Source organism: Binatus sp. (SeqCode), assembly GCF_050013435.1.
Taxonomy (GTDB): domain Bacteria; phylum Desulfobacterota; class Binatia; order Binatales; family Binataceae; genus Binatus.
Window position 1 is genome coordinate 1 of sequence record NZ_JBEKFG010000021.1, and the last position, 45,539, is coordinate 45,539.

Below are 45,539 nucleotides of genomic sequence, written 5' to 3' on the forward strand. Positions count from 1 at the left end.
ATAATAAGATCGCTGGTCGGATTGCTGGACGAATATGTGCCGGTGGTCGCGGGATGCGAAATCAGCGACGATCCGTTTGCGCCGATATGCCGCCGATGCGTGAAGCTGAAAGAAGAGAAAGGCGACGCGCTTGAGATTGGATGGATCGGGCGCGACAGCCGATACTCGGAAAAGCTCGCCACGCCCGACGTTTCAGTGGCGGACTTAATCGGAGAGATAGATCCGATCAAAGTGGCCGAGGGGCGCTACCTGGCCGACGAGGAAACGATTCATTACGGACTGATCCCGCGCACCAATCGCGGCATCTTCGCCATCAACGAGCTGCCCGACCTGACCGAGAAAGTGCAGGTCGGACTGTTCAACCTGATGGAAGAAAAGGACGTCCAGATCAAGGGCTACAAGATTCGCCTGGCGGTCGATGTGGTGTTCGTGGCGAGCGCGAATCCGGAGGACTACACGTCGCGCGGGCGGATTATCACGCCGCTCAAGGATCGTTTCGACATCCAGATTCGCACTCATTACCCCAAGACGATCGAGCACGAGATCGCGATCATGGAGCAGGAAGCGGTGCATCCGCTGCGCGCGGGCATGGAGGTGCGGACTGCGCAGTTCATGAAGGACATCCTGGCGCAGATTACGTTCGAGGCGAGGGCGTCGAACGAGATCAACCAATCGTCGGGCGTGTCGGTGCGCGTCACGATCAACAATTTCGAATCGGCGATTTCCAACGCGGAGAAGCGCGCGGTGCGAAACGCGGAGAACGAGATCGTGCCGCGGATTTCGGATTTGCATTCGCTGTATGCGTCGACGGCCGGGAAGATCGAGCTCGAGTATGTCGGCGAAGACAAGAAAGAAGACGATTTGATCGAGCGGTTGATCAACCGCGCGGTGCTGAAGGTTTTCGATCGCTATTTGAAGCTCGACGATTTGAAGAAAGTCTCGAGCTACTTCGAGCAGGGCTGGGGAGTCGAGGTTTCGGACAGCGCGCCGTCGTCGGAATACATGGAACCGCTGCGCGAGGTGACGGGACTGCGCGAAGTGATCGCGCTGCTGGGGCCCTTCGAGACGCCGGGGCTGATGGCGGCGGCGAGCGAGTTTATTTTCGAGGGCCTGCATCTGCATCAGAAGCTCAACAAGGATCGCCAGGGCGGGCGCTTCGCCTATCACGCATGACGCGCAGGGATTTGAGCACGGTCGCCGCCCGCTACACGCAGTGGGATGGGAGCCAGCGGCTCAAGCTCGACGCCGACAAGGTGTTCGAGAAGCTGGCGGAGTATCTGTCGTACACCGACGACGTTCGCCAGGCGATGGACTGGATGATGCGGCAGGGGATGGACTTTGACGGCGTGCGGGTGATGGGGCTCGAGGAGTTTGTCGAGCAACTGCGCCAGGAGATGCGCCAGCGCTATCGCGACTTCAATCTGAAGAGCGCGCTCTCCGAGATGGAGCAGAAGCTCGACGACATTTTGAATCGCGAGCGGGCCAAGCTGGAATCGCTCAAGGGGCAAAAGCCCGGCGTCGAGGAGAAGCAGCGCGAGTTGTCGCGCATGCCGCGCCGGTTGTCGGAGGCGATGCGCAAGCTGGAGAGCCACGAGTTCGAGGACGCGCAGGCCAAGGCGGACTTCGACGAGCTGCTCAAGGAATACGAAAACATTCGCGACCTCGAGAATTTTCGCGATCGCAATCAGCACATGTTCCACGGTCCCAAGAGCCTCGGCTACAACGAGGCGCTCGAGTTGATGCGGGAAATGGAGCGGATGCGCCAGCTCGAACAGGACCTGATGTCGGGCAACTTCGACACGATCTCGATGGAAGACCTGCAGCAGATTTTAGGCCAGCAGGCGGGCAAGGATTTTCAAAATCTCAAGCAGGTGATGGTGCTGCTGACGCAGTCGGGCTACATGATGCCGAAGGGCGATCATTTCCAGCTCTCGCCCAGGGGCGTGCAGCGAATCGGGCAACTGGCGCTACGCGACATTTACCAGAACCTGTTGAAGGATCGTTCGGGCGGACACCAGACCGACCATCGCGGCATCACCGAGATGCGTCCGGAGCAGACCAAGCCGTACGCGTTCGGCGATCCGCTGAATCTGAACCTGGTCGCGACGCTGAAGCATGCGCTGGCGCGCAAGGCGGGCGTTCCTCTGGAGTTGCGGCCGGAAGATTTCGAGATTTACGAAAACGATTACGCCAGTTCCTCGTCGACGGTGCTGTGCCTGGACATGTCGTGGTCGATGAGCTGGGAAGGGCGATTTGCGGCGGCGAAGAAAGTCGCGATGGCGATGGAGACGCTGATTCGCTCGAAGTTCCCGCGCGACTATTTTGCGATCGTCGGTTTTTATACGCGCGCGGTCGAGTTGAAGCTCAAGGATCTGGCCGAAGCGTCGTGGAACATGGGCGATCCGTTCACCAATCTGCAGGACGGGTTGCGGCTCGCCTCGGATTTGCTCGGGCGCCATCCGTCGCGCAATCAGCACATCATCGTGATCACGGACGGGCAGCCGACCGCTTACTTCCTGAACAAGCGGCTGTACTGCGAATGGCCTTTGTCGTTCGGCGGCATCAGCATGCGCGCGGCGCAGGAGACGCTGAAGGAAGTGGAGCGGATCACGCGCAAGGGAATCACGATCAACACGTTCATGCTCGACGATTCGCCCAGCCTGCGCGCGTTCGTGGACAAGATGACGCTGATCAATCGAGGCCGCGCGCTGTTCACCCGTCCCGACCGGCTCGGCGAATACATGCTGGTCGATTATCTCGCCAAGAAGCGCAAGCGTGTCTGAACGCCGCGTGCGCCAGCGGTTGCATGGCAGCGAAAACTGAGATTAATGCCTAGACGACGCCGCTAACCTCTTTGCATTCAACCTCGTAGTCACGCGCTCGCTCCTTCATCGCAGATGCTATCGATCGTGCTACCAACATTCCGCGCACTTTCGTTGCCGGAACGCTCGTGATCATCGCGAGCATATGTTTGTATTTCAGAGCCTGCAGAAGACCGGGAAAGTCGCGCGGTCCCACATCTACTTCGACTTCCACGACGACAAAACGGCCGGCTTGGTCAAAAAACAGAACGTCGGCGCGATCATTCGTGGGGAACGGATATTCAACCTGCACTAACGTGAGTGTTTCCCCTAGATGTTTCCGAGGATTTTCAGCGATAGCTTCCTTCAGCGTTCGGTGTGCGTAACCTTCCTCATGACTTCGGTACTCTTGGAACTGCGGACTAGCCGCTTCCGCGGCCTTCTTCGCAACTGATTTCGGGTCGTATGGGTCGACGTCCAGAACAGTGTGAATCCACGACAGAATAGTATGGGCACGACGAGGAATAGTCGTACCAGTTAAGCTTGTGCTGCGCTTAAGAAATCGCCTTACGTGATAATCGCTGAGTTCTTCAGGGCGACGGTCTCGCACCAAATTATTGATGATCGGCGTGCGAAGAACAGCGCTCCGTAGCAACTCATTCCGGTCAGGTCGCCGCGTCGACGACATCAGTTCCTTGCCTGCTTCTGTGAACTCAAGTCGCTGCGAGCTGGATCGAACGAACCCTAGAATTCGGGCCGCCTGCTTATAGTAATCGACCTGTCGTCTATCGATTCCGAGTTCGCTGGCGATTGCAGCGGTTGAGAGTTTGCCGGTCGGCCATATTGTAGCGAGCAGTTTTACGACGAGTCCGAGCGTATCTGCTTGCGGCACGTCTACGGACTTTATGCGCATTGATCGCTAGTAATTGCGAACAACGATCTCATCGATCGCGCCGCGCTTACTTCCGTCGCAATTGATTACACGTCGTGCGGACACTACATCGATTCGATAATTCTCGTAGTACTGTCGTATCCGCGGTGAATCGCTGTTGCTGAGCATTACCAAACAGCCCTTCGCATCTAATTGCCTGAACGTTGCGGCGACTAGCTGCTGCTCGTCTACGCCGAAGGAGGTAGCTTCTCGTCTTCGCGTCGGAAGACCAGGATTTCGGACGGTGTATCCGGTGAAGCTAGAAGTCTTCGAGATGGGATGATACGGGGGGTCGAAATAAATGAAGTCGCCTGCCTCTACATGGTCCTGAACATCTGTGAAATCGGCTCGGAGGATTTCGGTATCTTGCAAAGATTTGCTGGCGGATCTGAGCGATGGCTCGTCGTAGATTCCGGGCTTTGCATACGAGCCGATCGGCACATTGAATTGACCGCGCGAATTCACTCGATACAACCCGTTGTAACATGTCTTGTTCAGATAAATCAGACGCCCCGCACGAGCAATGGGATCCATTTGATTCGGTGAAAGGTCGCGAATCGCATAATAATACTCGCGGCTGTGGCTAGCCCGGTGCTTCTCAAGTAGCGGAATCAAATCGTCAACTGAATCGCGGACGATTGTAAAGCAGTTCACTAGCTCATCATTGAAATCCATCAAGATCGCTGGAAATTTTCCTCGACTGCGCCTCAGTTGAAAGAATAATGCGGCGCTGCCAACAAAGGGTTCTGCGTATCGCCCGAAATTTTTTGGAAGAAGTCGTATCAGCTGCGGTAGCAGCTGCGTTTTTCCGCCAGCCCATTTAAGGAACGGGGCACCGTCATCCAAATCAGACTGAACGAGTGGCAGTTCAGGCTTCGCGATCAACGAACGTTCCTCCCATTGTCAGCCATGAACCATTAACCGTGGAGGTTAACACACGGTTTTATTCCTGAATAGTGCGGTTGAACTGGATCATCAACAGGTCAGCGGCCGGCGGCCTGACGCGCCTCGATCGACGCGGGCAGAGTCCAGGTTGCGCCGATTTGACGTATCACAATTCGATCCTGCTGACCGCCGGCTGCCGCGATTAGCCGTTGCAGCGGTTCTTGCATCGGCTCCTTCGACAGCCTGAACGTGCCCCAGTGAATGGGAATCAGGTAGCGGGCGCGCGTCTGCTGGAACATCGCCCAGACCTGCTCGGGATTTGCGTGATTGTAGATCCACGGGTCGTAGGCGCCGATCGAGAAGGCCGCGACGTCGGGCGGCGTCGATGCGAGGCTGGCGAAGAGATCGGTCTGGGCGCTGTCGCACGCGAGCAGCATCCGGCGGCCGTTTTTTTCCAGCACGTAACTATTGAAGCCGTAGCCTGCGCCCAGCGGAGGCCATCGCCGACCCCAGTGCCGCGCGCCCATCGCGCGGATGGTGAGTCCTTTGACAACGGTCGTCTCGCCCCACTTGAGTTCGCGAACGTCGTTGAAGCCCAACGGCGCGATGAGCTTTGCGCACTTTTCGCACGCGACCACCACCGCGCTCTTGGGCAGGGCTTCGAGCGACGGCAGATCGAGATGATCCATGTGTGCGTGCGTGATCAGAATGATGTCAATGTGCTGCAATTGCGCGGGAGTCAGCGGCGGATCGACGATTCGTTTTGGTCCGATCGTGAGGATCGAGTCGAACGACACGCCGACGCGCGAGAACAGGGTTGGGTCGGAGAGCACTCGCGTGCCGAAAAAATTCATGAGCAGGGTGGCGTGGCCAAGATTTGTGATCGTGAGCGAGTCGTCGGGCCACGACGCGGGCTCGAGACGCGGATGCGGATTGGCGGGCGCAGCGTTCATGTCCAGAGGGTACGACCTCGCGGCAAACAGCGCCAGCGAAATCAGGGCAACGGCGGCGATCGCTCGTGGCCGGGATCGCATCAGGCGCAACGGATGGAACGAAATCGAATTCACTTCTCCGGCGGCGGCTTGAAGCAGGGCAGTTCCTTGACCACCACGTAACTGTAGGTACGACCATGCCACTGGAAGGTGCCGATGCCGGCGCCGAACGCCCCGGTCATCGAGTCAAACTGTTCGCTGTCGGAAACGTTAATCACGCTGGCGGGAGCGTAGGCGAGATATTGCGGCTTGTCGGGCTCGAGCACTTGATAGAGCGGCGGATTGAAGAGCAGCTCGGGGATGTCGGGCCTGGGCTGCCAGCCCTCCGCGGGCGCGTCCTTGGTGCGAACGACTATCCAGGCCGGACCGGTGGAGTTTTGAGAAATCTTCCACTGGCGCGACTCGATCAGCCCGTCTTTGTTCTTGCGGACTTCCTCGACGCCGGGCGCAACGCGCAGCAGTTGATCGCATTGGTCGGCGTTTTCCGTGGCGGAAGCTCCGGTGCCGCCGGCCTGTTTCGCCGAAACCCCGATGCCGATGACCTCGGCACTGCCGGCGGCGACCGCCGGGGCAGCGGTGGCGACCACGCCAATAGCACCCGCGGCGCATCCAGAGCATGCGGCCGCAAGCGCGATTACGATTGCCAGGGACGCGATCCGGCGCGCGATAAGGTTGCTCACTTTTTCACTTTTCACTTTTTCAACGGTTCACGGCTTGCGCGCGATCACCATCGAGGAGGTGAACGGAGGGCTTGGCAGCGCTTCGTGGCTGATATCGACGAAGCCGGCGTCACCGAGCCATCGGGAGACTTCGTCAAAAGAATAGTCGCGCCCGCGCGTGGCCAGCAGCAGGTAGAGGGCGAAAATCGCGCCCGGTCTGGGCTCTGTGAGGTCGGCATTCATGATGTGGTCCTTGATGATCATCATGCCGCCCGATTCGAGCGCGCGAAAGCACTTGCGGAAAAGTTCAGCGTTGGCCGTTTCATCTTCATTGTGAATTATATTCGACATGAACAGGGCTCCGCATGGGCCCGGGATCTGATCATACAGGTAATCGACGCGGACCAAATCGATTCGCGCCAACGCCGCGGGCTCGCGCTCGGCGAGGATTGCGCGCGCAACTTCGAGCGTGGCAGGCAGATCGTAAATCGCAGCGCGCAGACGGGGCCATCGGCGAAGCATCGCCGCGGTGTAGGTTCCCGGCCCGCCGCCGATGTCGGCGATCATCGAGACGCGGCTGAGGTCGAGCCGATCGGCGACGTAGGTCGGATCGCCGCGGGCGCGAGTGAGGCTGTCCATGGCGCGGATGAATCGTTCGGTCTCTTCGGGACGGCTTTGAAACATGTCGGTCGGGCGCGCGGGAACGCCGGTGCGAATGGTTTGTTCGAGATGCGTCCATGTTTCGAAGATAGCTTCGTCGAACAGGATCAAGCCGCCAAGGTATTCGGTGGACGAGCGGAGCAGATAGCGCCGCGCCGCATCGGTGAGCGCGTAGCGATTGGCGCGTTTGGCGAGCAAGCCGAGCGCCACCATCGCGTTGGCAATCAGAGCGGTCGCGCGGCGATTGGCGGAGATGGCGGCGGCGAGAGCGGCGTCGTCGAGCGCCGACGACTCGAGAGTGTCGAAAATTCCCAGCTTGAGCGCGGTCTGGATGGCGCGTGCCTCGGCGTGACCTGAGGCCAGCGCAGCGAGTTCGGCGAAATCCATCGCTGCACGCCCGCCGTTCAGCGCACGAAGTCTTGCGCAAGGTAAGTGTTGCCGTCGGCGGATTGAGCGAATCCGACGCCGGTCGCGGTGAACCTGGCGGAGATGATGCCGGCAGCGCGCGGGCGTTCCTGGTTTGTCGGGCCCCGGAGTTCGGTTTTATTCCCGGTCAAACCGGATAGCTTTTCGGGTGAAGGAGCCGCGAGGTGCCTCAAGTATAATCGGGCGATTATCGCAGCGAGGATCGAGAGCGCGAGCAGGCCGAGTCCCGCCTTGATCGCCCGGCGCCGGCGGACCACTCTGGAAGTTGGCAGCCTGATGACTTTGGCCGGGCCATTGCGGATTCCCGACGGGCGGCGTCGCGTTGCTGATCTTGGGCTCATATTTCGCTCACGATGGAACTCGGCGGCGGTGCGGGTTGTTACGCGTGGCATTCATAGTTGAACTCAAAACTTGAATCACCGGCGTTCGCAGGCGCCATTGCTTTCACCGACCGCGACGCGACGGTCGCCGGGCTGCGTCGCCCTTCAATTTCCAGCTATCGCGCCATCTAGCGGATGTCAACGCGAACAATTCTTGCGTCAGTCGCGATCCTTTGCTTCCTGAGTACGGGGGCGAGCGCCGGATCGGAACCGGCAAATGCGCTGCCGGCCGGTGCGCTCAAGTCGTCGCCGAGTATGTATCTTCGCGAGGCATCGTCGAGCGCGATTCGATGGCAGGCGTGGAGTCCACAGACGCTCGCACTGGCGCGGACGCTGAACCGTCCGATCCTGATCGACATCGGCGCGGTCTGGTGTCACTGGTGCCACGTGATGGACGAGACGACGTACGCCGACCCGGAAGTTGCGGCGGCGCTGAACAGCAACTTCGTGCCGGTCAAGGTCGATAGCGACGAGCGTCCGGACATCGACGAGTACTATCAGAATGCCGCCGCGCAACTGACCGGTGCGGGGGGCTGGCCGCTGACGTGCTTCACGACGCCCGATGGCGCGTTGTTCTTCGCGGCAGGATATCTGCCACCGCGGCCGGGGATCGGACCCAACGGGAGCGGCGGAGAAGACTCGTCGATGGGGCCGCTGCTCAAGCGAATTTCGCAAGTGTACGCGACGGATCGTGTGGGACTCGAGCGTGAGGCGGAGGCAACCGCGCAGAAGCTCAAATCCATGCCCAGCAGCGGGGCCGCGACGGCGCACGGAGGACTCGACGGCCTGCGCGCGCAAATACTCGCGGGACTGGCGGCGTCATACGATCGTGAGTGGGGAGGATTCGCATCAGGTCCGGGGCCGCGATTTTGCGATTTCCCGGCGATCGAGCTGGCACTCGCGCACGGCTTTTACGGGCATCCGGAATTCACTGCGATGGCTCTCGACACGCTCAAGAAAATCGCGGCAGGAGGAGTATTCGATCAGCTGGGCGGCGGATTTCATCGCTACTCGACCGATGCTCATTGGCAGGTGCCACATTTCGAGAAGCTCGGGTACGACAACGCGATGGCCTTGCAAGCGTATAGCGACGCGTACGAAGCCAGCGGCGACCCGGAATTCGCGCGGGTCGCGAAGTCGATCGCCGGCTACGTGAATCGCGAGTTGCTCGATCCGAAGACGCACGCGTTCTACTCGCATCAGGACGCCGATTCGTTCAAGGGCGACGACGGCAGCTACTACACGTGGACGGTCGAGGAAGTGAAGCGGGCGATCCGGCCGGATGACGCGCGCGTCGCGATTTTATTTTACGGCATGGAAGACGCGCCCGCGCGAGCCCCCGACGGACGAATCGTGCTGAGGCGCTCGATGAGCCCCGAGCAAGCAGCGGCGAAGCTGAAAATCCCCGTGGAAGAAGCGCGCAGGGCGATTGCCAGCGCATCGGAGGCGATGCTCGCGGTGCGGTCTCGCCGCAAAGCGCCGCAGGTCGATCGCGCCGTGATGACCGATCGGAACGCATTGATGGCGGATGCGTATCTGACGGCGTCGGCAGCGCTTGACGATCCGGGTCTTCAACGCACCGCGCTCAACGATTTGGACTTCATCCTCGGGCATCTGCGCGCGCCCGATGGGAGTTTTTTTCACGTCTGGTCGGGTGGACGCGGGCAGGTGGCAGGTCTGGCCGCCGACCAGGTTTACCTGCTCGACGCGATGATCGACGCGTATCAGTTCTCGGCCGAGGAGAAATATCTGGTCGAAGCACGGATGCTTGCCGCGATTATTCTGAAGAACTTCCGCGCTGATGGTTCGAGCTTGTTGGTGAATCGCGAAACCGAAGACGCGGGAACGGTGATTGCGCAGTCTCAGGCGAGCGCGCCGGTGTTTTACGACATGCCGGCTCCGTCGGTGCAGGCGACGATGGCGATCGCGACGGCGAAGCTCGGGCTCCTCACCGGCGATGGCAGTTACGCGAAGGCCGCGAACGAACTAATGGCGAGCGCGCCGGCGATGGCGGGATCGATGCTGAGCAACTCAGTCGCGACGGTCGGGCTTGAGCTGGAGTATCGTGCCAACGGCGACGCGATGGTCGCAGTAGCCGGGCCGCATAGCGACGCGCGCGCGGCAGCCCTATGGAACACGGCGTTGGCGAGTTATCGTCCCGGAAAAATCGTGATGCGGATCGGATCGGATCGCGGCGCCGCCAAGGCGATGCCGGACGCGATGCAGGCGATGTTCGCATCCAGCGCTGAGAAGGGAGTTCCACTCGCGTTTGTATGTGCAGGAACGGCGTGCGCCACCCCGGTCGGGACCCCGGCGAAACTCGCGGAGGTCATCTGGAGATTCGGCGTCCCGGGGAACGACAAGGCATCGCTTGCCAACGACAGACCGGCTCTCGGACGACCGCCGATGTGATCCGGTTTGAAAGATTAATCGATGGACTTGTGGAAGCGCGCCACGCTGATGAGCATCAGAACCGAGGTCAGCAGGGCGAGCGCCAGCATCTGCGGCCACAGGATGTCGAGGCCCACGCCTTTGAGGAAAGTGCCACGTAAGATAACCAGAAAATATCTTAGTGGATCGACATAGGTGATCATCCGCATGGCCTTGGGCATGCTCGTGATCGGGAAGGCGAAGCCCGAGAGCGTGAAAGCCGGGTTGAGGAAGAAGAACCCCAGGACGAAGGCTTGCTGCTGGGTCGATGAGAGTGTGGAGATGAGCAGGCCCACGTTCAGGGTGCTGAGAAGAAACAGAACGACTCCGAGCAGCAAGACCAGTACATTGCCGCGAAAGGGCACTTGGAACCAGAGGGTTCCTACGACCGCGACCAGAATCACGTCCGCCAGGCCCACCACGAAAAAAGGAATGGTCTTACCGAGGATGAACTCCAAGGGCCTGATCGGAGTGACCATGACCTGCTCGAGCGTGCCGATTTCGCGCTCGCGGACGATCGCGAACGCGGTCAGGGTCACTACCATCATAAGCGTGATGCTGCCGATAACTCCCGGGACGAAAAACCATTGACTGTTGAGATCCGGGTTGTACCACGGCCGTTGCTCGAGGCTTATCTGCGGAACGACTGCAGCGAGTGCGGGCATCATCTGCTCGAGTCGATAGGTCGCGTAGTCCTGGGAAAACTGATCAGCAATCTGGTTGACGTATCCTACGGCGATGAGGGCCGTGTTGGAATTAGTCCCGTCGACGATGACCTGCAGATGCGCGGTCTGTCCCTTGCGTAGCAGCTCGGCGAAGCCGGGCTCGATCTTGAGCGCCATCGGGACGTCGCTCCGGCCGATGAGCGATTTCAGCTCCTGCTCATTGGAAAGGACCTTCGCGACTTCAAACCGGCCTGTAAACGTGAAGCGGCTCAAGAGGTCACGGCTTTCCTGGCTATGGTCAAAGTCCATCACCGCGATCTGGACCCGGTTCACATCAAATGTGGCGGCATAGCCATAGACGAGCATCTGGATGATCGGCGGAACCAGCAATCGAAACCGCGCGTACTTGTCGCGCCTTAGCTGGAGGAACTCCTTGACGATCATGCACCAGATGCGGTCGAACATGGCTTTCCTCTACTGCAGGCTCTTGTGAAACGCGCGTGTGGCAAAAAAGCCGATGACCAGCGCGTAGATGATCATTGCCACGACCTCCGGAACAAGGTCGCTAATCCCTGCGCTGCTGAGAAAAATACGTTTGAGGGCGCTCACGTAGTAGCGACTATAAACCAGGTAAGTGATAGCTCGTATGGGCGCTGGCATCTGATCGATCGGAAAGGCGAAGCCCGAAAGCATCGAGGTAGGCAGCAGCGTCACCAGCAGCGCGTACTGGCTTGCGCCGAGCTGGCTCTTGGTCGCAACCGAGATCATGTAGCCGATGCCAAGAATCACGATCAGGAACAAGGTTGTAGCGAGAAAGAACGCCCCCAATCCGCCGCGGAAGGGCACCCCAAACCAGCCGACCGCAAAGACTGCGCAGAGTATGGCGTCGGCCAATCCGATACCCAGGTAGGGAACCAGCTTTCCCACCATTATTTCCAGCGCGGTTACCGGAGTGGCGATCAGCTGCTCCATGGTGCCACGTTCCCACTCGCGCGCGATGGTAAGCGATGACAGCAAAGCGCCCATCAGCGCCATCACCAGCGCGACAGTTCCGGGAATGATGAAATTCTTGCTTTCCAGGTCTTCGTTGAACCAGGTGCGGTAGTCGACGCTGAGAGGGATGGTCACCTGCTGGGAAAGACCATGACGTGCGAACCAGTCAAGCTGCACATTGTTGGCATAGGTTGCCACCACCGCCTGGGCGTAACCCTCGGCGAGTTGGGCGCTGTTGTCGTCGGTCCCGTCAACTATAGCTTGGACACTGGTTCGGCCAGCATCGTCGAGACGCTCGGAGAAGTTCCATGGGATCACAATCCCGAGCTTGCATTGGTCGGCATCGATGGCTCGCACGAGGGCGTGATAGTTATCAACGGCCTTTATCACGTCGAAGTAGGGCGAGGCTTGAAATGCCTTGAGGAGAGCCTGGCTGTCCTGGCTGCCTTCCTGGTCCAGGACGTACACCGGTATATGGTTGGCGTCCAGCCGCGCCCCGTAGCCGAGCAGCAGGATCTGAACCAGGGGCAGGAAGAGCACAACGACGAGGCTATACGGATCCCGCCGAACCTGGGTGAATTCCTTGCGGCTCATGGCCACTGTGCGCCGGAGATTCATTGATAGGATTCACTGCCGAGAGCCCGGCTTCCAGTAAGGGAGACAAAGGCATCCTCAAGCGATGGGCTGATAAGCTCGATTCGGCCGACACGGACGTCGTGAGCTGCCAGGAAGGCGGGAAGTTCGGTCAGAGGCTGCCGCCCGGTGCTGACTACTACATGCAGGGCGGCGCCGAAGACCGAAGCCTCGAGCACTCCCGGCGCCTGCTTCACGGCCGCGAGTCCGCCACCGAGCGGGCTGCATTCGACCAATAACAAATCGCCTTTTATGGCAGTCTGCTTGATCTTGGTTGGAGTTCCCATCTCAACGATCAGGCCCTGGTCGATCAGGGCCAGCCGGTTGCAGTATTCCGCCTCGTCCATGTAGTGGGTGGTGACCAGGATCGTGACTCCTTCGCGCGACATCTCGTGAATCAGCTCCCAGAACTGACGGCGCGAAAGCGGATCGACTCCGGCGGTGGCTTCGTCGAGAAAGAGCACCTGCGGGCGGTGCAGCACGGCGCAGCCCAAAGCGAGTCGCTGTTTCCAGCCGCCTGACAGCTCGCCCGTGAGCAATTGCTCGCTGCCGGCGAGCCCGGACATTTTGATTGCCCAAGCGATGCGCTCGTCGAGCGCGCGCCCCTTGACCCCGTATAGGCCGCCGAAGAATTGAAGGTTCTCGATCGCAGTCAGATCGTTGTAGAGAGAAAATTTTTGCGACATGTACCCGATGTGCTGGCGTACCTCTTCGGCCTGGCGCGCGACGTCAAGGCCGACCACCGTGGCGGACCCTGAGCTGGGAGTCAGCAGACCGCACAGCATACGTATGGTGGTGGATTTCCCCGACCCGTTGGGCCCAAGCAAACCGAAAATCTCGCCGGAGCGGATTTGAAAGCTTACCTGGTTGACTGCGGTAAAGGCGCCGAACCGCTTCACCAGCTTGTCGACTACGATTGACGGCGCGTCGTTCATCGCTCACGAGCCTTGTTCCGTTTCCTGCTGCGAGATGACGTAAACAAGAACGTCCTCGACGCTTGCCGGTATGCGGCGCGGCTCGCCGAACGGGACTCCTGCGTGTTCAAGCCCCGCGCGCAATTGCGCAACGCGGCGATCAGGATCATCGACCACCACATGGAGCACGTCGCCCATAGCGGTTGCGCTCAAAACACCCTGCTCACCGGCGACGGCCGTTTCGAGCGCCTGGGGATCGGGCGAGCTGATCGACAAGACCGCACCGGGCAGCATGTTCTTAAGCTCGTCGGGGGTGCCAAAGAAGAGACGGCGGCCTTGATGCATCAGCAGCAGCCGGTGGCAGCGCTCGGCTTCATCGAGATAAGCGGTCGAGACCAGCACCGTTACCCCCTCGAAGACCAGCGAGTAGAGGATGCTCCAAAGCTCACGGCGCGAGACGGGATCGACCCCGGTTGTGGGCTCATCGAGCAGCAGCAGTTGCGGCGTGTGGATCAGGGCACAGGCAATGCCGAGCTTGCGTTTCATACCTCCGGAGAGCTGGCCGGCCAGACGGTCTCGGAACCGGCTCATACCGGAAGCTTCAAGCAGCTGATCTTCTCGTTGTTGCCTCACGGTCCGGCTGACTTCGAAGATGTCGGCATAAAAGCGGATGTTCTCAGCGACCGTCAGATCCTCGTAGAGGCCGAACTGCTGGGGCATATAGCTGATCCGGCTCTTGATGACTTCCGGCTGGCGCACAACGTCCTGCCCGGTGATAAGGACAGCGCCGGCATCGGCAGGCAGAACTCCCGCGAGAATCCGCAGCGCCGTCGTTTTTCCCGCGCCGTCGGGACCCACCAATCCAAGGATCTCCCCTTTGCGCGCGTTGAAGCTCAGGTTGTTGACGGCGACGACCTCACCGAAACGTTTCGTCAATCCATCGACCTGTACGATTTCGTCGCTCATGGCGATCCCGACGGACTCAGTTCAATGGTCGCGTCCGCCGGCATTCCCGGCTTGAGCTCGTGGCTCTGGTTCTCGATGTCGATCCTGATTCTGTACACCAGGGTCACACGCTCGGCGTGGGTCTCGACGCTCTTGGGGGTGAACTCGGCATTTTCCGAGATCATCGAGATCCGGCCGACGTACTTGTTCCCCGGATAGCTGTCGGTCGTGATCAGCGCCGCCTGCCCGAAGCGAACGCGGCCGATATCGGTTTCGTTGACATAGGCGCGCAGCCACACGTGGTCGAGGTCGGCCAGGGTGAATACCGGCGTGCCGGGCTGCATGTCTTCGCCCAGTTCCGCATTTCGCACCAAAATGACGCCCGAGAAGGGGGCGTATAAGGTCGTGTACTCAAGGATGATCCGGGCGAGCTTCAGGCTCTCTTGCGCGTTCTTGATGTTGGCCTGCGCGACGGTGATGCTTTCCTCGGCCGCCGCTTGCAGAGCCTGGTCGCGCTCGACCACCGCGCGCGATTGCTTCAGGGCGGTTTCAGCAAGGTCACGGGTCTGAGTCGAAACAACGTTTTTTTGCCAAAGCTCGTGGTCGCGCTGATCATCTATGGTCTTCTCCCAAAGATCGGCCTGATCGCTAGCCACCGTGCGCTTGGCGGCTTCGAGATTGCGCAAAGCAAGCGCGAGTTGCCGTTGCTGGACCAGCAGAGCTGCCTCGTCCACCACAACCTGCTGCCGGTAGTCGTGGTCCTCGAGGCGCGCCAGCAGAGTGCCGGCGTTCACCCACTGGCCCTCGTCAAACGGAAGCTCGACGATCCGCGACTGCACGGTCTTGAAGCTGAGCACGCTTTCGTGCGCCTCGATGTCGCCGGAGACGAGCAGACTGTTGGCCGGGCCGCCGTGCTGGAAGAGCAGCGAATACGCCGCCCATGCCCCCGCGCCAAGCATCACGACCACAGCCAGAAAAATAATTCGTTTCTTCATGCGAGTTGACCGGGCTTTTTGAAGGGCCGGCCCCGATGTACAGCGGTTTGCGATGGCGCCACTGGATTGCGCCGGCGCCGAGACTGAATCCGAACAGCCTCTGTGGTCTGCTCCAAACGATCTCCAAGCCAACGCAGAAAATTCGCGCGCTGACGCATGAAGCGCGGGTCGGTAGGTTCCATGCCGTGGATCAGACGGATCAACTGGGGCATGACGAGCGGGAACATGGCCAGCGACAGCATCGAAATAAAAAGTTGAGTCAGATTGACGCCGCGGGGTATCGATCCTCTGCGCTGCAGCACGCGAAGCCGGGCGACCGCCTTCTCGAATAGCGCGCGGCGCTCGGCTTCGGCGATGCACTTTTTACCGCCGCTGTCGATCGCCTCCCATTCCATCAGGCGCACGAAGTCGATATCCGTGCCACCGCCCAGGTAGATATGCGCGAGCGCACCGGCGAAGTCGTCGGGCGCAGATTCGATCAATCCGGCACGCTCGGCGATTTTGCGGCGCAGAATTTCGCGATAGAGATCCTGCTTGGCGCCGAAGCAGTAATAGAGCATTCGCTTGTTTACGCGGGCGCGCCCGGCGATCGCGTCGACGCGCGCGCCGGCGAAACCCCGGGCCGAGAATTCGGCGAGTGCGGCGGCGAGGATCTTCTCGCGCGTGCGGTTGAGGTTGCGGACAGGTGTGCGTCGGCCGGTCATGCTTCGCGCTCGTTAACCGCACAGTTAATTGAGCTATTAACTGATCAGTTAATTAAGCCGCCGCATTTCGCGAGTCAAGGGAAACTACATCTGCGTCACCGATTAGAAGGCGTGAAAGGGCGAGTGCCGCGCTGCGGTCGCAACGGCCGCCCGGTTTCTTACCACTTCTCCTTGAACGGCCGAACGTCCACCTCGTGAGACCATGCGCTGCGGTCCTGATGCGCGAGATGCCAATAGGTTTCGGCGATCGCCGACGGCTTGAGCATGTCGTCGGCACCGAGCTGCGGAAATCGCTCGCGGATGAAAGGCATGTCGATCGCTCCGTCCACGTTGACGTACGCCACGTGAATCCCCTGGGGTTGCAGGTCGCGCGCCATCACCTGCGCCAGCCCTCGCATCGCGAATTTCGCCGGCCCAAACGCCGCCGAAGTCGCATACGGTTTCACGCCGGCGGTTGCGCCGGTGAAGATGATGGTCCCGCTGCCCCTTTTCAGCATCGCCGGAACAACCTCCTGCGCGGCCAAAAACGCGCCAAAGGCGTTGACCCGCCAGGTGTTCTCGAAGGTGCTCGGCTTGGTGTCCATCAATTTGCCGAACGGGCGCATCGCGGCGTTGTAAAGCAGCGCGTCCACGTCGCCGAGTTCGCGGCGAATCTTGTCGAATGCCGTTGTTATGTCCGCGGCCTTGGCGACATCCGCACAGACCGGGATCGCTTTGCCGCCGGCGCTCTCAATTTCCTTCGCGAGCGCGGTCAGTTTGTCTTCACCGCGCGCAACCAATGCGACCGCGTACTGCTCGGCAAATCTGCGCGCGAGCGCGGCGCCCAAACCGGGTCCGACCCCAACAACTGCACAAACTGGACGACGATTTGATGCTGCCATGTCTGCCTCCTGCGTGCGCGGCCGGCCCTCACTATTTGCACCATGCAGCCAGCACTTCCACCGGGAACACCGCTGTCACCGGTCCGCAAAGCAGTATCAATTTGCAACTAATACAGTTAGCAGGCACTCTCCTTAACGGCAATGAGCGTGCCAGATGCGGGGCGTCAATCTTCTAAATCTGGTGTTGGTCCTGATTTGGGACGGAGTGTCTGAAATTTACTTATCCGGTCGGCCATCCAAGTCTTGATTGTATCCCTGTCAAAACGGTAGTCGCTGCCAATCTTGAAAACCGGAATTTGACCCCGGCGAATCAGTTTGTAGAGCGTGCTCTGATGAACCTGTAAATACTCGGCTACTTCCGGAGTCGTCATGATCGGGCTGGGTACGCCATTGTGGTGGGGCTTCATAAACAACAGAATCCTCCCATAATAATCTCGGAACCACGCTGTTCACTCCGCGTCAGCGTGTGTTGACTAATAGATATAAGCGATTGCATAACGTATTGATAGAAGGGGGACACGATGCGGAGCATCGCTGCTCGCCCGCAGGTGTCGGGAAGTCGAAAAAGACATTCTTTGTGGCGATCGCGATCTCGATAAAATCAGCACTTCATACGTCAAGCGATTCAATCTCTCGACGCGGATGCAGATGCGCCGGTTCACCCGCCTGACGAATGGTTTTTCAAACAAGCTGTAAAATCATCACGCCGTAGGCGCGTTGTGGATCGCGGGCTACGGCGCCGGTTAGCAAAGCGGGTTTCAAAGTGCAACGATGGTTCGGTCGAGCCGCGCAGTTGGGGAGCGCTGCGGCACGCGAAATTCAAATCGAGGGAGGCTAGCGACAGACGCCAATGCGATGGGATTCGGTCAAGGAGATGAACTGCTCGGTCGCGCGAACACTTGCGGTGATCGGCGAGCGGTGGACGATGCTGATACTGCGCGAGGCGTTTCTCGGACGACACCGGTTTGACGAGTTTCAGCAGGGGACCGGAATCGCGCGCAACATCTTGAGCTCGAGGCTGCGTGACCTGGTGCGAGACGGAATACTCGATCGCGCGCGCAGTGAGGGCGACAACAGCCGCGTCGAGTATCGGCTGACCAGGAAGGGACTCGAACTCTACCCCGTGTTGATCGCAATGATGCGATGGGGCGACACGTGGCTCAGTGACGAATCAGGGCCGCCGATGACGCTGATACATCGCGCCTGCGGCGCGAAGATGGCGCCGGATATGGTCTGTTCTCATTGCGGGGAGCATCTCACGGCGCGCGAAGTCGTCGCGATTCCGCGGCGGCCGGCGCCCGCGCATCCGCGCCGCGGCGAGCGGCCCGATCGCAAGCGCGCTGCGCGCTGACTGTCACTCGCGCGCCTGGCCGTCTGGCGCCGCGGGCGTCATCCGCGCACAATATTCGTTCAACATGATTGAGCTGGTGATGTTCGACGCGGACGGCGTGCTGTTCGATTCCGAGGAATCGAACGTTGCCTACTACAACTGGATTTTCGCGAGGATCGGCGAACCGCCGCTGGACCGTGACGAGGAAGTCGCGTCGATTTCGTTCGCCGCGAGCGAGGTGTTTGCGGCGCGTGCGCGTGGCGACGCGGCCAAGCTCGGCAGGATGCACGATTTGACCCGCAACATGGATCAGACGCCGTTTTTCAAGATGCTGCGGCCACCGATTGAGTTGCGCCCGTTCATGCTCGAGCTCAAGCGGCGCTACAAGCTGGGGCTGGCGACCAATCGATCGGCGACGGTGCCCGCGTTGGTCGAGCATCTTGGTCTTGGCGGTGTATTCGACGCGGTTGCCAGCGCACTCGACAAGGTTCGCCCCAAGCCTGCGCCCGACATCCTGCGCCTGTGCCTGCAACGCGCGGGTGTGGCGGCGGCGCGGGCCGTGTACGTGGGCGACAGCAGGATAGATCGCGAGGCGGCCGAGAGCGCGGGCATGCATTTCATCGGCGTCGGCAGTCGCATCGAACATCATCGCCTGATTGCGACGATTGCCGATCTGCAAACGGCTCTCGAGCTATTGGACGCGAGCCAGGCGTGAGGCGCGCCGGTCTAGAGAATCATCTCGATCAGGGTCGGACCCGGCGTGGCGAGCGAGCGTTCCAACTCGAGCGTGAGCGCCTCCGCCGTCTCGACGCGCACGCCCGCCACACCCATTCCCCGCGCGAGACTGGTCCAATCGATATCGGGATTGGAAAGGCTGGTCAGCGAGCGCGCTTTGCGGCCGGGTTCGGTCACGCCCGCGCGCGCAAGTTCAAACTGCAAAATCCGGTAGCTGCGGTTGTTGCAGAGTACCGTCGTGACGTTTAGCGATTCCCGGGCCTGCGTCCACAGCGCCTGCAGCGTGTACATCGCGCTGCCATCGGCCTGAAAAGCGATCACGCGCCTTGTGGGACAGGCGACGGCCGCGCCGGTCGCGCACGGCAAGCCTTGTCCGATCGCGCCGCCCGTGAGCGAAAGATATGTATGCGGTGGCGCAGCCATCGACGCGGCCATGAATGGCAGGCCGGTGGTGGCGGCTTCGTCCATAACGATCGCACCCTCGGGCATCACCGCCGCAATCGCGGCGCCCGCGGTCATCGCGTCGAGCCTTCCGACGGGACGTTCGGGGCGCGATATTCTCGCCGGCGTCGCGGCCGAAACCGGCGCCCCGAGTTCGTCTGCGAGCGCTTCCAGGGCGGCCGGAACGTCATCGGTCGGCTCGGCCAGAATTACGCTGTCGATGCTTTCAGGAATCAGCTGGCTAGGAAAACCGGGGTAGCCAAAAAACGCTACCGGCTTTTTCGCACCGGCGATGACAATCGAGTCGAACGGCTTCAGCATCTCGATCGCTTGTTCGGGAAAGTAGGGCAGGCGATCTACGCTCGGCGTACCGGCGCCGCGTTCGAGCCGGGCGGGGAAAGTTTCGCAGATCAGATGACATCCCGATTTCGCGGCGATGCGCGCAGCCGCCTTCAGGCCACGAGCTCGAAGCGCCATGCCGCCGAGAAAAAGCGCGACCCGATCGCTTCTGCGCATCGACTGGGCCGCCCGCTTGACCGCATCAGAGGACACCGCCGGCGGCGGCGCCGGCGCGATTGGCGCAGCGTGCCTCTGGGCAGGATCCCACTGGCAATCCGACGGAATGATCAACGTCGCGATTTGCCCCGGCGCGCGGCCGGCCGCGGAAATCGCATCCGCGGTCGCGTCCGCGAGCGATGCCGAATTGCGGATGCTTCGTATCCATCCCGAAACGGGAGTCGCGAGCGAAACGATGTCGGAAGTTAGCGGTGCGTCGGCGCCGACGTGCCAGGTCGCATGGTCGCCGATCAGATTCACGATCGGCGAGCGCGCGCGCCGCGCATTGTGGAGATTCGCGATGCCGTTGGCGAAGCCGGGGCCAAGATGAAGCAGTGTCAGAGCAGGCTTCTCCGCCATCCGTCCGTAGCCGTCGGCGGCACCGGTGCAAACACCCTCGAACAATCCAAGAATCGGCCGCAGCCCGTCGGCGGAGTCGAGCGCCGCGACCAACGGCATTTCGGTTGTTCCCGGATTTGCGAAGCACACCTCGACCCCTGCTGCGATCGCGGTGCGAATCAGGCTCTCAGCCCCATTCATGAGCCAAACTTCTCCATGGTCTGATCGATCGGTCCCGACTTGGCGTAGCGCCACATCGTCGCAGCGCAGATCGCGTTAGACGAGCGGTAGCGCGCACGAAACAAAGCTGTCAAGCGCAAGTCGTCGATCACGCCGAATCGGCGTGCCGACGTCAAATCAAAAATGCAAACGAGACGGTGCTAGCGCTTGTCGCCGCGATAATCCCCGACCGGATGGGCCGCTGCGGGATTATTGATCGGATGCGTAGCCGGCGCGCCACTTCGCGCGGCAATGGTCTGCGCGCATCTTAGATGCATCGCAGGCTCGCCGGTTATTTTGGAGCCGAAGCCGAAACGGACGCCGCAATGAACGCACCGCTCCTCCGACATCGCTCGCAACGTGTGGCACTTGGTATGATTGCAGGATCCACGACAGGGACCACCGGGCATTCCTGGGGTCGGAATAGTGCTGACGCTCATGGTCTCATCCTCGCAGTTTGCTCTCGCACAATTAAGATCATTCGGGCCTTATACCAAGGTTTATACTAAGTATCCCTAAGTCTTTGTAGCAAAATTGTGACGTGTATTGCAAGCATGCCACAAGAAGTCTTGAGATAGGTAAGTCATTTTGGGAATGGCTAACGATAGCTATAGATAACGTCTTATTGCATAACATAGCGACAGGATTCGTCACAGGCCGCAATATTGCAAGAGCGACTTATGAATCAAAGGGTTGGCAGCGAATTGGCAAACAGCTTGCGTGTGCGCTCGAGGTTGCGCCCGATGTAGCCGCGGACCTGGCGAGCGACGCTGTCGTCGGCATGGCCGAGCGCGACGGCGGCGGCAAATGTGGCCATCTCCGCTTCGATCGCGCGTCGATCGAGCGGATTTTTCGCGCCCGCACGAAGCGCGCGCGCAAGCGCGCCGCGAAGCCCGCTTTTTTTCGAGATGTGTTTGTCGCCCAACCGCTTGAGCGCCGCAAATGTCGCGCGCAAATCTTTTATCTCGGCCGCGTCGTAAGCGGGCGCCGACTCGAGCGCTGACGCCGCATGGCCCAGCATTATGATTGTCGACATCGCCTGGCCTTGCGCGTAAGGCGATGTCAGTTCGGGCAGCAGCGCGTCCATGATCGTGCGCTGCATTCCGCTGATTATTTCATTCAACGTTGGCCGTAGCATTTGAGCACCTCAGACCAATCGAAGCAGGTTGGCCAAGTCCTCGAACAACTGCGGGATCAGCAGTTCAAGAAAAGGCATCATGGAGTCGGACGTGCGTCCCTCGACGAAGTCGCGGATTCCGGTCAGACAAATCACGACCATCTTCGCATCGCCGAGCACGCGGTAGAAGAACAGCCGTTCCCGATCGACGCGATGGCCGGTCTTCTGTTCGTACAGGCGGTAGAACGCTTCGCGTTCCATCAGGCCGCCGGCGAGTTCGTTGCGTCCCCAGAACGTCATCGACGCCCAGCCGAGATCCTCCATCGGGTCGCCGAGGTGGGCCATCTCCCAATCGAGCATCGCGATGATTCCATTGTCGTCGTACAGATAGTTTCCCGAACGATAGTCGCCATGAACGATCACCACGCGGTCGGTGACGACGGGGTTGGCTTTGAGCCAGGCGAGCGCCGCGCTGAGAATCGGATAATGTTCGCCCATGCGGTCGCGCTCGTACACTTCGTGCCAATGCGCGGTCTGGATGCGGGCGGGATCCTCGGGATTTTTCGGGGCCCCGAGAATCTCGAGTCCGTACTCGCGGTAATCGAGCGACTGCAATCGCGCCAGCTCGCTCAGGAAATCGTCGGCGACCTTCGCGCGCGTAGATTCGGGCTCGGTGGCCGCAAACGCCCCCATGCCGGTGCGGCCCAGCGCGCGATCCATGATGAAAAACGGGCGATCCATCACGCTGGCGTCGAGCTCCAGGAACAGCGGCTCGGGAACCTTGAGACCCGCGCGATGCACCGCGGCGATCACTTTGAACTCGCGCTCGCGACTGGTTTTTAGCAGACCGCCGGTCGGATCGCGCCGCCCGATCATCGCGCGCGTGCGCGTCTGGCCGCCTTCGCTCCATTCCAGATCGAAGGCATAGGTCTCGCGCGAGGAACCGCCGGAGATTCGTTTGAGGCCGACCACGCGATGGTCGCGCGCATGCGGCATCTTGAGTTTGAAATATTCAGTCAGTCGATGCTGATCCATTTTAGTGACGATCCCTTTCGCGCTACGGATTGGGCGAGGTCGGCGGAAGCGCCGTCGGATTTACCGGCGCCGTGATTCCACCCATCATGCTGCCCATCTGTGCGCGCAGCCGCTCCGCCTGCTCGACCTTGCCGTTGCGCATCAATTGTCTTTCGACGCCGAGCGCCTCGCGTTTGGCCTGCTCGAGCTGGTCGCGAGTGGGCGGCGAGATTGCAATCGCGCTTGCCAGTGTCTGCTGCGAAATTTGCGCCAGCAGTTGCGCCGTCTGCACGGTCGCAGGCGAAGGCAGCGGCGCCGGCGTCGCGGCTGCGGCCTGTCCCAGCGCCTGAGCGAAACTCCCGGGCCCGCGCGCCAGCATAAACATTTGCGTCTCGTTCATGCTCGACGCGCCGTCCAGCCGCGTGCCCGACGGTGCGCTATGGCTCATCGCATCCACGTTCATCACATCGAGCGACGGCGTGGCGGCGAGGTCGTTCAGCGTCATTATCGAATCATAGTGAATTTCGGCGGCGTGGGAGCCATCGACTTCAAACGCGACTTCGCAGTCGCCGCCGCTTATCGGCGAGACTCCAGTCACGTGGCCGATGGTCGCCGACGCGTGAGTTATCGGGTCGCCCGGACCCACTCCGCCGGTGGTATCAAGCTGCGTCGAATAATACGACGGCTGACTGGCGCATCCGGCAGCCAGCAGGCCAAGCACGAGCGCGCCGCGCGTCGATATTCGCCGCAATGCCGGCGTGCGAATTCCGATCGTCTTACGCAAATGCCGGCATCACTTCGCTGGCGAACAGCTCGAGCGTCGGCGGTGGCGCGAAGTCGCTGAAGAAGATCGTAAACGTCGTGATGCCCATCGCCATGCGTTTTCGGAGCGCCTCGATGAGCTGCTTGGGCGTGCCCTTGATTCCGGTGCTGATGAACGGCTTGAGCATCTGCGCCATCTTCCACTTCTGCTCGACTTCCTCGTCGGTCTTGCCGATGCACACCAGCAACTGCTCGGACACGTCGATGGTGTTCACGTCGCGCCCGACGTCCTTGCAGTGATCCTTGAGCGCGTTGAACTTGTGCTCGAAGCTTTCGTAGCCGGCCGGACAATTCCATCGGTCGGCGAACCTGGCGACCAGCTTCAACATGACCTTTTCGCCGCTGCCGCCGATGGTAATCGGAGGATGCGGTTGCTGCACCGGCTTGGGATTGCAGCTCGCCGCTTCGATCGAGTAATGGCGCCCCTTAAACGTCGCGCGCTTCTCGGTGAACATCGCCTTCATGATGTGCAGGCCTTCCTCGAACATCTTGAGCCGCGTGCCCATCGACGGGAACTGGTAGCCGTAGGCCTTGTACTCCTCGTCCATCCAGCCCGCGCCGTAGCCGATTTCGAGACGGCCGTTGCTGATGTGATCGATGGTGGCAAGCGACTTCGCCAGCAGCGCAGGATTGCGGTACGAGTTGCATATCACGAGCGTGCCGATGCGAATTTTCTCGGTCTTTGCCGCCAGCCCCGCCATCAGCGCCAGGCATTCATGATGGTCGAGGTCGGGCATCCCGCGGGTCCACATGTGATCGACCAGCCAGATCGAATGGTAGCCGAGCTTCTCGCATCGATGTGCCCGCTCTACGAGCTGATGCCACGATTGTCCGGCTTGTGGAGAGAACAGGGCGAATTGCGCTTTCTTGCTCATTGAAATTTACTCCCGTGCATAATCGAGAACCTGCCGACTTTGTTTCGCACGGCGGACCGCGAGGGGTCAACTACTTTCTGTCTTGCTTCCCTTATCTTGTGGTGCAGCGGCGGCCATACCACCACCGCTAGCTTTGTTCCGTCAAAAATATTTTTTGAGTTTGCGGCTTCCCGCGTGAAGAAACCGTGCTTGAGCGGGTTGGGACGCGCGGCATGCTGGCTTGGCGAAAGCACAGGCCACCGCTTGCCGGCGAATCGGGCAAGTTTGGAGAATCCTGAGTGTTGTCCATGCGAGACCAGTAGCACGGGATGCGCGCCGGCATAAGGCTGAACAGTTCATCCCCGCATCGCCCACTTGTGCGACGACGCGAAATTGTGGAGAGGATTATGCCCATGAAGATTCGACGGCGCATCGCCATTGACGTGTTGCTGGTTCTCTTTCTTATCTTCGCGCCGCATGCTGTCGTGTCGGCGGCCGACTTCGAAGAGGTGGGCGCGCCACGTGAAATCAAAGGCGGGCCGGGAGCTTACAGAATTTACGAACAGACCTACCAGGCAACGCTCGGCAAATCGCCGTTCGATAAGATCGCGCTGCATCGTGTCTTCAAAGTGGAGCCTGCGCATCTTGGGGAGGGCGTGCCGCAGCTGCATCGCGCGAGTGAACCAGTGTCGATTGTGCTCTATTTGCCCGGCACCAACATGAATGGCGAAGTGGCGCTCGAGGATCCGCGCTACTCGTTCCAGGTCTATCTGGCCGAGCACGGCGCGAACGTGTGGGCGATGGACTATCGCACGCATTTTATTCCGCCGCAGACGCCGCAGAGCGATCTCTCGGAGCTGGCGGGCTGGACCAATGAGCTGTTCGAATCGGACATCGACGCAGCCGCGAAATTCGTCAGCGAAAAGAGCGGCCGCGACAAGCTCTTCGTCGCCGGCTTCAGCCGCGGCGTCGAGTTCGCGTATCTCTGCGCCGCCAGGCATCCCGATCGCGTTGCGGGAATCATTGCGCTCGACGGATTCATCCCCACCCATCCGATGCGCGCGGCGCCGGTGACCGCCGGCCACTACGCCGACGACATCGGCGGCGAGCACCTGACTTACGACAAGCGCTACAAGCTGATGCAGATGGTGATCGACAATCCCGATCAGCCTGCGCCGATTCCCAAGTACAAAACCGCGCGCGAAAACCTGGAACACGTCGTGTACGGCGCGGGCGGATTTTTCGGCGGCAACGGCGGACTCGCGAATCCGCAAGGCGGCTTTTCCGACGCCGTCGTGCTGGCGAAACTGCTAATCGGCTACGATCGCTACTGGCCGGCGGTTCAGGACGGCGAGAATCCATTCTCCGCGGAACTGCTCGCGGCGCTCAAGGCGTCGAAGATTCCGGTGATCGCGTTTGCCAGCACCAACTTCGGCAGCCAATGGCCCGGTCAAGTCGAGGCGGCGGCGAAATCGACGGGCGCGCCCGACCCCTCGTTTAAAAAGTTCGACAACTGGGGGCACCTGGACGTGTTGGCGGGAACGAAGTCGGAGAGCGAAGTTTTCGCGCCGACCGTGGCGTGGATCAAGCAGCATCAGAAGTGGGCGGATACTGAGGGGCGTCGGGGCGCGGTGGAGCGGGGCGGCTTGGCGGAATAAGCATAACCGCGGCGAGCGCCCACGCGCCGAGCGCGAGTCCCGCGACGGTCCATCGAAGGGCCGAGCGGCCGTGGCGCGATGCGATGATCGCGGTTAAGGGAGCGAGCGCGAGATCGATGCTGATCGAGGTCGCGATCAGATTCGCGGGCGGCTCGCGGTACCCCATCAGGGCGAATCCGGATGCGATGCTCAGCAGGCTGGCGATAATGTTCATCGGTTTGCGCCGCTCGACACTCTATATATAGTTGAAAATCATGGCGCGCCACGACGACGACAACCTGATGAACAGGCTACGACAGATGAGCGAAGAAGGCATCACCGGCTTGTTCAACGAGATTCTGTCAAACGAGAGGATGCGCTCGAGTTTCGGGCGGGCGGGTGAACGATTCATGGCGAACAAGCAGTCTTTCGACCGCAACGTCGAACAGGTGCTCGACTTCGTCAATATCCCTTCCAAGCGGGACGTTCGCGAGCTGAAAGCGCGGCTCGATCATCTGAGCTCGCAACTGCTGAACCTCAGCATCAAGCTCGATCGCATTCTCGATCATGACGAACCCGCGAAAGCGAAGCCCGCGGCTCGACGCGCAAAGAAGCCCGGCTGATCAGCCGGCGCGCAAGCTGCGGCCTATTTCGGCGAGGTCGGCGATGGTGCGCGGCTCGCGGCCGAGGTCAGGCGCAACCATCAGGACTGCGCCGCCGGGAAGCGAATTGCGCAGGGCACTGAGCGACACCTGCTCGCGGGTCTTGAGCGCGGCGTAGTCGGCGAGATTGCGCTTCAATTTTCTTTTGAGTGACGGCGCGATCCGGGCCGACGCCAGTTCCGCGGCGTCAGGCAACTCCGCAATCACACGATTCACAACCATCGCGGCGACGCGCAAGCCGCCGCGCTCGAGCGCGCCGATAAATTCGCGCGCCTGCGCGATGCGGCTCGACTCGGCGGTCGTGACGATCACGATTGCCGTGTCGGGCGCGCGCAGCTTGTCCTGGGCGAGTGCGGCACGAGCGGAAAAACCTTCGTACATGCCGTCGAAACTGCGAACGAAGGACTGGACGTCGCTGAGCAGATTCAGGCCGGTCACGCGATCGAACGCCGCGAGCACGGCGCGCGCCGCGATATCCACCATCCGCAACCGGCTCCTGAACAGCCCGGCGGGCGCACCGAGCAGACTGACGGCGCGCGAGTTGAGCAGTTCGAGCAGGCGCCGTGGCGCGTCGAGAAAGTCGAGCGCCTCGGCGGCCGGAGGAGTGTCGAGCACCAGCAGGTCGGTCGAGGGATTGGCCGCCAGCTCGAGCAGCTTTTCCATCGCCATGTAGTCGGCCACTCCGGCCAGCGCGCCGGAGAGATTGCGATAGATTCGATTTTCAAGAATCGTGTCGCGCGCCGCGTCCGACAGCGCGTAACGCGCGACGATCGAATCGAAGGTGCGTTTCGGATCCAGGCGCAACGCGCGCAGCCGGGCGTGGCCGGAGCCGCCGCCACGGCGCGCATGAGCAATGCCCTCGAGCTGGACCTCGACCGGCTCGGATGAATCCGCGCCGAGGCCGAGCGCGTCAAGCAGGCGCGGCGCGGGATCGACGGTCATCACATCCACAGCGCATCCGATCACGGCGGCGCGCACGGCGAGTGCGGCGCTGATGGTGGTCTTGCCGACGCCACCGGGCCCCAGGCAGATCACGAGGCTTTGCGAGCGCAAGTCGAGCGACTCGGGATGGGCGGGATGCCTGGGACGGGCAGACGGCTTGAGCTGTGCGGCCCTGGGCTTCATCGATCGAGCAGCTCCCTATCCAGCACGCGGCCAAGTTTCTCGACTTCAGCGGGTCCCATGGCCGGCGTGAACATCATCGGGAGGCTGAAGGTCGGGATGCCGGCGGCAGCGAACCGCGGGGCGGCCAGAGCCGCCTGTTGGTGCGCGGCGTTTCGGCGCACGGCCAGGCGGGCGTGGCCGCCGAGCGAATTCAGCGCGGCGAGTTCGGAAGTATCGAAGAGCAAATCGGGAACGCAGTTCATTATCGCGGCGACAGTTACGATGCCCAGCCGCTCGCGCATCGTGGCGGCGATTTCAAGCGCCTCGCGAACCGCGAGATCCTCCGGCGTCATCGTGACGATCGCGCCGAAGCGGGTCGCGTCGGTGAGGAAGCTGTCGACCGAATCGGCGAGCCGGTTCAGCGTGCCGCCGGGCGCGATTCCCTTGACGCCCGACGAAACCGAGAGCAGTTCGACGGCGCTGCCCGAGGCGGGCGCGTCGATCACGAGATAGCGATCCTCGAGCGCCGCGTCACCCGCCATGATTCGCAGACGTTCCAGCAGCAGGAAAGCCTCGAGACCCGGCAGCGCGGCGGTTACGTAACCGAAGGTCCGGCTGCGCAGCATCCGGCGCGAGATGGCGCGAATGGGGACGATGCGCTCGATGAAGGCTTCGAGCTCGGCGCGCGGCGTGAGCGCCACGGCGTCGAGCGAGCCGGTGACTTTGACGGTGGCCGAATCCTCCAGCACCGCGCCGAGCGCAGCGGCAGCGGACAGGCGACGGTCGAGATCGGCGAGCGTGGTCGGACGCCGGCGCGACAGCGCAATCGCAAGCGCGGCAGCGACCGTGCTCTTGCCGGTGCCGCCTTTGCCGGTTACGAACAAGACCCGCGGCAGCGTCATCGGCTAGAATGTAAGGGTCGCGCAGCGAACAGTAAACCTCGCGCGGGAAGAGAGTTGGTTTTGAACGAAAATAAACCGCCGGCGATCGATTCGATGCTGATTGCGATACCGCCTGCGCAGATCGTGCTGTTCAAGTCGATCGTCGAGTCCTACGACAATATCGCGACGCTGCGGACCGAGGATCCCACGCGGCATCATCTACGGATTTACTTCTCGGCGGATTCGCGCGACGAAGTCGAGGCGATGATGGCGTCGCTGGCCGCGCAGTTCACGATCGAACGGCTCGCGTAAGCAGTGGGCAGGGGTGACCCCTGCACCCAATGTTAAGGCCGCCCGCCGTTGGCGGGCGCGGCATGAAGGAAGAATCACCTGCGCGGTGGGCGGCAGGGGCTGCGGCCCCTGCACCCAGTGAAAAGAGAAGATGCCGGCTTCGCCCTGTTAGAAGTATTAATCAGGAGAAGGGAAGGCGAGCGGGGTTCCGTTGAGGGCGCTTGACTTTGTTCAGCGATATTTTTATAAATATGGAACTATGAAGAAATCAACGGTAACCGCGGCGCTGGGCGCGCTGGCGCAAGGGACTCGCCTCGACATCTTTCGTTTGCTGGTGCAAAGGGGTCCCGCGGGGTTGCCGGCGGGCGAGATCGGCACGCGGCTCGGTCAACCCTCGCCCACGTTGTCATTTCATCTGAGCCAACTCAGATTTGCGGGCTTGGTGAGTTCGCGGCGCGCGAGCCGATCGATCATCTACAGCGCCAATTTCAAGGCGATGAGCGATCTGCTCGCGTACCTGACCGAGAACTGTTGCGGCGGCCGGCCAGAGCTATGCAATTCAGCGGACGCGCCGGGCTGCGGATCCGAATGCGCGCCTCAGCAGAGTGTCACGCCAAAGAAAAATCGGAAGGCGCAATAGCGAATCGATCCTCGACCGACGACCGCGTCATGGCCAATCGCGAATACAATGTCCTGTTTCTATGCACGGGCAATTCCGCGCGCAGCATCATGGCCGAGTGCGCGATCAATCGCTGGGGCAGGGGAAAGTTCAAAGGATACAGCGCCGGGAGCCATCCCAAGGGCACCATCGATCCGACGGCGCTAGAGCTGCTCCAGGAGCTGAACTACGACACCTCCGGATTGCGCAGCAAGAGCTGGGACGAGTTTGCCCGTGCGGACAGTCCGCCGCTCGACTTCGTCTTCACGGTCTGCGATCGGGCGGCTGCCGAACAGTGCCCGCTATGGCCGGGACAACCGATCACTGCGCACTGGGGCGTGGCCGACCCGGTGGCGTTTGTGGGCACTCGCGACGAAAAGCGCCGCTGCTTCTTCCGCATCTACCGCGAGCTGGAAAATCGCATCAAGATTTTCGCGAGCCTGAGAATCGAGGCACTAGACAGTTTCGCCCTGCAGGATCGAGTCAAAGAAATCGGCAAAGTCAAACTTACCGAAGGGCGCGAGTAGCGGCTACATCCCGCACCTTCCTCGATACGGAGAAGTTCGCAGTGAGCGCATCAATGTCGATGGCACCGACGCCGGTCCTTCGCCGGCTTTCGTTTCTCGACCGTTACCTGACGCTATGGATTTTCCTGGCGATGGCGGCCGGGATCGGATTGGGAGCGGCGGCGCCGGGCGTGAGGATTGTCTTCGATCGCCTGAGCGTGGGCACCACCTCAATACCAATCGCGATCGGACTCATCCTGATGATGTACCCGCCGCTGGCGAAGGTGAATTACGACGAGCTTGGAGATGTCTTTCGCGATTGGAAAATCCTTGGCCTCTCGCTGGTCCAGAACTGGATCATCGGTCCGATCCTGATGTTCGCGCTCGCGGTGATATTCCTTCGCGATCGTCCGGAGTATATGACCGGCCTGATCATCATCGGCCTGGCGCGATGTATCGCGATGGTGATCGTGTGGAACGAACTCGCCGGCGGCGACACGGAGTATTGCGCGGGACTGGTGGCGTTCAATTCGATCTTTCAGGTGCTTTTCTTTTCGCTCTATGCATTCGTGTTCGTGACGGTGCTGCCGCGATGGCTCGGGTTGGGCGGCGCTGTCGTCGATGTGACGATCGGCAAGATCGCGGCAAGCGTCGGCATCTACCTGGGCGTGCCGTTCGTTGCGGGCTTTGCGACCTGGAAGATCCTTACCTCGCGCAAGGGCAAGGCCTGGTATCGCGAGCGTTTCATTCCGAAGATCAGTCCGCTCACCCTGGTTTTTCTTTTGTTCACGATCGTCGTGATGTTTTCGATCAAGGGCGCCAAAATCGTGCATCTGCCGCTCGACGTCGTGCGCATCGCGATTCCGCTGCTGCTCTACTTCACGATCATGTTCGCGCTTTCCTTCGTACTGAGCCGCGCCGTCGGCGCGACCTATCCGCAGACGGCGACGCTGTCTTTCACCGCGGCATCCAACAATTTCGAGTTGGCAATCGCAGTCGCGGTCGCGACCTTCGGGATCGACAGCGGCGCGGCATTCGCCGCCGTAATCGGTCCGTTGATCGAGGTCCCGGTGATGATTGGCCTGGTGGATGTCGCTCTATGGGCTCGGCGCAGTTATTTTCGCAGGGGCAGGGCTGAGCAGGGGTGACCCCTGCACCCAATGTTAAGGCCGCCCGCCGTTGGCGGGCGCGGCATGAAGGAAGAATCACCTGCGCGGTGGGCGGCAGGGGCGGGGTGTTGTTGACACACCGCCCGTGCCGTCGTTTTTGCTTTTTACCGGACGCCAGTCTATCGCGCGGGCGAGTTACCGGCAGAGCCACGGATGATGACGGCGGAAGTAGCGATTGGCGCATGCCCACGGCCGATAGTAGGCGACGGTCGTAAATGGCGTCGGCGCGACGGTCTCCTGGACCACCACCGGTTGCAAATTCTGCGGATGCCAAGCGACGACATCTGCGGAGACAACTCCCGGCATCGCCATCATGAGGAGTCCAAACAGCGCGGCTATTGTGGTTGTGTAAAGTTTCATATGCGTCTCTCCTGATTTGAGTACGGATCGGGAGATTGGCGGGTTACGAAGGCTGAACGATCGTTTATACGAAGGGGCCGGCCGCTGCATCTGAGTAAGGAAGAGACGCGGACTTCAGCTATTGGCGCTGTGCCATCGTGACGGTGCAGAAAAGACCGCTGTGGTCGGAATAGGGGAAGTCGGCCCGCTGATTCGCGATGACCTCGAGGTTTGCCGAAGCAGTCCATGCGTGTGAGTTGGCCGCGACGATGTAGTCAATCCATTCGGGGCGGCCGTCAAAGGGGTCGGTCGTCGTTCCGCAGTTGCATAGCTCGCGGCCCTCAGCAGTCAGGTCCGTCCCGAGCGCAGCGACGTGTGAATAGAGAGACTCGCGCGAGTTTGTATTGAGATCTCCCGCAACTATCGCGGGCATCGATGCATGAAGCCGCGACACGATCTGGCGAAGCTCGATGAGTTGCGCTTCGCGAACCGCGGCATAGTCGATCCCCCGATATTGTGCCTGGAGGTGAGTGTTGAGAGCGCAGATGCGCTGTTCGCCGCGTTCGAGTTCCACAGACAGAACGCCCTTGCCGCCAAGTCCATCGCCCTCCCAGACTTTCCACATCGGCGCGCTTGCGGCGAAGGGGTGAAACTTCGGTGCTGCGCGCACGCGCCATCCCGCAGAGGCGCTGACAAATGCGAGCAGTCCACCCCTGGGGCCGACGCCGCGGCGTTTGATGCAGATTGGAATCCAATCGGGTTGCAGCGCCAGGGTGAGACGATCGACCGGCGAGCCGAACCAGACTTCCTGAAATAGCGCAACGTCCGGCGACAGTTCGCGCACTTTCGCGCTTACCCGATCCATCCGGCCGCCGGGGTCTTTGGACAATGGCCAGGTCATTGCGTGCAGGTTCCATGACAGAACCTTAAGGCAGATTTCGCTCATGGTGATTTAGACGCTATGTCGCGATTGCGACGGCGTAGTCGCGGCCTTCCCAATTTTGCGTCTCGCGCCAGTTGAACGTAAAGCGAACCGGGGCGCGGTCGCCTGCGCCGATATCGATGTCAACGTAGTCGAAGCCGATCGGCGTTGAATTCGACCCGATATCATTGAAGTGCCGCCATTCGTCCCTGGACCAATGAAGCATGAACGGCCCAGTCGCCTGAATGCGCAGGCGGTCGCCAGGTGCAACCGACTTGACGTGGCGGTTGGATTTCCAGACGCGAAGGCGGCTCGGCTTTCGTCCGAGCTTCAGGTAGCGGTCCTTGACCTCGTCAATCAAGTCGAAGACCCGCGCGTCCGAAGCCGAGCGCAGCAGCTTGAGGTACTCGGCATGCGCCCACATCAAGGGAGTCGCGCTGCCGGTCTGGTAGCCATACCTGAGCAGCTCGCGCGGGATGTCGGGTTGATCCCAGATCTGTTCGGGCAGCAACTGCGTCGAATTCGCAAACCGTTCCATCGCTCTAAGATAGGGAAGCGGGTCACGACCCGCCGCGAGTTCGTAATGCCCGCGCTCACCGGTCAGCAGCGGCCACGGACGTCCGCGGCCCCATCCGATAAACGGGCCGCCGTCGTCGCACTGTCCATAGCCGTCGTGGGTGTAGCGCCGCCAGCACGGACCGGCAGGGAAGCTGGTCTTGAGGACGGCATCGATGACGCGGATCGAATCCTCCATCAGGGGATCGCCGGCTTTGCGAATGCCGTAGCGGACCAGCTCGAGAAACCCGCCGTCAACGATTTCCGCGACGGGGAATTCAGTCTGCGCGTCGGGTGCGCGATTGTGAATGAAGACGCGCTTGCCGTCGATGCTTTCGTCGGCGTCCGGATCGCCGATGTCGATGGGATTGATCCTGACGTAGTGGCGCTTGACGCCGGGGACGAGGAAGCCCTGGTTGGTGACGGTCCAGGTTTCGATGTGCGCCTCGAGGAAGTCGGCGTACTCCTCAAGGAATTGCGCGGTCGCCGGGTCGCCGCGATCGCGGGCGAAACAGGCCGCGCAGATCAGTGCCGCCACATTTGCGGCCAGCGTCGAGGGCGAGTAGCCGGCGTTTTCCTCCCATCGCTCCTGCGGCGTGGCGCATCCGTTGTCGATTAGGAAGTGGGCCGCCCGCAGCACCATCGGATACGGATCGAAATTCTTGAGCATGGCATGTTTGTGCATCCGCCACGCCAGGATGATCGGAAACGAAACTTCGTCGAGCTGAATCCCGTTCCAGTAGGGCTTCCCGTCGATCCAGAAGTTCTGCGGAAAGCCGCCGTCGGGGCGCTGCGCACATGCCAGATAGATCAAGGCGCGCAGCGCGGTGGCGAGCTCGCCCGATGCGGCCAATCCGGTCACGCTGTTGACCATGTCGCGGGTCCACACCAGATGGTAACCGCCAAGGTCCTCGTCGCCCTTGGACTCGCCCCAGGGGATGCTGAGCGAAGCGATGAGCGCGCCGGGATAGGTTTTGTCTTCATGGGCGAGCAGCAGCTCGCCGCTGCGGCGATAGAGGGCGCCGCCGTCGCCGGAGAATTTCTCGAGCGGAAGGAAATGGTGCGACGCGCGATTCCATTGTTCGAGGAAGCGGGCGCGATGCTCGGGGAAAGGATCGGCGAGCGACTGATAGAGAGAAGTCACGGCGCGATTGAGCTTGCGGCCGAAGCTGAGGCCAAGGGTGAAAGAGTAGCCCTTGCGCAAATCGATCTCGGCGGTGAGCGCGATATTGCCGTCGAGCGCGGCGGCGAACCGATAATCCATTTTGAAATTGGCGCTGATGTCCTGCCATCCGTCGGTATTCCCGACGTATCCGCATGAAGCCCCGAGAAATGGCACTGTGGCTCCCAAAGCCAGCCAGACGTCATCCTTGTTCGCAGTCAGGAACTCGTGCCCGACGATTTCGGCCAGGTAACCGTTGTTACCCCATCCGCCGACGCACAGATGCGGCGCGAGCATGACGTAGAGGTGGAGTTTTTTGAGCAGCGCCGGGTCGCCCTCGAGGCGGGTGTTGATGAGCAGGGTCGGCAGATGCGGATCGGTGATGACTTCCTTGAAGAGATGATAGCGGCCGTCGGGCGAATGGCTGACGATTCGCACGCCGAGGCCGGTCGCGTCGAGGTACTCGGTGTTGGAATCGAGATTGCGGCGTTCCTCGTGGAAGAAGGTCTCGCCGTCGGTGACGAGGAACTGGAGGTCGCGGACCTGCGGCTGATCGATGGTGGGGAAATAAATCTCGTTGACGACGCCGGCGGAGGTGGTGAACCATAGATGGCTCACGGAGGAGTAGGCGGTGCAGACCGCATCCTTGGCGCTGCGGGTCCATCGCGGCGGGATTCCGGGCGCGCCGGTGGCGACCGGAGATTTCAGAATTATTGCCATGGGACCTCTGATCGACTCGCTTGAAAGGTCAGACGATTTCGGGTTGTTCAGGTTTCGTTGTTGTCGCGGCCGGTTTGTCCGCGGGCTCAAGCCGAAACATCCAGGCGACGCCGACGCTGATCGCATAGAGCAGCACCAGCGGGATCGCGAGCAGGAACATCGAGATCATGTCGGGCGGAGTCAGCGCCGCGGAGACCACGAAGATGGCGACGATCGCATAGCGCCAGTAGCCGAGCATCATCTTGTAGTCGATCATCCCGAGCTTGGTGAAGAAGAACGCGAAAATCGGCATCTCGAACGTGAGCGCGAACGCGAGCAGCAGCTTGGATGAGAACGCCAGGTACTCGCTGATGCGGATGGTCGGGGTGACTCCGATGTTCGCGTATTGAGCCAGGAAAAATGCATAGCCGACTCTGAAGACGACGGCCCAGCAGAAATATCCGCCGAGCACGAAAAATATGGTCGCGAAGAAAACGAACGGCCTGGCCATCCTGCGTTCGGTTTCGTACAAGCCCGGCGCGATAAATTTCCAGATTTCGTAAAAGACCGCGGGGCTGGCGATGAACAGACCGGCGATGAGCGCGACCTTGATCTCGGTGTAGAACGCCTCGCCGACGCCGGTGCCGATGAGCAGCACCTTGCCGCCCGAGACCTCGCGAATCGGCCAGGTCAGCAACTGGAACAGCGTTTTTCTGATCGCGTACGCGAGGATGAAACCGACGCCGATGGCGATGAAGGCGCGAATCAGGCGGGTGCGGAGTTCCTGCAGATGCTCGACGAGCGACATCCGCGCCTGTTCGGGCGTTTCCTCGGTGGGCGCGGGCGGTGTGATATCCTCGCTAGGCACAGTGCGGGATGACCGGCTATGTTTTCTCGGTCGGCACAGCAGCCGGCGGCTGGACGGCGGGCGGTTCGGACTTCGGCGCGGGAGGCGGCACTTTGGCGGGCGGCTCGTCGAGCACCTCGGTCAGCTCGTGGAGGACGGTATTGCTCGCCAGGCGCAGCTCGCGCAAGACTTTTCCCACGGTGCGCATGACCTCGGGCAGGCGCTCGGGGCCGACGACAATCAGCGCGATCGCGAGGATCAGAACTATTTCAAAAAGGTCCAAACTTCGATGACCATCCGGCGCGCCAGCCAGTGCAATTCGATGACCTCGCGAGGTGCGGAAAAATTCCGCGCAAGCTCGCCCGCTCCATGCCAGTTAATCATCATACCTGACCGGGGTGTCAACGATGCTTAAAACCGGGGTGGTCGCGGATCGCCGCTACCTGAAGCACTTCGCCGGCCGGGCGCATCCCGAGCGTCCGGCGCGCGCCGAGGTCATGATCGAGATGGCGGAGTCGCTCACGCGGCCGAATCTGATGTTCATGGCGCCGCGCGAAGCGACGCACGAGGAAATCGCGAGCTGCCATGTGCCCGAGTATATCGCGACGGTCGCGCGGACGGCGTCGATGGATAGGTTCGACTTCGATCCGGATACGCACAGCTCGCGCGATTCGTATCAGACCGCGATCCTGGCCGCGGGCGGCGTGCTTACGGCAGCCGAGGCCGTGATGGGCGGAGCAATAAATAATGGATTTGCTATTATCCGGCCACCGGGGCATCACGCACTGCCTAATCGCGCGATGGGATTCTGCTTCTTCAACAATGTTGCAATCGTGGCGAAGTGGCTAATCGAAAAACGCGGCCTCAAGCGGGTGATGATCGTCGACTGGGACGTCCATCATGGCAATGGCTCGCAGGATATATTTTACGAATCGCCCGAAGTGCTGTACGTATCCACGCATCAGTTCCCGGAATACCCAGGCACCGGTTCGCTCGACGAGATCGGGTACGGCGCGGGACTGGGATTCAACGTGAATGCGCCGATGCCGGCGGAATTCGGCGACGGCGAGTATCTCCGCGTGTTCGATCGCCTGATAATACCGATCGGACAACATTTCAAACCCGAGTTCATACTCGTCTCATGCGGCTTCGACGCGCATTACCGCGACCCGCTAGCGCAGATGCGCGTGACGGAGGCGGGATTCGCAGCGATGACGCGGCGGCTGAAACGGCTGGCCGCGGAATGCTGCGGCGGGAAGATGGTCGCCGCGCTCGAAGGCGGCTACGACCTCGAAGCAATCGCGGAGTCGGGACGCGCGGTGATCGATGAATTTGGACGCGACGCCGATGAGCGGATTCGCCCGGATGATGGCGGCGACCGGGTGATGCCGATGATCGAGCGGGCGGCGCAAAACGTCGGGCGCTTCTGGAATCTGGGCTAGGGCGATCGATGCCGCCGGAGCAACGCGCTGCGGACAACGTCAAGGGTGAGAACGGGAGCGCGAGCCGCCGTCTCGTCTCAATAGGCAGTTCCGATTCGCGTGAATACCCACTAGACAAACAAACAGTAGCCATTGGCAGTCATCCGTCGAACGATGTAGTGCTCGACGACACGACGGTATCGCGCCGCCACGCCACGATTACGCGGATGCGCGGCCGCTTCGAGCTGGCGGACCTCGGCTCGACTAACGGCACGCTGGTCAACGGCGGCCGAGTGCGCAAACCGATCGCGCTCAAGCGCGGCGACGAGATCAAATTCGGCTCTGCGCGTTTTGCTTTCATCGCCGCGGGAGATCCAACACCGGCGCCGACGCGGGCGGCACGCACCCCGAGCCGGCTGGGACGGCGGCTTGCGATTGCGGCGGTGATGTTCATCGCGGGATTCGCGGGAGTTCGCTACCGAAGCGAGATCGGACCCGCCGCGTCGGCAATCGCCGCATGGATTTCGCCGCGCCGGCCCAGCTCCGCGCCTTCGGCGACCAATACTCAGTCGGCATCACCCGGCGAGCAAGCAAAGGCAACTTCAACGCCGGCGTTGCCGGCGATTCCCACAGCAGCCCAGCCCGAATGGCTAAGGCGAGTGAACTACTACCGCGCGATGGTGAAGCTGGCGCCGATAGTCGAAGATCCGGCGCTGAGCAAGGGCGATCGCGCGCATGCCATTTACCTCGTCAAGAACTACCGTGAGCAGATCGCGCATCGGGGCCTCGGCGCGGAGATGCATACGGAAGATCCGGGAAGCCCAAACTTTACGCCCGAAGGGCTCGCGGCGGCCAAGGCCAGCGATATGGATGTGTGGTTCATGCCGGAGCGGCCCGCCGACGCGATCGACCGGTCTGGTTTGTCTGACCCGGACGAATGGTCGGCAGAACGAACCCCGGGCTCGCCGGCGTGGTCGATCGACGGATGGATGGCGATTCCGTTCCATCGCATGCCAATCCTCAATCCGCGACTGACCAGTGCGGGCTTCGGAATCTACTGCGAGTCGGGAGTATGCGCCGCGGGACTCAACTTATTGAACGGCGCGCAGCGGAAGTCGCCGGCGGACGCGGCGGAGAGCGGGCCGATCGAATTTCCTCCTGACGGCGCGACCGTCGCGATAAGGTCGTTCGGCAACGAATGGCCCGATCCGCGCACCAACTGTCCCGGCTACGAGCCGCCCAGCGGACTGGCTATTACACTTCAGCTCGGCGCCTGGATGGATACGCATCTCGGCGAATACTCAGTCGCGCGAGAGAATGCCGACGGCAGCCGCACCGCCGTCGAAGCATGCGGGCTCGATTCGACTAGCTACTCGAATCCCGATGGATACTCACAAGAGCTGGGGCGAAACGTTCTGAAGTCTTACGGCACGACCGTGGTGATTCCGCGCGCGCCGCTGGACAAGGGCGCGAAGTACGCGGTGTCGATGAGCGCGAACGGAAAGCAGTACGACTGGACTTTTTCCACCCGTCCATGATTTAGTGCGCCCGTTAACCGATGGTTATCGGGGGAGCAATTCTCCGCCGATGACCAAAAGGAGGGCGACGGCTGCCGTGAGACGCGTGGTGTTAGTGGTGGTGGCGATCTGCTGTTGCGCACTCGCCGGATGTGTCGAGTGGACAGAGGATCAGAACGGCAACTTGAAATCGGTGGGTCTGCCAGGACTGCCGGTCTGGCAGGCCAAAAAGCCTCCGCCTCCGCAAGGTCTCACCGACATGGCACTGACGCCCGACCAGGCCTCGAAAGTGAGCGGGCCCGTCCTCGTGGTGCCGCCGGATCAGCAGAACCCGCTCACGCGATATCGCTACTACGAGACCGGGCAGAATAGCTGCCAGCAGGATCTTGCGCAGCTGCAGGCGGAGACGAGAGGCAGCAACCCCGGCGGGCAGGCGCCGTATTGCACGGAAAATCCGGTTCCGCCTCCGTCGAAGGGGACCGCATTCGTCTTCTGAAATGGCCGCGTTGCTGAACGCACCGCGCGAGAGTGGCCGCCGTTGCTGAAACGACCGCAAGCTGCGCGACTGCTCGCGGTGGATCGCGAGGCGCCGGGGACCCGGCTGCTGCTGCTGGCGCGCGATGAAGCCGCAGTGGGCAGCGCCGAAGGTTCGAAACTGCGTGTCACGGATCCGAACGTCGCGGAGCGCCATGCGATCATCAGGTACGCGCGCGGCCGGTATTACCTGGTCGATCTCAAGTCCGGGCCGGGCACGTTCGTCAACGGTCGTCGGATTCGCCGGACGCAGCGGCTCAAGCACGGTGACGTGTTGCGCTTCGGTGGTGCGCCTCCGTATCGATTCATCGATCCGGATGCACAAAAGCGCCGACGCTGGCGTCGGAATCTGCGCGTCGGAGCGGCTGCGGCGATGCTGCTCGCATTCGCAGTGGCGGACCATTTCGAGAACTGGGGACTGGTTTCGGTTGCGACGCTGTCGAAGATCGTCGCGTTGGTCGAATCGAATCCTCCGTCGAAGCGAATCGAGCCTCCGATTGCGGTTGCTGCGCGCGCGCCGACTCAGCCCGCAGCACCATCGGCGCCCGCGACGATTATGCCGTCGCCTGCGGCCCGAGCCAGTACGATCGCAGTAGCCGCAGCACCCGCAGCACCCGTGGCAGCATCGACAGCGAGCGCCGGCGCTCCGGTCGCGGCGGCCAGCACATCGCCGATGACCTGGCTGGAGCGCATAAACTTCTATCGCGGCAGCAACGGGCTTCGTGCGATTCGCGACAATTCCCGGCTGAGTGCATCCGTCACCGCGCATGCGCATTACCTCTTGCTGAATTTCGCCGACGATATCCGCGGCGCCAAGCCGATCCCCGCTGATGCATACGACGAGAAGTCCGGCAAGAGCGGCTACTCTGTCGAAGGCGCCGGGGTGGCGCAGAATCTTCAGCTCGCATGGGGATGCAGCACGTACGATGCGACGCAGCAGATCGATCGTTGGCTCGAGGGACCGTTTCATCGGCTCCCGATGCTCGATCCTTATCTGGCGGACGTCGGCTACGGCGAAGTGTCGGAAGACGGATGCTGGGTTGCCGCGCTGCGATTGCCGCCGCCGCCGGAGGACGTGAAGCCGTATCGGCGCGCGGTCGAATTTCCACCGGAGGGAGCGGACATAGCGCTGGAATGGATAGGGCTCGAGGAGCCAGACGCGCTTGCGAGCTGCAGCGGCTACGAGCGCCCGGTCGGGCTTCCGATCACATTGCAGATCGGACGGCTGACGCAGACCAGACTCACCAATCATTCTCTCACCGAGGACGGCAAGCCGATTGAGTACTGTGCATTCGACGCGCCCAGCTATCGCAATCCAAATCCCAGGGAGCAGGAATTCGGCCGCTGGAACTTGCGCAACGCCGGCGCGATCGTGTTGGTGCCACGCGCTCCGCTTCGGCCAGGCTCGCACTATCAGATTTCGGTCACGACCAACGACGTGACCTACGCATGGAGTTTCACCGTCGCGCGGACGTCGGAGACAACGTTCAGCGCGAGCGCGAGCTTCCCGACCCCGGAACCGATCGCGACGATCGGCGCAACGCCGTTCCCGTCTGCGCGCCCTCGCCGCGCCATGAGCGCTTCGCATCGCGCTGCGCCAGCGCCAGCCGCGTCGGCGATAATATCGGAGGTTCGGCCGCCGATCCTTGCGCCGCCACCTTTGCCGATGCCGGAACCTGCCCCCGAGATGTCCAGCCCAGGCACGAATTGGTTGGGCACCGTGAACCTCTATCGCTCGGTGCTCAAGCTGCAGCCGGTGGAAGAGGATCCTGCGCTGAGTCAGGGCTGCAGGGATCATGCGAAATATCTGGTGACGAACTACGGGTCGACTTTGGCGTCAGGCATAAACATCGGAAGTCTCATGCATACGGAGAACGAATCGAAGCCTGGCTATACGCCCGACGGCATCAAGGCCGCGCGCGCCAGCGACGTCATGTTCCAGCCTTCACAGAGGTTCTCTGACGACCAGCGAATGACCAGGGCAGTCCAGTTCTGGATCGCGGGACCGTTCCATCGCCCGTCGCTCTCGAACCCTGACCTGCGCCAGGTTGGATTTGGCGAGTACTGCGACGAAACAGTTTGCGCCGCCGCGCTTGATTGGCGCAGCGATCTCGAGCCGCCGCTCCCGGGCGGCCACCCGTACGCAACCCCGGTCGAGATTCCGCCCGACGGCGCGACCGTCAAGCCGAGCGGGTTTGGCGGCGAGTGGCCGAGCCCCACATCGACCTGTCCGGGGTACCCGTCCAACGCGTCCGCAATCACCATCCAGGTCGGCATCAACATGAAGGCGACGGTCACCGATGCTTCTATGACTCAGATGACCGGCGCTGCGGCGGGAACGAAAGTCGGAACCTGCGCCTACGATTCCCAGAGCTACACTAATCCCGATCCTGGCACTCAGGCGCATGGCCGCGAGGTGCTCCGGGCTTTCGGCGAGGCAGTCATGATGGTGCGGGACCGGCTCTCCGCCGGACAGACTTACCGAGTCGACATGACTGTCAACGGCAAGCCGTATACGTGGAGCTTCACCGCTGCTCCATGAGAGGGAACTAGCGCTGGAAATTCACCGCGATGATTGTCGCGATCGAATCGAGCGCGCTGTCGGGCGTCGCAATCACGAGCTCGCCGACCGGATCCTGGTTGAACAGCATATCGACCGCGGCGATTCGCTTGCGCACCTTGAGCGAAATCGTACTTGCCAGCGGACGCACGTCGCCGACGTGCCGCACCCTGACGCCGCGCACCGAGATGGACTCGTACGGCTTCATCAGCACGTGCAGATAGACCCGGTTACCGCGGCGCGTTGACGGTCCGTAAAACTGCCACGGCTCGAGTCCGGGGTCGGTGCCGACGATCGCCTCGTTGTTGCGGTCCATCCAGCTGCCAATCGCGTCGAGCCGCTCGACCTGTTCGGGCGCAAGTGCGCCGTCGCCCATCGGGCTTACGTTGAGCAGCAGATTTCCACCCTTGCCCGCCACTTCGCACAGAGTATGGATCAGCGACCGGATCGATTTGAGGTCCTTGTCCGACGGGTTGTAGCCCCAACTGTTGTTAATCGTCAGGCAGGTTTCCCACGGTCCTTGCGGCGGCTGGGGCGGAACGGCCTGTTCTGGGGTCTGATAGTCGCCGTAACCCGGGATGCGATCATTGATGACGACCTCGGGCTGGAGCGAGCGGATCATCTCGACGAACTCGCGCGACTTCCATTCCTCGGGCGTGCGTTCCCATCCGCCGTCGAACCAGAGCAGATCGATCTTGCCGTAGTTGGTCAGCAGCTCGCGCATCTGGGCGAACATGAAGTTTACAAACCGATCCCACTGTTCCGGCGTCGAGCGGCGCCAGTTGCCCCACTTATAGGGCTTGTCCGAGTCGAGAAATGCCGGGTAGTCGGGATGATGCCAGTCGATAAGTGAGTAATACAGTCCGACCTTCAGGCCCTCGGCGCGGAACGCATCTGTATATTCGCGAACTATATCACGCTTGAATGGCGAATACTCAATCGAATAGTCAGAATGCTTCGTATGGAACATCGAGAAACCGTCGTGATGCTTACTGGTCAGGACTGCGTATTGCATCCCGGCGCGTTTTGCCGTCCGCGCCAGCGCGCGCGCATCCCATTTTGCCGGATTAAACGTCCTGGCGGTCGAGTGATATTCGTCAACCCCGAGGCTTTGCCCATGCGGCAGCGCGCCGACGCCTCCGACCAGCGGCCACGACAGCTCGAGTCCGCGCTGGCTGCAATGCCCCCAGTGGATGAACATTCCGAATCTTGCCTGGTTGAACCACGATTCCATAGCGGCGCATTCTCGCCTTCATCCGATGCGTTTGTCCATACCGGGCCGGGCATTGGCGCCGTCGGCTTCGCCTGGTTCGATGATCGACGCCCGGATTGGAGCGGTTCGGCTCTTGCGGATCGGCGACGCCTCGAATACTTCCATGTAAGACTGTTGGAATAACCCGATGCATGGACGTTTGATTGTCCGTGCGAATGCGAGTGGATAAAATGAAACGCAACTCCTTTAGATTATCGTGTCTTGCCGTCGTGGCGGTGCTGGTGCTTGCCTCGGCTTGCAAAGGCGCAACGGATGGACTCCCAGTGAGAAACACAGGTCATTACGCAATCATCGAGACCGAACGCGGCACCATAATCGTCGAGCTTTACCCGGCAGTCGCACCCAAGACGGTCGCGAATTTCGAGACGCTGGTGAACAAGGGCTTCTACAATGGCCTGACCTGGCATCGCGTCGTGCCCGACTTCGTGGTGCAGGGCGGAGATCCTGACGGGACCGGAGCCGGTGGACCGGGCTACACCGTGCCGGGCGAGATCAACGCCAGCGAGCATCACCTGCGCGGCAGTCTGGCGACCGCGCGCACGGGCGACGAAGTTAATCCGCAACGCGTGTCCAGCGGCAGCCAGTTCTACATCTGCCTCGAGCCGCAGCCGGGACTCGACGGCCAATACACCATCTTCGGCGGCGTGATTAAGGGCATGGACGTGGTCGATCAGATTCAGAAGGGCGACCACATGAAGAAGATCACGCTCGCGAAGGAGCCGCCCAAGTAGCCGCGGCGCGTCGCAAATGACGGATTCACGAAGCGGGCACCCCCGTCGGGCGGGGCCCTACTTCACCGTTGACCTGCATCTCCACACCAACCGCGGCAGTTCGGACTCGAACCTGGCGCCGAAAGACCTGGTCGATCGCGCGCGTGCGATCGGAATCGGCGCGGTCTGCATCACCGAGCACGACAACATGTGGGATTCCCGCGAGATCGAGGCGCTGGCGGCCGGCTCGGGCGTGATTTTTATGCGCGGGATGGAAGTCACGACCGACCTGGGGCATGTCGGCGCGTTCGGGCTCGAGCGGTACGTCGGAGGAATCTACAAGCTCGCCGAACTGCGGCGGGTGGTGAACCTCGAAGGCGGGATACTGATCGCGAATCATCCGTTCCGCTACAAACTCGACCCGCGCTTTTCGTTCATCAACCCGGGCTCAGAACCGATCGATCCGACTTATCCGGACCGCGCGGCCAAGCTCGAAATCTTCGCGATGGTCGATGCGATCGAGGTGCTCAACGGCGCGTGCGGCGAGGACGAGAACCTGTTCGCGCTCAAGGTCGCGCGTCATCTCGGGATGGCGGAGGTGGCGGGCTCGGACTCGCATTCCGCAGGCTCGGTGGGATGCGTGACGACGCTGCTCGACGGGCCAATCAAGGACGAACGCGGGCTTATCGACGCGATCCAGTCGCGGCGATGCCGCGCGGGTCGCGGCCTGCTGAAGAGCGCGCTGGCGCCTTTCGAGCTGTCGGCACCTGCCAGTTAGCTCGCTAAAAAGCCTTGAAATAAAAGCATTTTCCTCTGGTTCGCCCTATCGCTGGATTTGAGAGGAAATATGGCTGAATATCGGCACTAGACTGCTCCTAAAAACACTTGATTTAATTAATATTTCCTCTCAAAATGCTATTGGGGTAGATTTGAGAGGAAAGTGCCTTGAAGCTGAAAGAACTCACCGCTGAGCAGCGCAGAATCGCAGTCGATACTGCCCAGCTTTACGAGCATTTGCTCGAGCTTCAAGCCGAGCGGCAAGCATTTCGCGGCGGATTGCATTGGAAGAGAGTACTCGGCCACGATTACCTGGTCCGCACGATTGGCCGCCACAGAGGTAATCGATCTCTCGGGCCGCGCTCGCCCGAGAGCGAGGAAGCTTACCGCGAATTTACCGAAACTAAACGCGAGCTCGACGAGCGGATTCGATCGATCAATCAAGAAGTCGCGCGCCAGGCCAGGTTCTGCGTCGCCGCGGGAGTGAATCGAGTTCCGCGGATTGCGGCCGACATAGTAAGGTCGCTAGATGCCGGCGGGCTGCTGGGCAGCCATCTGATTATTCTCGGCAGTCACGCGATCTATGCCTACGAAATGGCGGCGGGCGTGCAGCTCAAAGCCGGACTTCTGCAAACCGAAGATCTCGACACGCTGCTGAACACCAAGGCTGAAATCGAACTGGCCGGCTCGATACGAAGTTCAGGCCTCCTCGGAATCCTGCAGCGCGTGGACAGAACCTTCAAGGCTCAACGGAAAAGGTCATTTCGCGCTGTCAACGCGAAGGGCTTCATGGTCGACTTGATCCGGGCGCCAATCGATTCCGCTGGCGGCCTCACCAGCATTGGCAGCGGACCCGATCTGATTGCGCAACCCCTGCACGGCCTCGAATGGCTTGGCGCGGCGCCGCGAATGACCCAAATCGTGATCGCCGACAATGGCTTCCCGGTCAGGTTTGTGGTCCCTGAGCCGCGCGTGTTCGCATTGCACAAGCTGTG

The 45,539-nt window shown here is 61.3% G+C and carries 47 protein-coding genes and 1 pseudogene; 20 read left to right on the top strand and 28 right to left on the bottom strand.

Annotated features, from left to right (window positions below):
• The coding region (locus ABSB13_RS06135) for a MoxR family ATPase (protein WP_428106491.1) at positions 1-1,173 on the top strand (1,173 nt) is incomplete at its 5' end.
• Complete coding sequence (locus tag ABSB13_RS06140) at positions 1,170-2,783, top strand: VWA domain-containing protein (protein WP_428106493.1); 1,614 nt, start codon at positions 1,170-1,172, stop codon at positions 2,781-2,783. The genes ABSB13_RS06135 and ABSB13_RS06140, both read left to right, overlap by 4 nt.
• Positions 2,784-2,832: 49 nt before the next feature.
• Here the strand turns inward: ABSB13_RS06140 and ABSB13_RS06145 are convergent, their stop codons facing one another.
• The 6 genes from ABSB13_RS06145 to ABSB13_RS06170 all read right to left on the bottom strand — a co-directional run bounded on the left by ABSB13_RS06145 (position 2,833) and on the right by ABSB13_RS06170 (position 7,695).
• Complete coding sequence (locus tag ABSB13_RS06145; protein WP_428106495.1) at positions 2,833-3,693, bottom strand: endonuclease NucS domain-containing protein; 861 nt, start codon at positions 3,691-3,693, stop codon at positions 2,833-2,835.
• Between the two features lie 27 nt (positions 3,694-3,720).
• On the bottom strand, positions 3,721-4,617 hold the full coding sequence (locus ABSB13_RS06150; RefSeq protein ID WP_428106498.1) for a DNA adenine methylase: 897 nt from the start codon (positions 4,615-4,617) through the stop codon (positions 3,721-3,723).
• Positions 4,618-4,715: 98 nt separating this feature from the next.
• Entirely contained in the window at positions 4,716-5,684 is a 969-nt protein-coding gene (locus ABSB13_RS06155) for an MBL fold metallo-hydrolase (protein WP_428106500.1), read from the bottom strand.
• Complete coding sequence (locus ABSB13_RS06160) at positions 5,681-6,304, bottom strand: hypothetical protein (RefSeq protein ID WP_428106501.1); 624 nt, start codon at positions 6,302-6,304, stop codon at positions 5,681-5,683. The genes ABSB13_RS06155 and ABSB13_RS06160 overlap by 4 nt, the downstream gene beginning before the upstream one ends.
• 12 nt (positions 6,305-6,316) lie before the next feature.
• On the bottom strand, positions 6,317-7,315 hold the full coding sequence (locus ABSB13_RS06165; RefSeq protein WP_428106504.1) for a methyltransferase: 999 nt from the start codon (positions 7,313-7,315) through the stop codon (positions 6,317-6,319).
• A gap of 17 nt (positions 7,316-7,332) precedes the next feature.
• Positions 7,333-7,695, bottom strand: a complete 363-nt coding sequence (locus ABSB13_RS06170) for a CAP domain-containing protein (RefSeq protein ID WP_428106506.1) — start codon at positions 7,693-7,695, stop codon at positions 7,333-7,335.
• Between the two features lie 174 nt (positions 7,696-7,869).
• Between ABSB13_RS06170 and ABSB13_RS06175 the strand changes: the two genes are divergently transcribed.
• Positions 7,870-10,146: a thioredoxin domain-containing protein gene (locus ABSB13_RS06175; protein ID WP_428106508.1), complete on the top strand. Its 2,277-nt coding sequence runs from the start codon at positions 7,870-7,872 to the stop codon at positions 10,144-10,146.
• A gap of 14 nt (positions 10,147-10,160) precedes the next feature.
• On the opposite strand, the gene ABSB13_RS06180 is transcribed toward ABSB13_RS06175, so the two are convergent.
• The 8 genes from ABSB13_RS06180 to ABSB13_RS06215 form a co-directional block, all read right to left on the bottom strand.
• A complete protein-coding gene (locus tag ABSB13_RS06180) occupies positions 10,161-11,294 on the bottom strand; it encodes an ABC transporter permease (RefSeq protein ID WP_428106511.1) in 1,134 nt (377 codons plus the stop codon).
• Between the two features lie 9 nt (positions 11,295-11,303).
• On the bottom strand, positions 11,304-12,416 hold the full coding sequence (locus ABSB13_RS06185) for an ABC transporter permease (RefSeq protein WP_428106514.1): 1,113 nt from the start codon (positions 12,414-12,416) through the stop codon (positions 11,304-11,306).
• 20 nt (positions 12,417-12,436) lie between these two features.
• On the bottom strand, positions 12,437-13,390 hold the full coding sequence (locus ABSB13_RS06190) for an ABC transporter ATP-binding protein (protein ID WP_428106515.1): 954 nt from the start codon (positions 13,388-13,390) through the stop codon (positions 12,437-12,439).
• Between the two features lie 3 nt (positions 13,391-13,393).
• A complete protein-coding gene (locus tag ABSB13_RS06195; RefSeq protein ID WP_428106516.1) occupies positions 13,394-14,335 on the bottom strand; it encodes an ABC transporter ATP-binding protein in 942 nt (313 codons plus the stop codon).
• Positions 14,332-15,273: an HlyD family secretion protein gene (locus tag ABSB13_RS06200; protein WP_428106586.1), complete on the bottom strand. Its 942-nt coding sequence runs from the start codon at positions 15,271-15,273 to the stop codon at positions 14,332-14,334. Before ABSB13_RS06200 ends, ABSB13_RS06195 begins: the two co-directional genes overlap by 4 nt.
• Positions 15,274-15,305: 32 nt before the next feature.
• Positions 15,306-16,013, bottom strand: a complete 708-nt coding sequence (locus ABSB13_RS06205) for a TetR/AcrR family transcriptional regulator (protein WP_428106519.1) — start codon at positions 16,011-16,013, stop codon at positions 15,306-15,308.
• A 158-nt stretch (positions 16,014-16,171) separates the two neighbouring features.
• On the bottom strand, positions 16,172-16,894 hold the full coding sequence (locus tag ABSB13_RS06210) for an SDR family NAD(P)-dependent oxidoreductase (protein ID WP_428106520.1): 723 nt from the start codon (positions 16,892-16,894) through the stop codon (positions 16,172-16,174).
• A 164-nt stretch (positions 16,895-17,058) separates the two neighbouring features.
• Positions 17,059-17,301 (bottom strand): helix-turn-helix domain-containing protein, encoded by a 243-nt coding sequence (locus tag ABSB13_RS06215; RefSeq protein ID WP_428106522.1) that lies wholly within the window; start codon positions 17,299-17,301, stop codon positions 17,059-17,061.
• 187 nt (positions 17,302-17,488) lie between these two features.
• On the opposite strand from ABSB13_RS06215, the pseudogene ABSB13_RS06220 reads away from it, so the two are divergent.
• The 3 genes and pseudogenes from ABSB13_RS06220 to ABSB13_RS06230 all read left to right on the top strand — a co-directional run.
• Positions 17,489-17,587, top strand: a pseudogene (locus ABSB13_RS06220) (IS1 family transposase); the annotation flags it as partial.
• 157 nt (positions 17,588-17,744) lie between these two features.
• Positions 17,745-18,245 carry a winged helix-turn-helix transcriptional regulator gene (locus tag ABSB13_RS06225; RefSeq protein WP_428106525.1) on the top strand — a complete coding sequence of 167 codons (501 nt, stop codon included), beginning with the start codon at positions 17,745-17,747 and terminating at the stop codon, positions 18,243-18,245.
• Positions 18,246-18,309: 64 nt separating this feature from the next.
• Complete coding sequence (locus ABSB13_RS06230; protein ID WP_428106526.1) at positions 18,310-18,939, top strand: HAD family hydrolase; 630 nt, start codon at positions 18,310-18,312, stop codon at positions 18,937-18,939.
• An 11-nt stretch (positions 18,940-18,950) separates the two neighbouring features.
• Here ABSB13_RS06230 and ABSB13_RS06235 read toward each other — a convergent pair whose 3' ends face one another.
• The 5 genes from ABSB13_RS06235 to ABSB13_RS06255 all read right to left on the bottom strand — a co-directional run bounded on the left by ABSB13_RS06235 (position 18,951) and on the right by ABSB13_RS06255 (position 24,341).
• Positions 18,951-20,495 carry an acetolactate synthase large subunit gene (locus ABSB13_RS06235; RefSeq protein ID WP_428106528.1) on the bottom strand — a complete coding sequence of 515 codons (1,545 nt, stop codon included), beginning with the start codon at positions 20,493-20,495 and terminating at the stop codon, positions 18,951-18,953.
• A 703-nt stretch (positions 20,496-21,198) separates the two neighbouring features.
• On the bottom strand, positions 21,199-21,651 hold the full coding sequence (locus tag ABSB13_RS06240) for a hypothetical protein (protein ID WP_428106530.1): 453 nt from the start codon (positions 21,649-21,651) through the stop codon (positions 21,199-21,201).
• Positions 21,652-21,660: 9 nt separating this feature from the next.
• On the bottom strand, positions 21,661-22,665 hold the full coding sequence (locus ABSB13_RS06245; protein WP_428106533.1) for a phosphotransferase family protein: 1,005 nt from the start codon (positions 22,663-22,665) through the stop codon (positions 21,661-21,663).
• A gap of 22 nt (positions 22,666-22,687) precedes the next feature.
• Positions 22,688-23,428 carry a hypothetical protein gene (locus ABSB13_RS06250; RefSeq protein ID WP_428106534.1) on the bottom strand — a complete coding sequence of 247 codons (741 nt, stop codon included), beginning with the start codon at positions 23,426-23,428 and terminating at the stop codon, positions 22,688-22,690.
• Entirely contained in the window at positions 23,421-24,341 is a 921-nt protein-coding gene (locus tag ABSB13_RS06255; RefSeq protein ID WP_428106536.1) for a TIGR03560 family F420-dependent LLM class oxidoreductase, read from the bottom strand. Before ABSB13_RS06255 ends, ABSB13_RS06250 begins: the two co-directional genes overlap by 8 nt.
• A 392-nt stretch (positions 24,342-24,733) precedes the next feature.
• Between ABSB13_RS06255 and ABSB13_RS06260 the strand changes: the two genes are divergently transcribed.
• The 3 genes from ABSB13_RS06260 (at position 24,734) to ABSB13_RS06270 (ending at position 26,580) form a co-directional block, all read left to right on the top strand.
• Positions 24,734-25,978: an alpha/beta hydrolase gene (locus ABSB13_RS06260; RefSeq protein WP_428106538.1), complete on the top strand. Its 1,245-nt coding sequence runs from the start codon at positions 24,734-24,736 to the stop codon at positions 25,976-25,978.
• An 83-nt stretch (positions 25,979-26,061) separates the two neighbouring features.
• Positions 26,062-26,223 carry a hypothetical protein gene (locus ABSB13_RS06265; protein ID WP_428106540.1) on the top strand — a complete coding sequence of 54 codons (162 nt, stop codon included), beginning with the start codon at positions 26,062-26,064 and terminating at the stop codon, positions 26,221-26,223.
• 9 nt (positions 26,224-26,232) lie between these two features.
• Complete coding sequence (locus ABSB13_RS06270; protein ID WP_428106542.1) at positions 26,233-26,580, top strand: hypothetical protein; 348 nt, start codon at positions 26,233-26,235, stop codon at positions 26,578-26,580.
• On the opposite strand, the gene ABSB13_RS06275 is transcribed toward ABSB13_RS06270, so the two are convergent.
• Together ABSB13_RS06275 and ABSB13_RS06280 are read right to left on the bottom strand one after the other, a co-directional pair.
• Positions 26,581-27,744 carry an ArsA family ATPase gene (locus ABSB13_RS06275; protein WP_428106545.1) on the bottom strand — a complete coding sequence of 388 codons (1,164 nt, stop codon included), beginning with the start codon at positions 27,742-27,744 and terminating at the stop codon, positions 26,581-26,583. It abuts the gene before it with no gap.
• A complete protein-coding gene (locus tag ABSB13_RS06280; RefSeq protein WP_428106547.1) occupies positions 27,741-28,625 on the bottom strand; it encodes an ArsA family ATPase in 885 nt (294 codons plus the stop codon). Before ABSB13_RS06280 ends, ABSB13_RS06275 begins: the two co-directional genes overlap by 4 nt.
• A gap of 60 nt (positions 28,626-28,685) precedes the next feature.
• Here ABSB13_RS06280 and ABSB13_RS06285 point away from each other — a divergent pair, with 60 nt between their 5' ends.
• The 4 genes from ABSB13_RS06285 to arsB all read left to right on the top strand — a co-directional run bounded on the left by ABSB13_RS06285 (position 28,686) and on the right by arsB (position 31,207).
• The gene (locus tag ABSB13_RS06285; protein WP_428106549.1) at positions 28,686-28,916 is read left to right on the top strand and encodes a DUF4911 domain-containing protein; all 231 of its coding nucleotides are present in this window, start codon (positions 28,686-28,688) and stop codon (positions 28,914-28,916) included.
• Positions 28,917-29,154: 238 nt separating this feature from the next.
• Positions 29,155-29,535 (top strand): ArsR/SmtB family transcription factor, encoded by a 381-nt coding sequence (locus ABSB13_RS06290; RefSeq protein WP_428106552.1) that lies wholly within the window; start codon positions 29,155-29,157, stop codon positions 29,533-29,535.
• A gap of 29 nt (positions 29,536-29,564) precedes the next feature.
• Positions 29,565-30,080 (top strand): arsenate reductase ArsC, encoded by a 516-nt coding sequence (locus tag ABSB13_RS06295; protein WP_428106554.1) that lies wholly within the window; start codon positions 29,565-29,567, stop codon positions 30,078-30,080.
• 59 nt (positions 30,081-30,139) lie between these two features.
• Positions 30,140-31,207 (top strand): ACR3 family arsenite efflux transporter, encoded by a 1,068-nt coding sequence (gene arsB, locus ABSB13_RS06300; protein WP_428106589.1) that lies wholly within the window; start codon positions 30,140-30,142, stop codon positions 31,205-31,207.
• A 156-nt stretch (positions 31,208-31,363) separates the two neighbouring features.
• On the opposite strand, the gene ABSB13_RS06305 is transcribed toward arsB, so the two are convergent.
• The 5 genes from ABSB13_RS06305 to ABSB13_RS06325 all read right to left on the bottom strand — a co-directional run bounded on the left by ABSB13_RS06305 (position 31,364) and on the right by ABSB13_RS06325 (position 36,035).
• The gene (locus tag ABSB13_RS06305) at positions 31,364-31,588 is read right to left on the bottom strand and encodes a hypothetical protein (RefSeq protein WP_428106555.1); all 225 of its coding nucleotides are present in this window, start codon (positions 31,586-31,588) and stop codon (positions 31,364-31,366) included.
• Between the two features lie 118 nt (positions 31,589-31,706).
• The gene (locus ABSB13_RS06310) at positions 31,707-32,513 is read right to left on the bottom strand and encodes an endonuclease/exonuclease/phosphatase family protein (RefSeq protein ID WP_428106557.1); all 807 of its coding nucleotides are present in this window, start codon (positions 32,511-32,513) and stop codon (positions 31,707-31,709) included.
• 13 nt (positions 32,514-32,526) lie between these two features.
• Positions 32,527-34,926 (bottom strand): glycoside hydrolase family 15 protein, encoded by a 2,400-nt coding sequence (locus tag ABSB13_RS06315; protein ID WP_428106558.1) that lies wholly within the window; start codon positions 34,924-34,926, stop codon positions 32,527-32,529.
• Positions 34,927-34,954: 28 nt separating this feature from the next.
• Positions 34,955-35,773, bottom strand: a complete 819-nt coding sequence (gene tatC / locus ABSB13_RS06320) for a twin-arginine translocase subunit TatC (RefSeq protein WP_428106561.1) — start codon at positions 35,771-35,773, stop codon at positions 34,955-34,957.
• 16 nt (positions 35,774-35,789) lie between these two features.
• The gene (locus tag ABSB13_RS06325; protein WP_428106563.1) at positions 35,790-36,035 is read right to left on the bottom strand and encodes a Sec-independent protein translocase subunit TatA/TatB; all 246 of its coding nucleotides are present in this window, start codon (positions 36,033-36,035) and stop codon (positions 35,790-35,792) included.
• A gap of 124 nt (positions 36,036-36,159) precedes the next feature.
• Here ABSB13_RS06325 and ABSB13_RS06330 point away from each other — a divergent pair, with 124 nt between their 5' ends.
• The 4 genes from ABSB13_RS06330 to ABSB13_RS06345 are packed head-to-tail and all read left to right on the top strand — an operon-like array spanning position 36,160 to position 41,766.
• The gene (locus tag ABSB13_RS06330) at positions 36,160-37,194 is read left to right on the top strand and encodes a histone deacetylase family protein (RefSeq protein WP_428106565.1); all 1,035 of its coding nucleotides are present in this window, start codon (positions 36,160-36,162) and stop codon (positions 37,192-37,194) included.
• 8 nt (positions 37,195-37,202) lie between these two features.
• Entirely contained in the window at positions 37,203-38,711 is a 1,509-nt protein-coding gene (locus ABSB13_RS06335; protein WP_428106567.1) for an FHA domain-containing protein, read from the top strand.
• 49 nt (positions 38,712-38,760) lie between these two features.
• Complete coding sequence (locus ABSB13_RS06340) at positions 38,761-39,186, top strand: hypothetical protein (protein ID WP_428106569.1); 426 nt, start codon at positions 38,761-38,763, stop codon at positions 39,184-39,186.
• Between the two features lie 42 nt (positions 39,187-39,228).
• A complete protein-coding gene (locus tag ABSB13_RS06345) occupies positions 39,229-41,766 on the top strand; it encodes an FHA domain-containing protein (protein ID WP_428106571.1) in 2,538 nt (845 codons plus the stop codon).
• A gap of 7 nt (positions 41,767-41,773) precedes the next feature.
• Here ABSB13_RS06345 and ABSB13_RS06350 read toward each other — a convergent pair whose 3' ends face one another.
• Positions 41,774-43,018, bottom strand: a complete 1,245-nt coding sequence (locus ABSB13_RS06350) for an alpha-L-fucosidase (RefSeq protein WP_428106573.1) — start codon at positions 43,016-43,018, stop codon at positions 41,774-41,776.
• An 18-nt stretch (positions 43,019-43,036) separates the two neighbouring features.
• On the bottom strand, positions 43,037-43,162 hold the full coding sequence (locus ABSB13_RS06355) for a hypothetical protein (protein WP_428106576.1): 126 nt from the start codon (positions 43,160-43,162) through the stop codon (positions 43,037-43,039).
• Positions 43,163-43,320: 158 nt separating this feature from the next.
• Between ABSB13_RS06355 and ABSB13_RS06360 the strand changes: the two genes are divergently transcribed.
• The 3 genes from ABSB13_RS06360 to ABSB13_RS06370 all read left to right on the top strand — a co-directional run.
• A complete protein-coding gene (locus ABSB13_RS06360; protein ID WP_428106578.1) occupies positions 43,321-43,788 on the top strand; it encodes a peptidylprolyl isomerase in 468 nt (155 codons plus the stop codon).
• A 16-nt stretch (positions 43,789-43,804) separates the two neighbouring features.
• Positions 43,805-44,545 (top strand): CehA/McbA family metallohydrolase, encoded by a 741-nt coding sequence (locus ABSB13_RS06365; RefSeq protein ID WP_428106581.1) that lies wholly within the window; start codon positions 43,805-43,807, stop codon positions 44,543-44,545.
• 167 nt (positions 44,546-44,712) lie between these two features.
• A partial coding sequence (locus ABSB13_RS06370; RefSeq protein ID WP_428106583.1) for a GSU2403 family nucleotidyltransferase fold protein occupies positions 44,713-45,539 on the top strand: 827 nt, incomplete at its 3' end.

What these genes read in the sequence shown, in the direction of transcription:
- ABSB13_RS06275 (WP_428106545.1), bottom strand. Translation starts at nt 27,744, where the DNA reads ATGAAGCCCAGGGCCGCACAGCTCAAGCCGTCTGCCCGTCCCAGGCAT.
- ABSB13_RS06315 (WP_428106558.1), bottom strand. Translation starts at nt 34,926, where the DNA reads ATGGCAATAATTCTGAAATCTCCGGTCGCCACCGGCGCGCCCGGAATC.
- ABSB13_RS06230 (WP_428106526.1), top strand. Translation starts at nt 18,310, where the DNA reads ATGATTGAGCTGGTGATGTTCGACGCGGACGGCGTGCTGTTCGATTCC.
- ABSB13_RS06190 (WP_428106515.1), bottom strand. Translation starts at nt 13,390, where the DNA reads ATGAACGACGCGCCGTCAATCGTAGTCGACAAGCTGGTGAAGCGGTTC.
- ABSB13_RS06340 (WP_428106569.1), top strand. Translation starts at nt 38,761, where the DNA reads ATGACCAAAAGGAGGGCGACGGCTGCCGTGAGACGCGTGGTGTTAGTG.
- ABSB13_RS06175 (WP_428106508.1), top strand. Translation starts at nt 7,870, where the DNA reads ATGTCAACGCGAACAATTCTTGCGTCAGTCGCGATCCTTTGCTTCCTG.
- ABSB13_RS06235 (WP_428106528.1), bottom strand. Translation starts at nt 20,495, where the DNA reads ATGAATGGGGCTGAGAGCCTGATTCGCACCGCGATCGCAGCAGGGGTC.
- ABSB13_RS06295 (WP_428106554.1), top strand. Translation starts at nt 29,565, where the DNA reads ATGGCCAATCGCGAATACAATGTCCTGTTTCTATGCACGGGCAATTCC.
- ABSB13_RS06305 (WP_428106555.1), bottom strand. Translation starts at nt 31,588, where the DNA reads ATGAAACTTTACACAACCACAATAGCCGCGCTGTTTGGACTCCTCATG.
- ABSB13_RS06245 (WP_428106533.1), bottom strand. Translation starts at nt 22,665, where the DNA reads ATGGATCAGCATCGACTGACTGAATATTTCAAACTCAAGATGCCGCAT.
- ABSB13_RS06335 (WP_428106567.1), top strand. Translation starts at nt 37,203, where the DNA reads ATGCCGCCGGAGCAACGCGCTGCGGACAACGTCAAGGGTGAGAACGGG.
- ABSB13_RS06290 (WP_428106552.1), top strand. Translation starts at nt 29,155, where the DNA reads ATGAAGAAATCAACGGTAACCGCGGCGCTGGGCGCGCTGGCGCAAGGG.
- ABSB13_RS06185 (WP_428106514.1), bottom strand. Translation starts at nt 12,416, where the DNA reads ATGAGCCGCAAGGAATTCACCCAGGTTCGGCGGGATCCGTATAGCCTC.
- arsB (WP_428106589.1), top strand. Translation starts at nt 30,140, where the DNA reads ATGGCACCGACGCCGGTCCTTCGCCGGCTTTCGTTTCTCGACCGTTAC.
- ABSB13_RS06215 (WP_428106522.1), bottom strand. Translation starts at nt 17,301, where the DNA reads ATGAAGCCCCACCACAATGGCGTACCCAGCCCGATCATGACGACTCCG.
- ABSB13_RS06280 (WP_428106547.1), bottom strand. Translation starts at nt 28,625, where the DNA reads ATGACGCTGCCGCGGGTCTTGTTCGTAACCGGCAAAGGCGGCACCGGC.
- ABSB13_RS06260 (WP_428106538.1), top strand. Translation starts at nt 24,734, where the DNA reads ATGAAGATTCGACGGCGCATCGCCATTGACGTGTTGCTGGTTCTCTTT.
- ABSB13_RS06140 (WP_428106493.1), top strand. Translation starts at nt 1,170, where the DNA reads ATGACGCGCAGGGATTTGAGCACGGTCGCCGCCCGCTACACGCAGTGG.
- ABSB13_RS06350 (WP_428106573.1), bottom strand. Translation starts at nt 43,018, where the DNA reads ATGGAATCGTGGTTCAACCAGGCAAGATTCGGAATGTTCATCCACTGG.
- ABSB13_RS06240 (WP_428106530.1), bottom strand. Translation starts at nt 21,651, where the DNA reads ATGCTACGGCCAACGTTGAATGAAATAATCAGCGGAATGCAGCGCACG.
- ABSB13_RS06310 (WP_428106557.1), bottom strand. Translation starts at nt 32,513, where the DNA reads ATGAGCGAAATCTGCCTTAAGGTTCTGTCATGGAACCTGCACGCAATG.
- ABSB13_RS06210 (WP_428106520.1), bottom strand. Translation starts at nt 16,894, where the DNA reads ATGGCAGCATCAAATCGTCGTCCAGTTTGTGCAGTTGTTGGGGTCGGA.
- ABSB13_RS06200 (WP_428106586.1), bottom strand. Translation starts at nt 15,273, where the DNA reads ATGCTTGGCGCGGGGGCATGGGCGGCGTATTCGCTGCTCTTCCAGCAC.
- ABSB13_RS06180 (WP_428106511.1), bottom strand. Translation starts at nt 11,294, where the DNA reads ATGTTCGACCGCATCTGGTGCATGATCGTCAAGGAGTTCCTCCAGCTA.
- ABSB13_RS06225 (WP_428106525.1), top strand. Translation starts at nt 17,745, where the DNA reads ATGCGATGGGATTCGGTCAAGGAGATGAACTGCTCGGTCGCGCGAACA.
- ABSB13_RS06165 (WP_428106504.1), bottom strand. Translation starts at nt 7,315, where the DNA reads ATGGATTTCGCCGAACTCGCTGCGCTGGCCTCAGGTCACGCCGAGGCA.
- ABSB13_RS06195 (WP_428106516.1), bottom strand. Translation starts at nt 14,335, where the DNA reads ATGAGCGACGAAATCGTACAGGTCGATGGATTGACGAAACGTTTCGGT.
- ABSB13_RS06205 (WP_428106519.1), bottom strand. Translation starts at nt 16,013, where the DNA reads ATGACCGGCCGACGCACACCTGTCCGCAACCTCAACCGCACGCGCGAG.
- ABSB13_RS06255 (WP_428106536.1), bottom strand. Translation starts at nt 24,341, where the DNA reads ATGAGCAAGAAAGCGCAATTCGCCCTGTTCTCTCCACAAGCCGGACAA.
- ABSB13_RS06365 (WP_428106581.1), top strand. Translation starts at nt 43,805, where the DNA reads ATGACGGATTCACGAAGCGGGCACCCCCGTCGGGCGGGGCCCTACTTC.
- ABSB13_RS06170 (WP_428106506.1), bottom strand. Translation starts at nt 7,695, where the DNA reads ATGAGCCCAAGATCAGCAACGCGACGCCGCCCGTCGGGAATCCGCAAT.
- ABSB13_RS06270 (WP_428106542.1), top strand. Translation starts at nt 26,233, where the DNA reads ATGGCGCGCCACGACGACGACAACCTGATGAACAGGCTACGACAGATG.
- ABSB13_RS06265 (WP_428106540.1), top strand. Translation starts at nt 26,062, where the DNA reads ATGATCGCGGTTAAGGGAGCGAGCGCGAGATCGATGCTGATCGAGGTC.
- ABSB13_RS06355 (WP_428106576.1), bottom strand. Translation starts at nt 43,162, where the DNA reads ATGGAAGTATTCGAGGCGTCGCCGATCCGCAAGAGCCGAACCGCTCCA.
- ABSB13_RS06330 (WP_428106565.1), top strand. Translation starts at nt 36,160, where the DNA reads ATGCTTAAAACCGGGGTGGTCGCGGATCGCCGCTACCTGAAGCACTTC.